The 57372-nt window shown below is 70.0% G+C and carries 55 protein-coding genes, 1 tRNA gene and 1 pseudogene (2 of these 57 running past the window's edge); 30 read left to right on the forward strand and 27 right to left on the reverse strand.

The genetic code is table 11. From position 1 onward, the window contains the following. The 4 genes in view from AC1UKG_RS16405 to AC1UKG_RS16420 are tightly spaced (at most 56 nt apart) and all read right to left on the reverse strand, a layout consistent with a single transcriptional unit that may run on beyond the window. Positions 1–289 carry the beginning of a TlpA family protein disulfide reductase gene (locus AC1UKG_RS16405; protein WP_482642444.1) on the reverse strand. It extends 326 nt beyond the left edge of the window, so 289 of the gene's 615 nt are visible here — the first part of the coding sequence; the start codon lies at positions 287–289; its stop codon lies off the left edge, out of view. Further along, entirely contained in the window at positions 286–1098 is an 813-nt protein-coding gene (gene nth, locus AC1UKG_RS16410; RefSeq protein WP_018815089.1) for an endonuclease III, read from the reverse strand. Before nth ends, AC1UKG_RS16405 begins: the two co-directional genes overlap by 4 nt. A gap of 30 nt (positions 1099–1128) precedes the next feature. Continuing rightward, positions 1129–2271, reverse strand: a complete 1143-nt coding sequence (locus AC1UKG_RS16415; RefSeq protein WP_482642443.1) for a CapA family protein — start codon at positions 2269–2271, stop codon at positions 1129–1131. Positions 2272–2327: 56 nt separating this feature from the next. After that, positions 2328–3026, reverse strand: coding sequence for an adenosylcobinamide amidohydrolase (locus AC1UKG_RS16420; RefSeq protein WP_482642442.1), 699 nt, complete (start codon positions 3024–3026; stop codon positions 2328–2330). 216 nt (positions 3027–3242) lie between these two features. Here AC1UKG_RS16420 and AC1UKG_RS16425 point away from each other — a divergent pair, with 216 nt between their 5' ends. The 8 genes from AC1UKG_RS16425 to AC1UKG_RS16460 all read left to right on the forward strand — a co-directional run bounded on the left by AC1UKG_RS16425 (position 3243) and on the right by AC1UKG_RS16460 (position 13204). Continuing rightward, positions 3243–3920, forward strand: a complete 678-nt coding sequence (locus AC1UKG_RS16425; protein ID WP_018222205.1) for a Crp/Fnr family transcriptional regulator — start codon at positions 3243–3245, stop codon at positions 3918–3920. A gap of 142 nt (positions 3921–4062) precedes the next feature. After that, positions 4063–4668, forward strand: coding sequence for a TetR/AcrR family transcriptional regulator (locus AC1UKG_RS16430; RefSeq protein ID WP_018745178.1), 606 nt, complete (start codon positions 4063–4065; stop codon positions 4666–4668). Positions 4669–4704: 36 nt separating this feature from the next. Continuing rightward, positions 4705–5514 carry a TIGR03084 family metal-binding protein gene (locus AC1UKG_RS16435; protein ID WP_018745177.1) on the forward strand — a complete coding sequence of 270 codons (810 nt, stop codon included), beginning with the start codon at positions 4705–4707 and terminating at the stop codon, positions 5512–5514. Next, the gene (locus tag AC1UKG_RS16440) at positions 5511–7223 is read left to right on the forward strand and encodes an acyclic terpene utilization AtuA family protein (protein ID WP_482642441.1); all 1713 of its coding nucleotides are present in this window, start codon (positions 5511–5513) and stop codon (positions 7221–7223) included. The genes AC1UKG_RS16435 and AC1UKG_RS16440 overlap by 4 nt, the downstream gene beginning before the upstream one ends. Beyond that, a complete protein-coding gene (locus tag AC1UKG_RS16445; protein ID WP_482642440.1) occupies positions 7220–8392 on the forward strand; it encodes an acyl-CoA dehydrogenase family protein in 1173 nt (390 codons plus the stop codon). The genes AC1UKG_RS16440 and AC1UKG_RS16445 overlap by 4 nt, the downstream gene beginning before the upstream one ends. Continuing rightward, positions 8389–9990 (forward strand): acyl-CoA carboxylase subunit beta, encoded by a 1602-nt coding sequence (locus tag AC1UKG_RS16450; protein WP_018745174.1) that lies wholly within the window; start codon positions 8389–8391, stop codon positions 9988–9990. Before AC1UKG_RS16445 ends, AC1UKG_RS16450 begins: the two co-directional genes overlap by 4 nt. Before the next feature lie 59 nt (positions 9991–10049). After that, the gene (locus tag AC1UKG_RS16455; protein WP_018815086.1) at positions 10050–12044 is read left to right on the forward strand and encodes an ATP-binding protein; all 1995 of its coding nucleotides are present in this window, start codon (positions 10050–10052) and stop codon (positions 12042–12044) included. After that, positions 12041–13204, forward strand: coding sequence for an acyl-CoA dehydrogenase family protein (locus tag AC1UKG_RS16460; RefSeq protein WP_018745172.1), 1164 nt, complete (start codon positions 12041–12043; stop codon positions 13202–13204). The genes AC1UKG_RS16455 and AC1UKG_RS16460 overlap by 4 nt, the downstream gene beginning before the upstream one ends. 93 nt (positions 13205–13297) lie before the next feature. Here AC1UKG_RS16460 and AC1UKG_RS16465 read toward each other — a convergent pair whose 3' ends face one another. From AC1UKG_RS16465 to AC1UKG_RS16485, 5 genes are all read right to left on the reverse strand, one after another. Continuing rightward, the gene (locus AC1UKG_RS16465; protein ID WP_482642439.1) at positions 13298–13465 is read right to left on the reverse strand and encodes a hypothetical protein; all 168 of its coding nucleotides are present in this window, start codon (positions 13463–13465) and stop codon (positions 13298–13300) included. 93 nt (positions 13466–13558) lie between these two features. Then, positions 13559–13981 (reverse strand): nucleotidyltransferase domain-containing protein, encoded by a 423-nt coding sequence (locus tag AC1UKG_RS16470; protein ID WP_018745170.1) that lies wholly within the window; start codon positions 13979–13981, stop codon positions 13559–13561. Positions 13982–14218: 237 nt separating this feature from the next. Then, positions 14219–15193, reverse strand: coding sequence for an ROK family protein (locus AC1UKG_RS16475; protein WP_482642438.1), 975 nt, complete (start codon positions 15191–15193; stop codon positions 14219–14221). Further along, the gene (locus AC1UKG_RS16480) at positions 15190–16659 is read right to left on the reverse strand and encodes a M81 family metallopeptidase (RefSeq protein ID WP_018815083.1); all 1470 of its coding nucleotides are present in this window, start codon (positions 16657–16659) and stop codon (positions 15190–15192) included. The genes AC1UKG_RS16475 and AC1UKG_RS16480 overlap by 4 nt, the downstream gene beginning before the upstream one ends. 13 nt (positions 16660–16672) lie before the next feature. Further along, positions 16673–17818, reverse strand: a complete 1146-nt coding sequence (locus AC1UKG_RS16485) for an ROK family protein (RefSeq protein WP_018745167.1) — start codon at positions 17816–17818, stop codon at positions 16673–16675. A gap of 294 nt (positions 17819–18112) precedes the next feature. Between AC1UKG_RS16485 and AC1UKG_RS16490 the strand changes: the two genes are divergently transcribed. The 5 genes from AC1UKG_RS16490 to AC1UKG_RS16510 all read left to right on the forward strand — a co-directional run bounded on the left by AC1UKG_RS16490 (position 18113) and on the right by AC1UKG_RS16510 (position 24711). Continuing rightward, positions 18113–19915 (forward strand): peptide ABC transporter substrate-binding protein, encoded by a 1803-nt coding sequence (locus AC1UKG_RS16490; RefSeq protein WP_482642437.1) that lies wholly within the window; start codon positions 18113–18115, stop codon positions 19913–19915. A 73-nt stretch (positions 19916–19988) separates the two neighbouring features. Next, positions 19989–20948: an ABC transporter permease gene (locus AC1UKG_RS16495; protein WP_018745165.1), complete on the forward strand. Its 960-nt coding sequence runs from the start codon at positions 19989–19991 to the stop codon at positions 20946–20948. Further along, positions 20945–21847, forward strand: a complete 903-nt coding sequence (locus AC1UKG_RS16500; RefSeq protein WP_018745164.1) for an ABC transporter permease — start codon at positions 20945–20947, stop codon at positions 21845–21847. Before AC1UKG_RS16495 ends, AC1UKG_RS16500 begins: the two co-directional genes overlap by 4 nt. A gap of 12 nt (positions 21848–21859) precedes the next feature. Then, complete coding sequence (locus tag AC1UKG_RS16505) at positions 21860–24007, forward strand: ABC transporter ATP-binding protein (protein WP_482642436.1); 2148 nt, start codon at positions 21860–21862, stop codon at positions 24005–24007. Next, positions 24004–24711 (forward strand): copper homeostasis protein CutC, encoded by a 708-nt coding sequence (locus tag AC1UKG_RS16510; RefSeq protein ID WP_018745162.1) that lies wholly within the window; start codon positions 24004–24006, stop codon positions 24709–24711. Before AC1UKG_RS16505 ends, AC1UKG_RS16510 begins: the two co-directional genes overlap by 4 nt. Positions 24712–24845: 134 nt before the next feature. Here AC1UKG_RS16510 and AC1UKG_RS16515 read toward each other — a convergent pair whose 3' ends face one another. The 5 genes from AC1UKG_RS16515 to AC1UKG_RS16535 all read right to left on the reverse strand — a co-directional run bounded on the left by AC1UKG_RS16515 (position 24846) and on the right by AC1UKG_RS16535 (position 30372). Continuing rightward, positions 24846–26258 (reverse strand): right-handed parallel beta-helix repeat-containing protein, encoded by a 1413-nt coding sequence (locus AC1UKG_RS16515; protein WP_482642435.1) that lies wholly within the window; start codon positions 26256–26258, stop codon positions 24846–24848. A gap of 379 nt (positions 26259–26637) precedes the next feature. Next, positions 26638–28059, reverse strand: a complete 1422-nt coding sequence (locus AC1UKG_RS16520) for a right-handed parallel beta-helix repeat-containing protein (RefSeq protein ID WP_482642434.1) — start codon at positions 28057–28059, stop codon at positions 26638–26640. Positions 28060–28253: 194 nt separating this feature from the next. Further along, a complete protein-coding gene (locus AC1UKG_RS16525) occupies positions 28254–28391 on the reverse strand; it encodes a hypothetical protein (RefSeq protein ID WP_155244550.1) in 138 nt (45 codons plus the stop codon). Between the two features lie 57 nt (positions 28392–28448). Beyond that, positions 28449–29504 carry a DNA/RNA helicase domain-containing protein gene (locus tag AC1UKG_RS16530; protein ID WP_482642433.1) on the reverse strand — a complete coding sequence of 352 codons (1056 nt, stop codon included), beginning with the start codon at positions 29502–29504 and terminating at the stop codon, positions 28449–28451. Next, on the reverse strand, positions 29479–30372 hold the full coding sequence (locus tag AC1UKG_RS16535) for a hypothetical protein (RefSeq protein WP_482642432.1): 894 nt from the start codon (positions 30370–30372) through the stop codon (positions 29479–29481). Before AC1UKG_RS16535 ends, AC1UKG_RS16530 begins: the two co-directional genes overlap by 26 nt. A 239-nt stretch (positions 30373–30611) precedes the next feature. Here AC1UKG_RS16535 and AC1UKG_RS16540 point away from each other — a divergent pair, with 239 nt between their 5' ends. Continuing rightward, positions 30612–30995, forward strand: coding sequence for a nucleotide pyrophosphohydrolase (locus AC1UKG_RS16540; protein WP_482642431.1), 384 nt, complete (start codon positions 30612–30614; stop codon positions 30993–30995). A gap of 16 nt (positions 30996–31011) precedes the next feature. Here the strand turns inward: AC1UKG_RS16540 and AC1UKG_RS16545 are convergent, their stop codons facing one another. The 8 genes from AC1UKG_RS16545 to AC1UKG_RS16580 form a co-directional block, all read right to left on the reverse strand. Then, positions 31012–31638, reverse strand: a complete 627-nt coding sequence (locus tag AC1UKG_RS16545; protein ID WP_482642430.1) for an HAD-IA family hydrolase — start codon at positions 31636–31638, stop codon at positions 31012–31014. Between the two features lie 53 nt (positions 31639–31691). Beyond that, positions 31692–33143 (reverse strand): serine/threonine-protein kinase, encoded by a 1452-nt coding sequence (locus AC1UKG_RS16550; RefSeq protein WP_018815568.1) that lies wholly within the window; start codon positions 33141–33143, stop codon positions 31692–31694. A 72-nt stretch (positions 33144–33215) separates the two neighbouring features. After that, a complete protein-coding gene (locus AC1UKG_RS16555) occupies positions 33216–33695 on the reverse strand; it encodes a hypothetical protein (RefSeq protein WP_018745156.1) in 480 nt (159 codons plus the stop codon). 168 nt (positions 33696–33863) lie between these two features. Then, positions 33864–37436, reverse strand: coding sequence for an adenylate/guanylate cyclase domain-containing protein (locus AC1UKG_RS16560; protein ID WP_018745155.1), 3573 nt, complete (start codon positions 37434–37436; stop codon positions 33864–33866). Next, positions 37433–38260, reverse strand: coding sequence for an MBL fold metallo-hydrolase (locus AC1UKG_RS16565; protein ID WP_018745154.1), 828 nt, complete (start codon positions 38258–38260; stop codon positions 37433–37435). Before AC1UKG_RS16565 ends, AC1UKG_RS16560 begins: the two co-directional genes overlap by 4 nt. Positions 38261–38373: 113 nt before the next feature. After that, the gene (locus AC1UKG_RS16570; protein ID WP_482642428.1) at positions 38374–38835 is read right to left on the reverse strand and encodes a RidA family protein; all 462 of its coding nucleotides are present in this window, start codon (positions 38833–38835) and stop codon (positions 38374–38376) included. Continuing rightward, the gene (gene sp36 / locus AC1UKG_RS16575) at positions 38832–38987 is read right to left on the reverse strand and encodes a Sp36 family protein (protein WP_012184767.1); all 156 of its coding nucleotides are present in this window, start codon (positions 38985–38987) and stop codon (positions 38832–38834) included. Before sp36 ends, AC1UKG_RS16570 begins: the two co-directional genes overlap by 4 nt. A gap of 48 nt (positions 38988–39035) precedes the next feature. Further along, complete coding sequence (locus AC1UKG_RS16580) at positions 39036–39425, reverse strand: hypothetical protein (RefSeq protein ID WP_018745152.1); 390 nt, start codon at positions 39423–39425, stop codon at positions 39036–39038. A 314-nt stretch (positions 39426–39739) separates the two neighbouring features. Here AC1UKG_RS16580 and AC1UKG_RS16585 point away from each other — a divergent pair, with 314 nt between their 5' ends. From AC1UKG_RS16585 to bagB, 3 genes are read left to right on the forward strand one after another with little or no spacing between them, the layout of a single operon-like run. Then, entirely contained in the window at positions 39740–40489 is a 750-nt protein-coding gene (locus AC1UKG_RS16585; protein ID WP_482642427.1) for an Rv0361 family membrane protein, read from the forward strand. Positions 40490–40509: 20 nt separating this feature from the next. After that, positions 40510–41487: an ATPase BagA gene (gene bagA / locus AC1UKG_RS16590; protein ID WP_018745150.1), complete on the forward strand. Its 978-nt coding sequence runs from the start codon at positions 40510–40512 to the stop codon at positions 41485–41487. Positions 41488–41541: 54 nt separating this feature from the next. Then, positions 41542–42693, forward strand: coding sequence for an ArsA-related P-loop ATPase (bagB, locus tag AC1UKG_RS16595; protein ID WP_026325445.1), 1152 nt, complete (start codon positions 41542–41544; stop codon positions 42691–42693). Between the two features lie 67 nt (positions 42694–42760). Here the strand turns inward: bagB and AC1UKG_RS16600 are convergent, their stop codons facing one another. Next, on the reverse strand, positions 42761–43081 hold the full coding sequence (locus AC1UKG_RS16600; protein ID WP_018745148.1) for a WhiB family transcriptional regulator: 321 nt from the start codon (positions 43079–43081) through the stop codon (positions 42761–42763). Positions 43082–43485: 404 nt separating this feature from the next. Here AC1UKG_RS16600 and AC1UKG_RS16605 point away from each other — a divergent pair, with 404 nt between their 5' ends. Next, positions 43486–45912, forward strand: a complete 2427-nt coding sequence (locus AC1UKG_RS16605; protein ID WP_026271783.1) for a transglycosylase domain-containing protein — start codon at positions 43486–43488, stop codon at positions 45910–45912. Between the two features lie 72 nt (positions 45913–45984). Here AC1UKG_RS16605 and AC1UKG_RS16610 read toward each other — a convergent pair whose 3' ends face one another. Continuing rightward, positions 45985–46440: a GatB/YqeY domain-containing protein gene (locus tag AC1UKG_RS16610; protein WP_018815565.1), complete on the reverse strand. Its 456-nt coding sequence runs from the start codon at positions 46438–46440 to the stop codon at positions 45985–45987. A 25-nt stretch (positions 46441–46465) separates the two neighbouring features. Here AC1UKG_RS16610 and AC1UKG_RS16615 point away from each other — a divergent pair, with 25 nt between their 5' ends. From AC1UKG_RS16615 to AC1UKG_RS16635, 5 genes are all read left to right on the forward strand, one after another. Further along, the gene (locus AC1UKG_RS16615; RefSeq protein WP_018745145.1) at positions 46466–47359 is read left to right on the forward strand and encodes a metallophosphoesterase; all 894 of its coding nucleotides are present in this window, start codon (positions 46466–46468) and stop codon (positions 47357–47359) included. A 69-nt stretch (positions 47360–47428) separates the two neighbouring features. Beyond that, positions 47429–47505: transfer RNA gene (locus AC1UKG_RS16620), tRNA-Pro, on the forward strand. Positions 47506–47670: 165 nt separating this feature from the next. After that, positions 47671–47925 (forward strand): hypothetical protein, encoded by a 255-nt coding sequence (locus AC1UKG_RS16625; RefSeq protein ID WP_018745132.1) that lies wholly within the window; start codon positions 47671–47673, stop codon positions 47923–47925. 184 nt (positions 47926–48109) lie between these two features. Then, on the forward strand, positions 48110–48340 hold the full coding sequence (locus tag AC1UKG_RS16630) for a hypothetical protein (RefSeq protein ID WP_475889752.1): 231 nt from the start codon (positions 48110–48112) through the stop codon (positions 48338–48340). Positions 48341–48549: 209 nt separating this feature from the next. Further along, complete coding sequence (locus AC1UKG_RS16635; protein WP_018745130.1) at positions 48550–49116, forward strand: NUDIX hydrolase; 567 nt, start codon at positions 48550–48552, stop codon at positions 49114–49116. A gap of 3 nt (positions 49117–49119) precedes the next feature. Here the strand turns inward: AC1UKG_RS16635 and AC1UKG_RS16640 are convergent. Then, positions 49120–50586 (reverse strand): annotated as a pseudogene (locus tag AC1UKG_RS16640) (helix-turn-helix domain-containing protein). 147 nt (positions 50587–50733) lie between these two features. Here AC1UKG_RS16640 and AC1UKG_RS16645 point away from each other — a divergent pair. From AC1UKG_RS16645 to AC1UKG_RS16655, 3 genes are all read left to right on the forward strand, one after another. Further along, entirely contained in the window at positions 50734–51066 is a 333-nt protein-coding gene (locus AC1UKG_RS16645) for a hypothetical protein (protein ID WP_018745128.1), read from the forward strand. Positions 51067–51069: 3 nt separating this feature from the next. Beyond that, positions 51070–51342, forward strand: a complete 273-nt coding sequence (locus AC1UKG_RS16650) for a hypothetical protein (RefSeq protein ID WP_018745127.1) — start codon at positions 51070–51072, stop codon at positions 51340–51342. Between the two features lie 238 nt (positions 51343–51580). Continuing rightward, positions 51581–51868, forward strand: coding sequence for a hypothetical protein (locus AC1UKG_RS16655; RefSeq protein ID WP_018745126.1), 288 nt, complete (start codon positions 51581–51583; stop codon positions 51866–51868). 32 nt (positions 51869–51900) lie between these two features. Here the strand turns inward: AC1UKG_RS16655 and AC1UKG_RS16660 are convergent, their stop codons facing one another. Then, positions 51901–52854, reverse strand: a complete 954-nt coding sequence (locus tag AC1UKG_RS16660) for an NAD(P)/FAD-dependent oxidoreductase (RefSeq protein WP_018815717.1) — start codon at positions 52852–52854, stop codon at positions 51901–51903. A 423-nt stretch (positions 52855–53277) separates the two neighbouring features. Between AC1UKG_RS16660 and AC1UKG_RS16665 the strand changes: the two genes are divergently transcribed. From AC1UKG_RS16665 to AC1UKG_RS16680, 4 genes are all read left to right on the forward strand, one after another. Then, entirely contained in the window at positions 53278–54315 is a 1038-nt protein-coding gene (locus tag AC1UKG_RS16665; protein WP_482642426.1) for an NAD(P)/FAD-dependent oxidoreductase, read from the forward strand. 103 nt (positions 54316–54418) lie between these two features. Further along, on the forward strand, positions 54419–55252 hold the full coding sequence (locus AC1UKG_RS16670) for an alpha/beta fold hydrolase (RefSeq protein ID WP_482642425.1): 834 nt from the start codon (positions 54419–54421) through the stop codon (positions 55250–55252). A 230-nt stretch (positions 55253–55482) separates the two neighbouring features. Beyond that, positions 55483–56511 carry an alpha/beta fold hydrolase gene (locus AC1UKG_RS16675; protein WP_482643206.1) on the forward strand — a complete coding sequence of 343 codons (1029 nt, stop codon included), beginning with the start codon at positions 55483–55485 and terminating at the stop codon, positions 56509–56511. A 146-nt stretch (positions 56512–56657) separates the two neighbouring features. Further along, positions 56658–57125, forward strand: a complete 468-nt coding sequence (locus AC1UKG_RS16680; protein ID WP_018746121.1) for a Dps family protein — start codon at positions 56658–56660, stop codon at positions 57123–57125. A gap of 128 nt (positions 57126–57253) precedes the next feature. On the opposite strand, the gene AC1UKG_RS16685 is transcribed toward AC1UKG_RS16680, so the two are convergent. Beyond that, positions 57254–57372, reverse strand: the end of a protein-coding gene (locus AC1UKG_RS16685) for a discoidin domain-containing protein (protein ID WP_482642276.1). The gene runs 3076 nt beyond the window's last position; the window shows 119 of its 3195 coding nt (coding positions 3077–3195); its start codon lies off the right edge, out of view — the gene reads right to left on this strand; its stop codon occupies positions 57254–57256.

The raw sequence follows: 57372 nt of genomic DNA on the forward strand, positions 1-57372 counted from the left end.
AGGCCCACAGGTTGATCACGGCTGGGCCCTGGATCTGGTGCAGATCGATCGGAGCACCACCGGTGAAGCAGGGCAGCGTCAGCTCCGGCAGGGGCGTGCCGCCGGGGGCCGGAGCGGCGGGTGGGGCGCTGGGCTGGTCGCTGGTCAGGCCGGAGCAGTCCGCGAACGGGGAGGGCCGGCTCTGCGCCACCTCATCCCTGGTGCTGGCGGCCTGCTCCGGCCCGGCGTCGGTGCAGCCGGCCACCGCCAGCAACGCCGGGACGAGTAGGGCTACCAGCCGCTTCCTCACGGCGCCTCCACCGCCTGGTCCGGGGCCGGCACCAGCTCCGGATCAACGCCGGCGGCCGCGGCGAGTTCCCGGGCCCGGGGGCCCTTGAGCAGCCGCGCGGCCACCGCCGGATCGGTCGGCCCGGTCCCGTAGGACGGGCAGAGCCTGGTCAGGGTGCAGGCGCCGCACGCCGGCTTTCGGGCCGCGCAGACTCGGCGCCCGTGGAAGATGATCCGGTGCGACAGCATCGTCCAGTCGCGCTTCGGATAGAGCGCGCCGATCGCGTGCTCTATCTTGACCGGGTCGGTCTCGGTGGTCAGCCCCCACCGCCGTACGAGTCGGTTGAAGTGCGTGTCGACGGTGATTCCCGGCACGTCGAACGCGTTGCCGAGGATGACGTTCGCCGTCTTGCGGCCGATTCCGGGCAGGGACACCAGGTCGGTCAGCTTCCCGGGAACCTGGCCGTCGTGTCGTTCGACCAGCCCCTGACCCAGCCGGATCAGGGAGTCTGCCTTGTTGCGGTAGAAACCGGTGGAGCGGATCAGCTCCTCCAGCTCGGTCCGGTCGGCGCCGGCGTAGTCGGCCGCCTGCGGGTAGCGGGCGAACAACTTCGGGGTGACCTCGTTGACCCGCTTGTCCGTGCACTGGGCGGAGAGGATCGTCGCGACGGCCAGCTCCAACGGATTGGAGTGGTCGAGTTCGCAGTGCGCGTCCGGGTGGGTGTCGGCCAGTACCCGCCCGATCCGCCGGGCGCGGCGCGTCCGAGCGAGGTCGGTCTCCCTGAGACTGATGGTCACGCCGGCCAGCCTACGTCGCCGGCCACCGGTCACCGCTTCGTGCCCGTGTGGTGGGCTCGACCGTCACGGCAGGCTGATCTTCCCCAGGTCATCGAAGACCGCTCCGGTATCCGGGAAGTCCGCGGCACTGAGCTCGCGCACCAGCCCCAGGCCCCGGCCGTCCGGGTCCACCGTCGGCAGCCCCGACCCGTCCATCCGCGTCGAGGCGAACGACCCACCGTCCCAGGTGCCGTCTGGCTGTAACGACACCTTGAGCACGCCGCCCCAGCCGAGCCGGCCGCTGCGGTTGAGCGTGTTCCCACCGCCGGCGAAGTTGCCCAGGCTGTACGCGATCAGCCGGCCCTCGTAGAACTCCATGCCGCGGAGGACGTGTGGGCCGTGCCCGACGATCAGATCCGCGCCAGCGTCGATCATGGCCTTGGCGAACCGGACCGGGTCGCCCCGGTTCTCTCCCAGGTACTGCTCGGTGCCCGGTTTGACCTGGGTCTTGTCGGCTCCCTCCGCACCCATGTGCACCTGCACCACCACCAGATCCGCCTGCTCAGCGGCCTTGGTGACGACCTGTTCCGCCGCCGGGATATCGGTCAGCGGGTTCGACCACGCGTACGACGAGAAGCCCACCACCGCCACCTGGACGCCGCGCACGTCAACGACGGTGATCTGGTCCGGCGCGCCCGTGTGCGCCAGTTCGTACTGCTCAAGCGCCTGTCGGGTGTTCTCGAGGCCCTTCGAGCCGAAGTCGTTTCCGTGGTTGTTGGCCAGGTTGAGCAGGCCGAATCCGCCGTCGCGCAGGTGCGCCGCGTACTCCGGTGGGGCCCGGAACTGGTAACAGTTGGTGGAGTCCGCGCCGCACTTACCGGTCCCGGTGTCGACCGTGAGCGGCTCCTCCAGGTTGCCCATCACCAGGTCGGCGGCGAGCTCCGGGCGCACCTCGTCGAAGAAGCCCTCCCCGCCGTTGGGAGGCAGCCGGTCCGGGGCGTTGCCCAGAATGATGTCACCGGTGGCGGTGAGGGTGACCGTCGCCGCCACGGTGGGGGAGGCGGAGGGGGAGGCGGAGGTGCCGGGCTGCCACGCCCCGCCGGACCCGCCCGGATCGGAGCCGGCCGTACTGCAGCCGGCGACGACCAGCACGGCGAGCAGCGCGCCGGCCGACCGGAGTCGACGCAGACGGTCCGCGAACGTGAACTTCCTGAGGTGGGCGCGCATCGCCGCGACCTTACCGGGCCCGTGCCCCGCCGACGAGCCTGATCTGGCGAGATCACTCAACCGGACGGCCGCTGCGACCACGGCACCACCGGGCGGGTGCCCCCAGCCAGGACCGCCCGGTGCACCGCCCGGGCCAGCGGTGCGCCCCAGGTGGAGCGGGGACCACCGTACGGCGCCTCGGGCCCCTCGGTCGGGCAGCAGACAACGACCGCGTCCGTCGGGGTGCCGGTGCCGGGCACTCCCAGCTCGGCGATGGCCTGCGCCTTCGCCTCGGTGGCGGTCGCCACGGCGTTGATCAGCGCGGCGGGACCCAGCCGGGCCGGCACGTACACCACGGTGTTGACGGTACCGACCGGATGACCGCCCGCGCCGGGCCCGGCCACGGCCGGGACGCGCTCGGGCCCGGCCTCGGGTGGGGCAGCGGCCCAGATCGGCACGCCGAGCCCGACGGTCGCCCAGACCCGTACTCCGGTGTCGGTTCGGGCCACCACCTCCGCGACGTCCACCCCGGTCAGCAGCCCCACTCCGGGGCCGTCGAGGCCGAACCCCGCGGCCAGTTCGGCCAGGTGGGAGACGGGGTCGTCCCGGTCATACGACATCGGGACGGTCGCGTTGATCACCCAGCTCCGTACGCCCAGCCCGCCGCCGAGCGCCGCTGAACTCGTGCTGAGTAACGGCCGCTCGGCTCGCCAGACCAGCACCGGAAGATCCCGCCCGTCCTCGCGACGGGTACACAGTGACGGTTCGTTCAGCACGGGGCGACCCTACGGCCCGTTCCTGCGCCCGGCACACCTCACCTGGTGCGGCGGGGTACCGTAACGTTGACGACGGCCGGCAGGTTACGCCCAACGATCACGTTTCCCGGGGTGCACCTCGGAATATCCGCGCACGTGCGCCTAGACTGACCGAGCGCGAGGGAGAAGCGGACGGCGGACCCGCCGACGGACGGCACGCGCAGGCGGAGGTGCGCGATGGACGAGGTACTGGCCCGGAGTGGGATCTTCCAGGGGGTCGACCCGGAGGCTGCCGAGGCGTTGGCCAAGGAGATGGAGACGATCGAGGTCCGCAAGGGCGATGTCGTCTTCAACGAGGGCGAGCCCGGTGACAGCCTGTACATCCTCCTCTCCGGCAAGATCAAGGTCGGACGTCGGGCGGCCGACGGGCGACAGAACCTGATCGCGGTCATGGGCCCGTCGGACATGGTCGGCGAGCTGTCGCTCTTTGACCCGGGGCCCCGGACGGCGACGGCGACGGCGGTGACCGACACCCGCCTGGTGCGGCTCCGTAAGCAGGCGCTGCGCCCCTGGTTGAACAACCGGCCCGAGATCGCTGAGCAGTTGCTGCGGGTGCTCGCCCGTCGGCTGCGCCGCACCAACGACTCACTGGCCGACCTGATCTTCACTGACGTGCCCGGTCGGGTCGCGAAGAACCTGCTCCAGTTGGCGGGGCGCTTCGGCACCCGGGACGGCGGGGTGCTGCGGGTGACCCATGACCTGACCCAGGAGGAGATCGCCCAGCTCGTCGGCGCCTCCCGGGAGACGGTCAACAAGGCCCTCGCGGACTTCGCCTCGCGGGGCTGGCTGCGCCTGGACGGCAAGAGCATCATCATCCTGGACCCGGAGCGCCTGGCTCGTCGCGCCCGCGTCTGATCGCCCCGCCCACCCCGTGGATCTGGAATCCACGGGGGACGGTGCTACCGCGGTAACGGCGGCCGGTGAACCGGCCGCCGTTTTTACTCGTCCAAAAAAAATCAGTCTTGACTGTTTGTTTTGGGAACGGCACGCTGAGGCCGTGTCCGGAACATCGACGCGCGTCCCCCAACAGGAACGCAGCCGCGCCACCCAGGCCCGACTGCTTGAGGCCACCGTGGCATGCCTGGTCGAGCATGGTTGGTCCGGCACCACGACGACCGTCATAGCGACCCGGGCCGGGGTGTCCCGGGGCGCCCAACTGCACCACTACCCCACCAAGGCGGCCCTGGTCACCGCCGCGGTCGCGCATCTCGCCGAGCGGCGCGCGGAGGAGCTGCGCGTCGAGGCGAAGGCCCTGCCCGCCGGCCCACAGCGGTTGGACCGGGTGGTGGACCTGCTCGCCGCGGCCTTCACCGGACCGCTCTTCATCGCCGCCCTGGAGCTGTGGGTCGCCGCCCGCACCGACCGCGAACTACGGGCGGCGCTGGTGCCGCTGGAGGCCCGACTCGGCCGGGAGATGCACCGACTGACCGTCGCCCTGCTCGAGGTGGACGAGCGCCAACCCGGCGTGCGGGAGGCGGTGCAGGCCACCCTCGACCTGCTCCGCGGCCTCGGCGTGGCGAACCTGCTCAATGACGACTCCGCCCGGCGCACCACATTGCTCACCGCCTGGAAACGCCAACTCACCGAGCTCCTCGCCCCCTGACCCGTCCGCACCACCGCCGACTCCCCCGGAGGCACCATGGTCAACCTGACGGACCTGCTGACCGATCTCGCCGCCGAGTCAGCCGACCTGGACGCGCTCGTGGCGCCGCTGTCGACCGCCGAGTGGGCCCGCGCCACGCCCGCACCCGGTTGGACGATCGGCCACCAGATCGCGCACCTGGCCTGGACCGATCACGCCGCGCAGCTCGCCGCGACGGACGCCGACGCGTTCTACGCCCTCGTCACCACCGCAGCCGACCCGACCCGGCTGGTGGACCTGGGCGCGGAGGAGTTCCTCGCCCCACCGGCCGAGCTGCTGCCCCGCTGGCGCTCCGGCCGGGCGGCGCTCGCCAGCGCCCTCGCGGCCACCCCGGCCGGCGAGAAGCTCCCCTGGTACGGCACCAGAATGTCCCCCGCGTCGATGGCCACCGCACGGATCATGGAAACCTGGGCACACGGCGCGGACGTGGCCGACGCGCTCGGGACCACCCGGCCGGCCACGGCACGGCTGCGGCACATCGCGCACCTCGGCTTCCGGACGCTGCCGCACTCCTTCGCCGCACACGGTCGCCCGCTGCCGACCGCACCGGTCCGCATCGAACTGACCGCGCCACCGACCAGCGCCGACACCGCCGGCGCGACCTGGGCCTACGGTCCCGCGGACGCCGCCGACCGGGTCACCGGACCGGCGCTGGACTTCTGCCTGCTGGTGACCCAACGCCGGCACCGCGCCGATCTCGCCCTCACCGCGACCGGTCCGGTCGCCGAGGCCTGGCTGGACGTGGCCCAGGCCTTCGCCGGCCCACCCGGCGCAGGCCGGACGCCAGAAGCGCAGGCGACGGCGTGAGCACCGGCACCGCCGTCAGCACGCGCACCCCGCTGCGGGTCGGCAACGCCTCCGGCTTCTACGGCGACCGCTTCTCCGCCTGGCAGGAGATGCTCGCCGGGGGCGACCTGGACGTGCTCACCGGGGACTACCTCGCCGAGCTGACCATGCTCATTCTGGGTAAAGACCGGATGCGGGACCCCGACCTCGGCTACGCGCGGACCTTCCTGCGGCAACTCGAGGGGACCCTCGGCACCGCGCGGGAACGCGGCGTCCGGATCGTCACCAACGCCGGCGGGCTGAACCCCGCCGGGCTGGCCACCGCCGTCCGCTCCCTCGCCCACCGGCTCGGGCTCGACCTCAGGGTCGGGCACGTCGAGGGCGACTCCCTCTCCCGGCCGAACGCGCTGACCGCGAACGCGTACCTCGGGGCGTTCGGGATCGCCGCCGCACTCGACGCCGGCGCCGACGTGGTGATCACCGGACGGGTCACCGACGCCTCCCTGGTGGTCGGGCCGGCGATCGCCCGGTTCGGCTGGGACCACGACGACCTGGACGCCCTCGCCGGCGCGACCGTCGCCGGACATCTCCTCGAATGCGGCGCACAGGTGACCGGCGGCAACTTCAGCTTCTTCACCGAGCTGCCAGACGGTGGGCACCGGCCCGGCTTCCCCCTCGCCGAGTTGCACGCCGACGGCTCGGCGGTGCTCACGAAGCACCCGGGCACCGGGGGCGCGGTCACCATCGAGACGGTCACCGCCCAGCTCCTGTACGAGGTGGGCGCGCCGGCCTACCTCGGGCCGGACGTCGTCACCCACCTGGACTCGGTGCGCCTCACCAAGGACGGGCCGGACCGGGTTCGGGTATCCGGGGTTCGGGGGACGCCACCACCGGAGACGCTGAAGGTCGGCGTCAACAACCTCGGCGGCTTCCGTAACTCGATGACCTTCGTACTCTGCGGGCTGGACATCCCGGCGAAGGCGGCCCTGGTCCGCGGGCAACTCGAGGAGACGGTCGGCAAGGAGGGGCTGGAGTTCGTCCTCGCCCGCACCGATCACCCCGACACCGCGGACACCGAGGCGGCGAGCGCCCTGCTCCACGTCCACCTCCGGGACGGGGACAAGGCGCGGGCCGGCCGGGCCTTCTCGTCCGCGGCGGTGGAGCTGGCCCTGGCCTCGTACCCGGGATGCACCCTGACCACGCTGCCCGGCGACGCGACACCGTACGGGGTCTTCACCGCCGAAACGGTCGCGCAGGACGACGTCGAGCACGTGGCTGTCCTGCCCGATGGCACCCGCGTACCGATTCCCCCGCCGCCGCGGACGCAGCCGACCCCGCCCTCGCCCGGGACGCCGGTGCCGAGCGAGGGTCCCGCCGCGTACCCAACCCGACGCCGGCCCCTCGGGGAGCTGGTGGGGGCGCGGTCCGGGGACAAGGGGGGCGACGCCAACCTGGGGGTCTGGGCGCGAACCGACGCGAGCTGGGAGTGGCTGCGGGGGTGGCTGACCGTGGAGCGCCTCGCCGAGTTGCTGCCGGAGACCGCCCCGCTGACCGTCGAGCGGTACGAGTTGCCGAACCTGCGGGCGGTCAACTTCATGATCCGAGGACTGCTCGGGTCGGGGGTGGCGGCCACGACCCGCTTCGATCCGCAGGCGAAGGCGCTGGGGGAGCTGCTCCGCTCCCGCATGGTTCAGGTTCCGGCCGAGTTGATCCCGGAGGAGGCACCATGACGATCCTCGACACCCCGGAACGTCGGCAGCTCCGCGAGCTGACCCGGGCGTTCATGGACAAAGAGGTGCTACCACACTTCGATGACTGGGAGCGGGCCGGCGAGGTCCCCCGAGAGCTACACGCCACCGCCGCCAAGATCGGTCTGCTCGGCATCGGCTTCCCCGAGGAGGTCGGTGGCAGCGGCGGCGACCTGCTCGACTCGGTCGTCGTCACCGAGGAGATCATCCGGTCCGGCGGCTCCTCCGGGCTGGTGGCAGCGCTCTTCACGCACGGCATCGCCCTGCCGCACCTGGTGGCCGCGAGCGACTACGCCGGGGCGGGAACCGCGTCGGACGACGGCACCGACCTGATCGCGCGCTTCGTTCGACCGACCCTCGCCGGGTCGATGATCGGCGCGCTGGCGGTCACCGAGCCGGGGGGCGGCTCGGACGTGGCCGGGCTGCGCACGACGGCCCGCCGAGACGGTGACCACTACCTGGTGAACGGGGCCAAGGCGTACATCACCAGCGGGCACCGGGCCGACTTCGTAACCACCGCGGTACGCACCGGCGGGCCGGGCGCGGAGGGCGTCTCCCTACTGGTGATCGAGAAGGGCACGCCGGGCTTCACCGTCGGCCGCCGGATGGAGAAGCTCGGCTGGCACTGCTCGGACACCGCCGAGCTCTCCTTCGCCGATGTCCGGGTGCCGGTGACGAATCTGGTCGGCGCGGAGAACACCGGCTTCCTCGCCATCATGCAGAACTTCGCCGCCGAGCGGGTCTCCCTGGCCACGCAGGCGTACGCGACGGCGCAGCGCTGCGTGGAGCTGACCCTGGACTGGTGCCGGGACCGGGAGACCTTCGGCCGCCCGCTGGCGAGCCGGCAACTCGTCCGGCACCGGCTGGCCGAGATGCACACCCGCGCCGAGTCAGCCCGCGCCCACGTGCTCGACGTGGCGGCCCGGGTCGCGGCCGGGGAGATGGTGATGACCGAGGTGGCGATGGCCAAGAACACCGCCGTCGCCGCCTGCGCGGAGGTGGTCGACGCGGCGTTGCAGCTGCACGGCGGCTTCGGCTACCTGCGCGACTCCGAGGTGGAACGGCACTACCGCGATCAGCGCATCCTCAGCATCGGCGGCGGTGCCACCGAGATCATGAACGAGATCATCGCGAAGGGCATGGGGCTGTGACCACACTCGACAGCGTGATCGATCCGGCTGCGGCGACCTTCCGGGAGAACCGGGAGGCGCTGCTGGCCCGGTTGACCGAACTGGACTCCGCGCTGGACCAGGCGCGCGACGGTGGCGGCGAGAAGTACCGCGCCCGGCAGCACAAGCGCGGCAAACTGCTGGCCCGGGAGCGCATCGAGCTGCTACTCGATCGGGACTGCCCGTTCCTGGAGCTGTCACCGGTCGCCGCGTACGGCACGGACTTCCCGGTGGGCGCCAGTGTGGTCACCGGCATCGGCCCGGTCGAGGGCGTCGAGTGCATGATCATTGCCAGTGATCCGACGGTACGCGGCGGCGCGGTCAATCCGTGGTCGCTGGCGAAGAGCCGACGGGCCGGGGAGATCGCCCTGGCCAACCGACTACCAATGATCAACCTGGTCGAGTCGGCCGGGGCGGACCTCCCCACCCAGGCGGAGATCTTCATCCCGGGCGGGCGGGTGTTCCGCGACCTGACCCGGCTCTCGGCGGAGCGGATCCCCACGGTCAGCGTGGTCTTCGGCAACGCCACGGCCGGCGGCGCCTACGTGCCGGGAATGTCCGATCACGTGATCATGATCCGGGACCGGTCGCAGGTCTACCTGGCCGGTCCACCGCTGGTGAAGATGGCCACCGGCGAGGACGCCGACGACGAGTCGCTGGGCGGTGCGGCCATGCACGCCACCACCTCCGGGCTGGCCGACTACCTGGCCGAGGACGAGCGCGACGGCATCCGCCTGGCCCGGCAGTGCGTACGTCGGCTCAACTGGCGCAAAGCGGGGCCTGCACCCCGGACGGCCACGCCCCAGCCACCCCGGTACGACCCGGAGGAGCTGCTCGGCATCGCCAGCGCCGACCTGAAGGTGCCGTTCGACCCACGCGAGATCATCGCCCGGGTGCTGGACGGCAGCGAGTTCGACGAGTTCAAGCCGACCTACGGCACCGCGCTGGTCACCGGCTGGGGCGAGCTGCACGGCTACCCGGTCGGGGTGCTCGCCAACGCCCGCGGGGTGCTGTTCAACGCAGAGGCGCAGAAGGCGGCCCAGTTCATCCAGCTCGCCAACGCCGCCGACACCCCGTTGATCTTCCTCCAGAACACCACCGGCTACATGGTCGGCACCGAGTACGAACAGCGCGGCATCATCAAACACGGCGCCCTCATGATCAACGCGGTGTCGAACTCGACGGTGCCGCACCTGACGGTGAATCTCGGTGCCTCCTACGGCGCCGGCAACTACGGCATGTGCGGCCGGGCGTACGAGCCGAGGTTCCTGTTCACCTGGCCAAACGCGAAGTCGGCGGTGATGGGCCCGGCCCAGCTCGCCGGGGTGCTCTCCATCGTCGCCCGGCAGGCCGCCGCCGCGAGGGGCCGGGATTACGACGAGGATTCCGACGCCGCCATGCGGACGATGGTCGAGCAGCAGATCGAGTCTCAGTCCGGGGCGCTCTTCCTCTCCGGTCGGCTCTACGACGACGGCGTCATCGACCCGCGGGATACCCGTACCGTCCTCGGGCTCTGCCTGTCGGCGATCCACACCGCACCGGTGCGGGGCGCCGAAGGCTTCGGCGTCTTCCGAATGTGACAGCCACACCGCACAGTCAGGCCGGGTCCGTAGTCGCGAACGAAGGAGACGCAGCGCGGATGATCAGCAGACTTCTGGTCGCCAACCGGGGCGAGATCGCCCGCCGGATCTTCACCACCTGCCGGGCACTCGGGATCGAAACGGTCGCCGTGCACTCCGACGCGGACGCCGACGCGCCCTTCGTCGCCGAGGCCGACCACGCCGTCCGGCTGCCCGGGAACACGCCCGCCGAGACGTACCTGCGAATCGACCTCGTCCTGGCCGCGGCCCGGCGGGCCGGCGCCGACGCGGTCCATCCGGGTTACGGCTTCCTCGCCGAGAACGCCGAGTTCGCCACGGCGGTCACCGACGCCGGGCTGGCCTGGGTCGGGCCACCGGCCAAGGCGATCGCCGCGATGGGGGACAAACTGGCGGCGAAGACGCTGCTCGCCGAGGCCGGCGTCCCCATGCTGCCCAGCTGGACCGACGCCGACCAGGTCAACGGCTTCCCGGTGCTGGTGAAGGCCGCCGCCGGAGGTGGTGGGCGGGGCATGCGGGTGGTCCACGCCGCCGACGGTCTCGCCGACGCCATCGCCAGCGCCCGCCGCGAGGCGGCCTCCGCGTTCGGCGACGGCACCGTCTTCATCGAGCGGTACGTCGAACGTGGCCGGCACGTCGAGGTACAGATCCTGGGCGACCAGTACGGGACGGTGGTGGCCCTGGGGGCGCGGGACTGCTCGATCCAACGCCGACATCAGAAGATCGTCGAGGAGGCGCCGGGCGTGCTCGCGCCCGAGGTACGCCAGCGGCTCCACGCGGCGGCGGTGGCCGCCGGCCGGGCGGTCGACTACCTCGGTGCGGGTACCGTCGAGTTCCTGCTCGCCTCGGACGGGGAGATCTACTTCCTGGAGATGAACACCCGCCTGCAGGTGGAGCATCCGGTGACCGAGCTGACGACCGGCCTGGACCTGGTCCGCCTGCAGCTCCTCGTCGCCGAGGGCAACCCGCTGCCGATCGACACGACCCCACCGGCCACCGGGCACGCGATCGAGGTACGCCTCTGCGCTGAGGAACCCGCCCACGGGTACCGGCCAGCGACGGGCACCCTGCACCGGTTCACGGTCCCCGGGGTGTCGGCCGAGTTCGGGCCGGTGACCGGGACCGGACTGCGGCTGGACTCCGGCGTCACGGACGGCTCGGTGGTGGGCGTCCACTACGACTCGATGCTCGCGAAGGTGATGGCCTGGGCACCCACCCGGGGCGAGGCCGCCCGCGCGCTGGCCGGCGCGCTGGCCCGGGCCGAGCTGCACGGGGTCGCCACCAATCGGGATCAGCTGGTCCGCATCCTGCGCAGCCCGGAGTTCACCGCCGTCGACCTCGACACCGGCTTCCTGGACCGACATCCCGAGGTGCTCGCGCCGCTGGTCTCCGCCGGGGAACTGCCCGTGGTCGCGGTGGCGGCGGCGCTCGCCTCGGCCGCCGACCGCCGGGCCGCCGCCCCGGTGTTGGCCGGGCTCCCCTCCGGTTGGCGGAACGTGCCCGCCTTCGCGCAGGTCACCCGCTACACCAGCGCCGACGGCGACGAGGTCGAGGTGCGCTACCGCCTGGACCGCCACGGCGCGCTCGTCGAGTGGACGGTGGACGGCGGCGCCGCTGCGGACGCAGCGCCGGCCCTCGCCCTGGTCGAGGCGCAGCCGGACCGGGTGGTACTGGAGGTCGCCGGGGTACGCCGGACCTACCGCGTACACCGGGTGGGCGCGGAGGTCTTCGTGGACGGCCCGGACGGGGCGGTGAGCCTGACCGAGCTGCCCCGCTTCCCGCTACCCGGCGCGGAGCTGGCGGCCGGGTCGCTGCTCGCGCCGCTGCCCGGGACGGTGACCCGGGTGCAGGTCGAGCTCGGCCAGCGGGTCGCCGCCGGTGACCTGCTGCTGACCCTGGAAGCGATGAAGCTGGAACACCCCGTGCTCGCCCCCACGGACGGCGTCGTCGCCGAGCTACCGGTGTCCACCGGCGGCCAGGTCGAGACCGGCGCCGTACTGGCCGTGGTCAACCCCGACGAGGAGGCACAGTCATGAACTTCGACCCCACCCCCGAGCAGGAGCAGCTCCGCGACGCCGTACGGGCGCTGGGCAAGCAGTACGGCCACCGGTACTTCGTCGAGAAGGCCAAGGCCGGCGAACGCACCACCGAACTGTGGAACGAAGCCGGCGGGTTGGGCTACCTCGGCGTGAACATCCCGACCGAGTACGGCGGTGGGGGCGGCGGCATCACCGAACTCGCCATCGTCTGCGAGGAGTTGGCCGCCTCCGGTTGCCCGCTGCTGCTGCTGGTGGTCTCTCCCGCCATCGTCGCGACGATCATCACGCGGCACGGCACCGAGGAACAGCGCAAACGCCACCTTCCCGGCATCGCCGACGGCTCCCAGCGGATCGCCTTCGCGATCACCGAGCCGGAGGCCGGGTCGAACTTCCACCGGCTCGGCACCGTGGCCCGCCGGGACGGCGACGACTGGTTGATCTCCGGCCGCAAGTGCTACATCTCCGGCGTCGACCAGGCGGGGCACATACTGGTGGTGGCGCGGTCCGAGGACGCCACGACCGGCAAACTGAAGCCGGCGCTGTTCCTCGTACCGACGGATGCGGCGGGCTTGACCTACTCCAAGCTGGACATGGAGATCCTCTCCCCGGAGGACCAGTTCCTGCTCTACCTCGACGACGTTCGGGTGCCGGCGGAGGCATTGGTCGGCGAGTCCCTGGACGCCGGCCTGCCGGCGCTCTTCGCCGGGCTGAACCCGGAGCGGATCACGATCGGCGCGATGAGTGTCGGCTCCGGCCGGTACGCGCTCGAACGCGCGTCGGAGTACACGGCGACCCGGAAAGTGTGGGGTGGGCGGTCGATCGGCTCCCACCAGGGGGTGTCGCATCCCCTGGCGCACGCGGCGGTGCAGGTGGAGTTGGCCCGGCTGATGGTCCAGAAGGCGGCGGTGCTCTACGACGCCGGGCGGGACCTGGAGGCGGGGGTCGCCGGCAACATGGCCAAGTACGCCTCGGGGGACGCGGCGGCGCTGGCCGTGGACACGGCGATCCAGGCCCACGGCGGGGCCGGCATGACCACCGAGTACGGGGTGGCGACGTTGCTCGGGGCTTCCCGGGCCGGGCGGATCGCCCCGGTCACCCGGGAGATGATCCTGAACTTCGTGGCCCAGCACGTCCTCGGCCAGGAGAAGTCCTACTGACCTGGGAGCGCACTCCGGCGACCGGGTCCGTCCCGCGACCGTAGGCGATGCGGGAAGCGGGCCGCCAGGACACCTGGCGGCCCGCTCCACCGATCAGTAGAACTCCACGCCGTACTCGTCCAGCACCTCTCCGATCGGCTGGTAGTAGGACCAGCTGTCGGTCGGGAACAGACACAGCAGGATGCCACCGGAGGTCATGCCGAGTGTGGTGTTGCCGGCGAAGAGCGGGCCACCACTGTGATGACCGAAAGCCACCGTCACCGAGGCCTACACCTGGGCGAACAGCTGGCAGTGGGTCTGGCGTGGTGGCTGCTCGCCACCGAGGGGTGCGCTTCTGGACCGGGGTGCCGCCACTCAGCTCCCGGACGCGACCGACAGCCGTGCCAACACACCGGCCGGATCGTGCACAATGCGGTGCCCGTCGCAGATGACCCGGCGGGTACCCGCGTCAACCGGGTCCGTGTCGGCCCAGCTCACCGGCGCGACGCCGATCTCCACCACCAACCCCGACGGACGTCGCAGGCGGACCTCCCGGAGCGGGCCCCACTCGGCCGATCGGCGCACCTCGCCGCCGAGCAGCCCCGTCCACACTCCCGCCACGGAATAGCGGACCTGGTCCGTCAGGACCACAATGTCGACATCGGAGTCCATCCGCGCGGCCCCGCGCGCCCACGAGCCGACCACCACCACCCCGCGTACGTCTTCGCACTCAGCCGCCCACCCGACGACCACGTCGAGAACCGAACGAACCTCCCGAAAGCGCGCTGGAGTCACCACGGGATCGACTCTGACACACCAACCGATCGAAGGTCGGTGCAGCGCACCGGCAGGTGCACCCGTCCGCTCCGGCCCGTCGCCCACTACGCCCCCTCCGCTGGCCGGTGGCCGTGATTGATCGGAGTTCGGTGTCGGGCACGGCACGGAAGTTCTCCGCCGCACCGGCAGACCCGCCGCCAACGCCGCCAACACCAGACTGGGCGATGCCGGCGCAAGGGCGGGTGCGTGGCGACCCTCTCATCCGGCAGGCGGTACGAGATCGGGTGCGCCCCAGCCGTCGGGAACGGACAGTCCGGCCATTCGCCGTGCCAAGACGGCGGCACCGACCTGTGCTGCCTGGGTGCCGAAGGCGGAGCGCAGCACCGGGGGCGGGGTGCGCCAGGCGAGGGCGTCGCGCATCGCCTCGCGCACCGGGTCGAGCAGGAACGCGCCCGCCTCGGCCAGCCCACCTCCCAATACGACCCGGGCCGGGTCGAGCGCCAGGGTGAGGGTGGCCAGGGCGATCCCCAACGCCCGGGTCGCGTCGTCCCAGACGGCGCGGGCATCCGGATCGGTGGCCACCGCGTCGGCGATGGCCTGGCTGTCCCACCCCGACCCGCCGACGCGCCGGGCATAGCGACGGGCCATCCCACCGGCCGAGGCGTACACCTCCAGGCACCCCCGCTGCCCGCAACTGCACGGCTCCCCGCCCGGGTAGACCGGCATGTGGCCGACCTCTCCGGACGCCCGGGTTGCGCCGGCCAGCGGGACGCCGTCCACCACCACCGCCGCGGCGATGCCGGTACCCAGCGGCAGCAGCAGGAAGTTGTCCAACCCGACGGCCACGCCCGCCGTGGCCTCCGCGACGCCGGCTGCCCGGGCGTCGTGTCCGATCGCCACGGGCAGTCCGAGGTCGCCGCTGATGAGGTCGCGCAGTGGCACGTCACGGAGGCGGAGGTTGGCCGCGTACCGCACCACTCCGTCCCGCTCGTCCACGAGGCCGGGCGTCACCACGCCGATCGCGGCGGGCTCACTGCCGAGGGAGAGGGCGTGCTCGCGCAGTTGGTGGCACAGGGACCGAATCGCCAGGACGGGGTCGTCGTCCGCCTGCGACGGCGCGGTCAGTGAGCTCAGGAAGCGGCCGTCCTCGCCGACCACGGCCGCCTTGATGGTCGTCCCGCCGACATCGACGGCGAGGACGCAGTGGCCCTCGGGCTGGGTCACGCCGCTCACCCGAGCACCACGGCGAGGTCCGGGTCGAAGTCACGGTCCAGGGGAAACATGGGCCGCTCCACGTTCTGGTACGGCAGCCGCGCGAGGTCCTGGTCGACACCGCCCGGGGTCAGGGCGAGCAGCCAGTCACCGGACGCCGCGAAGAGTTCCGGCTCCAGGTAACCGATCTTCACCACGACCACGTCCACCTCGTCGACCCGGACCCCCAGCCGGGCGTACGACGCCAACAGCCGGTACTGCATCCGGCGGGACGTGACGAAGACGCTGAGCCCGCCGACCCGTACGCTGACGCAGCGCCCGCCGTCGGGGTCGTCGGCGACCGCCTCCAGGGTCCCGTCGAGTTCCAGCGGGCCCGGCGGTCGGGAGTCGATCAGTCCGCCGACCGTAACCCGGACCGGAGAGCCGACCGGTTGGTCGGCGACCAGCGCCACCGCCTGTGGGTCGACCAGTGAGGCGAACACGGCCCGCCGGGAGCCGTCGCGCAACTCGGGGCGGGCCAGCATCCGGTCGAGAGCGAAGGTGACATCGTCGGCACCGCCGGCGCCCGGGTTGTCCCCGGAGTCACTGATGAAGAACGGCCGTTTCGCCCGATCGGCGACGGCGGCCAGGGCGGTGTCGAGGCACTCGTCCATCGCGCCGGTGGGGGCGACGAAGGTGAACTCGTCGCGGTCCGCCCAGAAGTGCCCGCCCAGCTCGCGGGCGGCCGCGGCGGCGACGGTGGCGTCGGTGCCGGTGACGACGACCGCGCCCTGGCAGCGTGGCTGGTCGGCCCAGGCGAACCCGACCCAGATCGCCGCGTCGATCACGCCTTCTCGGGCCTCGATCTCGGGGATCCGCGCGTAGAGTCCCCGGGCGGGTTCCTCCCGGGTGCTGGTCATCTCGCCAGGTAGCAGGATCGGCACATGGACCAGTGCCTTGTGCGGACGCTGCTGGCGGCGCAGCGCCGCGACGAGGTTGCGCGCGGCCCGCTCCCGGGTCTCCCACACGTCGACGTGCGGGGCGGTGCGGTAGCAGGTGAGCAGGTCACAGGCGTCGAACAGCACCGAGGAGACGTTGCCGTGCAGGTCCATCGCCGCCGAGAGGTACGGCTCGGGCCCGATCACCGACCGGATGGCGGTGACCAGGTCACCCTCCGCATCGGAGCGGCCAGTCACGCTCATCGCACCGTGGATGTCCAGCAGCATGCCGTCCACCGGCCCGGCCGCGGCGAGCTTCGCCATGATCTCCGCGGCCCATTCCTCGTACGCTGCGGCGTCCACCACACCGCCGGGCAGGGCCCGGGCGTGCACGAGTGGGACCCACTCGACGTCGGCGGCCCACGGCTGCGGGGGCGAGAGCCAGCCGTACCGCGACAGCAGCGCCGCCTCCCGGGTCACCTCGAAGTCGTCGGCGGTGCTCAGGTGCGGGGAGAATGTACTGGACTCGATGTGGATGCCGCCGATGGCGACACGAAGGGGACGAGGCACGGGTCTTGGCTCCTCAGCTGGGTCGTACGTCGGCGGTCGTGCGCAGCAGGTGCCCGAGGCCGATGAGGGCCGCATCCGAACCGGCGACGCTGGCCTCGATGGTCAGGGACTGGGTCATGGACGGTAGGCACCGTTCGTAGAGCATTCCGCGGGTCGCCGCCACGTAGACGTCGAGGCTGGACAGCACGCCGCCGATGACGATGGCGTCGGGGTTGAGGAAGTTGACCAGACCGGAGAGCGCCACGCCCAACAGTCCACCGGCGTGACGCACCATGGTCACGACGGTCGGGTCGGCGTCGCCGACCGCCGTGATGATCTCGGGGACGGTGGTCGCCGGGGAGCCCTGCTCGGCCAACTGGCGGGCCAGAGCGGCACCGCTGGCGACGGTCTCCAGGCAGCCCTGGCTGCCGCAGGAGCAGTGCCGCTCGCCGCTGTCGGCTACCCGTACGTGGGTGACGTCGCCGCTGAGTCCACGCCCGCCACGGTGGATCTGTCCGCCGCTGACCAGGCAGGCACCAATGCCGGTGCCGGCCTTGACGTAGATCATGTCGCCGATTTCCCGCCGCCGGGTGACGTACTCACCCATCGCCGCCGCCTTGGCGTCGTTCTCGACAATCACCGGCACCTGGAAGCGGTCGGTGAGGTGGGCGCCGGCGTCAACGCCGCTCCAGCCGGGCATCCGGGCCGGGCCTACCAACCGCCCTCCCGGAAACCCCACCGGGCCCGGGAGGGCCACGCCGACTCCGAGCAGCGCATGACCAGGAGCGGTCGCCGCCAGGAGGCGGGTGAAGGTGGCTCCGACGACGGCGAAGACCTCCTCCGGCCCGACGGCGATGTCGATCGCCACCTCCTCGGTGCTGCGCAGTTCGCCGCCGGGCGTGCACAGGCCCACCCTGGCGTGCCTGCCGCCGAGTTCCGCGACGGCCAGGACTCCCTTGCTCTCTCGCAGGCGCAGGATCCGGGGGGGTCGACCACCGGTGGAGCGGCCCATGCCCTCCTCGGCGACGATGCCCTCCTCCAACAGCCGGCGCACCACGGCGGTGACGGTTGACGGAGCGACCTGCAAGGCCTCGACGAGGTCGGCGCGGGACGTGGCTGCACCTCTGGAGAGCAGGTCGAGGGTCTGGTCGCGCAGCGTGCCGGAGGTCGGGGACTCCAAAGTTGCCTCTCCCTTGGTCGGGTGGTTCTCGAGTGCCCGCCCCGGTCGTGTCGCAGCTCAAAGTCGGGGTGGACTCCGGCCGCCCAGGCGAGGAGTAACCGTCAATGTCTCGGGGCGACTTTGATCGTACACTGGCCAAACCCAGTGAATGAAGTGGGTAATTTTCGTTGACGTACCACTTCCACCTGGATACATTCTTCGCGTTGATCGCCGAGGCAGCGCCCGGCGGGGGTACCCGGCAAGGCGCCGACACCCGGTGACGTAGGGGCACGTGCACATCACACGAGGAGACTCATGACGAGCAGATTTCCCGGCCGCGCCCTGCGTGGCGCGGTGGCGGCAGCCGCCACGATCGCCCTCGGGGCAGGTCTGGTCGGCTGCGGTGACAACAGTGGATCGTCCAATGACGGCGGTAGTCAGGGCAAGGACACCGTGACCGTCGCCTTCCGTACCCCCAACTGGATTCTGCCGATCTCAGCGCCCGGCTTCACCCAGGGGGAGAACGCCATCTTCGGCCAGGCGCTCTATCGCCCCCTCTACCAGTACCGGCTGGACGGCACCGCGCAGTACAACATCGACCCACAGCGCTCGATGGCCGAGCCGCCGCAGGTGAGCGACGACGGCCGGACGCTGACGATCACGTTGAAGGACAACTCCTGGTCCGATGGCACACCCATCACCACCGGGGACATCCAGTTCTGGTATAACCTGGTCACGGCGAACAAGGACAAGTGGGCGTCCTACCGGGCTGGCGGCTTCCCCGACAACGTCGAGAAGTGGTCGATCAAGGACGACAAGACCTTCTCGATCACCACCACCGAGGTCTACAACACCGCGTGGTTCGTCGACAACCAGCTCAACCGCATCACGCCCCTGCCCCAGCACGCCTGGAACAAGGACTCCGCGACCGCCGATGTAAGCGACCTCGCCAGCAGCCCGGAGGGCGCCCAGAAGGTCTTCGACTTCCTCACCGCCGCCGCGAAGGACCCCAAGACGTACGACTCCAACGAGCTGTGGCAGGTCACCAGCGGCGCGTGGAAGCTGGAGAAGTACGTGCCCAACGGAGAGGTCACCCTCGCCGCCCAACCGAACTACTCCGGTACGGACAAGCCGAAGCTGTCCAAGGTCGTGCTGCGACCGTTCACCAGCGACGACGCCGAATTCAACGTGCTCCGCGCCGGCGACATCGACTACGGGTACGTGCCGGCGGCCAACATGTCCCAGACGAGCTACCTCGAGTCCAAGGGATACACGGTCTCACCGTGGTACGGCTGGTCGATCACCTACCTCCAGCTCAACTACAACAACCCGAAGTCCGGCGTGCTGTTCAAGCAGCCCTACCTTCGGCAGTCGCTGCAGATGCTCATCGACCAGCCGACGATCAGCAAGGTCATCTGGTCGGATACCGCCGCGCCGACCTGCGGCCCGGTGCCGGCCAAGCCCGGCACCAACACCGACACCGCCGGGTGCGTGTACTCCTTCGATCCGGCGAAGGCCAAGGAACTGCTGGAGAGCCACGGCTGGAAGGTAGCCCCGGACGGGCAGACCACCTGCCAGTCGCCGGGAACCGGCCCGAACCAGTGCGGTGCGGGAGTCGCCGCCGGCACCCCGCTCGAGTTCACGGTGACCAGCCAGACCGGATTCGCCGCCACGACCAAGATGTTCGCCGAGATCAAGTCACAGATGGCCAAGCTCGGTATCCAGCTGACGATCAAGGAGGTACCCGACTCGGTCGCGGTAACGCCAGCCTGCACGCCGACCGAGGCGAGCTGCTCCTGGGACATGTCCTTCTTCGGCTCGCAGGGCAGCTGGTACTACCCGGCCTTCGCCAGCGGCGAGCGGCTCTTCGCCACCGACGCCCCGGTCAACCTGGGCAGCTACAGCAACCCTGAGGCGGACAAGCTCATCGAGGCCACCCAGTTCGCCGGCGACGAGAGCGCACTCACGGCGTACAACGACTTCCTGGCCAAGGACCTGCCCGTGCTGTGGATGCCGAACCCGGTGTACCAGGTCTCGGCGTACCGCTCCGGCCTGCAGGGGGTCGAGCCGCAGGACCCGATGAACCTCATGTACTTCCAGGACTGGTCCTGGAAATAGCCCACTGACCGTCCCGGCCCCGGCGACGCACCCTGCGTCGTCGGGGCCCTGACCAGGGAGAGGAAGCCGCACAGTGGCCCGGTACCTCATCGCACGTCTGGGACAGGCTCTCATCGTCATCGTGCTCGTCACGGTGATCGCGTTCCTCATCTTGCACCTGCTGCCCGGAGGCGCCGCACGAGCCACCCTCGGCAAGGAGGCGACGCTGGAGCAGTTGGCGGCGTTCAACCACGAGATGGGCTACGACCGGCCGTTGATCCAGCAGTACGGCATGTACGTACAACGCCTACTGCAGGGCGATCTTGGCTACTCCTACCAGCTCAACCAGTCTGTCCTCGAGGCGATCGAACAGCGGCTACCCAAGACGATGGTGCTGTCGCTGCTGTCGACCCTGCTCGCCGTCGTGTTGGCGATCCCGCTCGGCGTGCTCCAGGCGATCCGCCGCAACCGCTGGCCCGACTACGCCATCACCGCACTGTCGCTGCTGGCGTATGCCACGCCCATCTTCTTTCTGGGCCTCATGATGATCATCGTCTTCTCGCAGGTCTGGCCGATCCTGCCCCCGGAGGCGCCGCAGGGGTTCACGGTGGCCGAGTTGCTCGCCGATCCGGCCGGGCTGGTCCTGCCCACGGCCACCCTCGCCATCGTCACCATCGCGGTCTACGCACGGTACGTACGGTCATCGATGATCGACAACCTGAACGAGAACTACGTGCGCACCGCCCGCAGCAAGGGGCTCTCCGAGCGACGGGTCGTGCTGCGCCACACCCTGCGCAACGGGCTGTTCCCGGTCATCACGCTGCTCGGGATGTACCTGCCCGCGCTCTTCAGCGGGGCGCTGGTCGTCGAGTCGCTGTTCAACTTCCCCGGAATGGGCCACTTGTTCTGGCAGGCGGCGCTGAAACGTGACTTCCCGATCCTGCTCGGGGTCACCGTCATCATCTCGATCGCCACAGTCGTCGGCGCGCTGGTCGCCGACCTGCTCTACGCCGCCGTCGACCCCCGAGTCCGACTCCGTGGGAGCGCCACATGAGCACGCATTCCGAAGCGGTCGGCCCGGCCGAGCCAAACGACACGCCACCACGTGGCCTCTGGCGGCAGGGGCTGACCGTCTTCTGCGAGAACCGGCTTGCCCTGGTCGGACTGGGCCTGTTCGTCCTGCTGGCCGGGGTGTGCTTCCTCGGACCGCTGGTCTACCAGACCGACCAGGTGCACACGGACCTCACCGCCGTCTACCGGGCCCCGGGAGAGCAGGGACATCTGCTCGGCACCGACGGGGTCGGCTACGACCAGCTGGGACGGCTGATGCTCGGCGGCCAGACCTCCATCATCGTCGGACTGGCCGCCGGGGTCCTCGCCACCATCGTCGGCACGCTCCTGGGCGCCATCGCCGGCTTCTTCGGCGGTTGGGTGGACGCCGCGGTGATGCGCCTTGTCGACGCGATGATGTCGATCCCCGCGTTGTTCCTGTTCATGCTGCTCGCCGCCATCGTCACACCGAGCGCGCCGATGCTCATCCTCATCATCGGTGCCTTCGCCTGGCTGGGCCCGGCCCGGCTCGTGCGGGGCGAGGCACTGACGCTGCGCTCCCGTGAGTACGTCCAGGCGATGCGCGGGATGGGCGGCACGGGCGGCCGGGCGGTCCGCCGACACATCATCCCCAACGCCATCGGCACGGTTATCGTCAACGCCACCTTCCAGGTCGCCGACGCCATCCTCTACGTCGCCTACCTGTCCTTCCTCGGCCTCGGCATCCCCCCACCGGCAGCGAACTGGGGTGGCATGCTCTCCGACGGCCTCGCGGACACCTACAGCGGCCACTGGTGGCTGTTGTACCCGCCCGGAATCGCCATCATCCTCATCGTCCTCGCCTTCAACTTCATCGGTGACGGACTCAGGGACGCCTTCGAGGTTCGCCTCCGGCGACGCTAGCAGGAGCAGAGAATGAGCGAATCGATCGGTCTAACCGCCCGGCACTCCGCGCCGGCTGTGCATGCGGCAGCCGGCCGGCCCCTGCTGGAACTACGGGACCTCGACACCGACATCGCGCTGCGCCGTGGCACGGTACACGCCCTCGACGGCATCAGTCTCGACGTCGCGCCCGGGCAGACCCTCGGCGTGGTGGGCGAGTCCGGCAGCGGCAAGACGATGACCGCACTGTCGATCATGGGACTACTTCCGCCCGGCGGTCGCGTCACCGGTGGGCAGATTCTGTTCGAGGGACGGGATCTGCGATCGTTGCCAACCGATGAGGTACGCCGGATCCGAGGTGTCCGGATGGGCATGGTCTTCCAGGACCCGCTCACCTCGCTCAACCCCACCATTCGCATCGGTGCCCAGGTGGCCGAACCGCTGCGCGTACACAAGCGGGTCGGCAGGGCGGAGGCCAGGGACCGGGCCATCGAGATCCTGCGCCGGGTCGGGATGCCGCGGCCGGAACGGATCGTCGACAACTATCCGCACGAGTTGTCCGGCGGTATGCGGCAACGGGTCGCCATCGCCATGGCCCTGGTCTGCTCGCCAAGCCTGCTGATCGCCGACGAACCGACCACCGCACTCGACGTCACCACCCAGCGGCAGATCCTCGAACTCATCGACGACCTCCGGGAAGAGTTCGGGATGGCCGTCATCCTGGTCACCCACGACCTCGGAGTGATCGCCGGTCGGGCGGACCGGGTAGCCGTCATGTACGCCGGACGGGTGGTGGAGACCGCGGCTACCGAGCACCTGTTCCACGCACCCCGACACCGCTACACCGAGGCCCTGATGCGGGCGCTTCCCGAGTCGGCCATCCGGGACAGCGGCGGACACGACCGACTGATCAGTATCCCGGGGCTGCCACCGGACCTGTCCGGTCCCCTGACCGGATGCCGGTTCGCGGCACGGTGTTCGTATGTCAGCGACGAATGCCGGACCACCGACCCGTCCCTGATCCCGGGCACGCATCAGCACGCGTGTCTGCACCCGGTACCCACGCCCGCCGTGGCATCCACCGACCCGGCACGGGTCGAACCGGCGGCGGAGCCGGCACGGGTCGACCCGGCGGCGGAGCCGGTCACCGCAGCGCCGGCCGAGGTCACGGAGTTGCCTGTCCTGTCGGTGCGGAACCTGATCAAGAACTACCCGGTGCACGGCCGTGGGCTGCTGCGCCGGGCAGCCGGGCAGGTAAGCGCGGTGGCCGACGTCTCCTTCGAGGTCAGGCCCGGGGAGACCTTCGGGCTCGTCGGTGAGTCCGGCTGCGGCAAGTCCACCGTGGGACGGCTCTCCGTCGGCCTGGAACGGCCCTCCGCCGGGCAGATCGTGTTGGACGGTACGGATCTCACCGACCTCACCGGTCGGGAACGACGCCGGATGCACCGACAGGTCCAACTCATGTTCCAGGACAGCTACGCCGCGATGAACCCCCGGATGCGGGTTGACGCCATCCTCGCCGAACCGCTCGAGATCCAGAGGGTGGGTGACAGTTCGGCCCGACAGGCACGGATCGCCACTCTCCTCGACCAGGTGGGGTTGTCCCGGCGCGCGCTGGAACGCTACCCCCACGAGTTCTCCGGCGGTCAGCTGCAGCGGATCGGGCTGGCCCGGTCGCTGGCGTTGCACCCCCGGCTGATCGTCGGCGACGAGCCGGTGAGCGCGCTGGACGTGTCGATCCAGGCACAGGTGCTCAACCTGATGCGGGACCTGCAGCGCGAACTCGATCTGGCGTACATCTTCATCAGCCATGATCTGTCCGTGGTCGACTACATGGCTGACCGGATCGGTGTGATGTACCTCGGCAAGCTCGTGGAGATCGGGCCTGCCCGGGAAGTGGTGCGGGCTGCCCGGCACCCGTACACGCAGGCACTTGTCGACGCGGTCCCGTCCATCACGCCGGATCGGGTCGCCACTCGCGACGGCACGACCATCCGGGGCGAGCTTCCCAGCGCCCTCGACCCACCCACCGGGTGTCGGTTCCGTACGCGCTGCCCGCGCGCGGCGGACATCTGCACGACCGAGCCCCCGCTGGTCGGCGGCCTGCACCAGGTGGCCTGCCACCTGCCGCTACGCCCGGAGCCGACCGGCACACCCACCCAGGACCAGGCCGTCAGATGACCACAGTGGAGATCTGTGTCAGTGACGTACCGTCCGCACTGGTGGCCGAGGCGGCCGGGGCCGACCGGCTGGAGCTCTGCGCCGACCTCGGCCAGGGCGGCACCACGCCGAGCCTGGGGACGGTGGAGGTCGCCCTGCGTACGCTGCGTACGGCCGATTTGCGCGTCATGATCAGGCCCCGGGGCGGTGACTTCCGAGTGAGCGAGATCGAGCAGCAGGTCATGCGCGCCGACATCGCGGCCCTCCGCGCCCTGCCCAACCCACACGGGATCGCGGTCGGCGTGGTGGTCGGCGCGCTCACCCCCGACAACAACCTCGACCTGGCCGTGCTGCGGGACTTGATCGAGGCGGCGGGGCCGTTGCCGGTAACCGTCCACAAGGCCTTCGACGAGGTTGACGACCAGCTCGCGGCGATCGACGAGATCATCGACCTCGGGGCGGACGCCGTGCTCACCTCGGGCGCGGCGACCACCGCGCTGACCGGCGCCGCCCGCATCGCCGCCCTGCGGCAGCGGGCCGGCGATCGGCTTCGGATGATCGCCGCCGGCGGTATCCGCTCGCACAACGTCCGGCAGGTGCTCGCCGAAACCGGCGTACGGGAGGTCCACCTGCGTGCGCCCGTCCGGCGCGATGGACGCGAGGCTACCGACGGCGATGAGGTGAGCCGTCTCCTCACCGCGGCGCGGGATGAATGGAGGCGCTGATCGCCCGGTCCAGCTCATAGCTGTCGCTGGCCGGGGCGCGGTTCGGATTCCCTCCGCCGTTACGGATTCACGAAGGGGCCCGTTCCCACCGGGTCACGGCAGGAACGGGCCCCCGAGCCAACGCGATCAGGCCGCTATCCGGCGCAGCCGGGCACGTTGACGCAGTTGTTTGGCCGATTCTTGATGACGACGGTACCGGTCGCCGGGTTCAGGTTCACCGTACCCGCCACGTTGAGAATACCCCCGCCGTTACCGGTGGCGATATTCTTGACAATCTTCGTGTTGAACAAGTTGACGGTGGCCATCCCACCTACTCCGATGTTGAATATCCCACCCCCCGACACGCTCTGGTTGGCCGTGATCAGGGTGTTTCGGACAACTACTGTGGAGTCGAAGGAAAGGGCCGAGTTGACGATCCCGCCACCGTTCGCGCCCGGCGCGACGTTACCCGCGATCTTGCTGTCTTCGACGGTGGCCACCGCTGCCTCGGTGAGCGCCTGGATACTGAGGCCGCCGCCCTGAAGGGCGGCGGTGTTGTCTGCGGCGGTGACCCGCCGCATGGTCAGCATTCCCCCTTCGGCGAAGACCCCACCACCGTTACTGCCGGTGTTGTTGGTGATGGTGGAGTCGGTGAGGGTGACGTTCGCGTTGAAGCTACCGACTCCTCCGCCGGCGTCACCGGTGCGGTTGCCGCTGATGGTGCTGCCGGTCACGAGGGTCGTGCTACCCGGTGAACCGCCGATACCTCCGCCGGAGCCGAGAGCGTTATTGACCGTGTTCGCGGTGACGGACGACTTTTTGACGGTGAGCAGACCATCATTGTCGATTCCGCCACCCACGCTTTCCGCGATGTTACGACCGATCGTGGAGTGCGTGGTGGTGGTGATGCCGTCGTTGGCGATGCCACCACCCCTGCTGCTGGCGATATTGCGGGTGACGGCACTGTTCTTGACGGTCAACGCTCCGCCGGTGTTGACGAGCACTCCCCCACCGTCACCGTCGGCCTGCCCGCCGGTGATCTTCAGGTGGTTGAGGGTGAGGTCACCGCCGACATCGACGGCGATGATACGAAACTCCTCCACGGCGGCGGCACGGGTGATGGTGGTGTGTTTGCCGCCGTTCAGGGTGATGGGGGTGGTGATCGCGGGCAGGCCGGCACCGTCGATGTTGGCGGTGAGGGTGTAGGTGCACTTCTCGGCGAGGTCGAGCACGGCTCCGCCGCGAGCGTTGGCGAGGGTGATCGCGGCGATCAGCTTGTCCGCATCACAGGGCACGGGGATGCCCTTGGGCTTCTCCCCCTTCCGCCCCTTGTCGGACTTGCCCTTGTCGGGCTCGCCCCCACCGCGGTGGTCATCGGCGGAGGGTTGCTCGTTGACGGAGGCCAGGGGACGTCCGGCCGCGTCGGCGGCCGGGGCGGCGACACCGACCGTGGTGAGAGCCAGTCCGGTCGCCCCGGCCAGCCCCACAGTCCATCGCCACCGCGTTCTCGCCCGCACCCGGTCGGTGCAGACCGGCTCGGGTCCGGATATGTGGTCCTGATGGTTCATCGCAATCCTGGTGTCCTTCCCCCGTGAACGGCGAGGAACTCCGGCGCCCCGGGGCAGACCGGGGTGGCGTTCCTCGGCTACCAGAAGGCGGTAGCAACCACCACGAGTGAAACGGACTCAAGCCCCAAACAGGCACATAATGCGAGTGATGCCTACTAAAGGGATGCGAGTCGCCAGGGAAGCGGGGATGCCGCCGGGGCGGAGGGGCACGGCAGCCGCGCACGGTCATGCTCATCACCGCCGCCCAGGGTCGGGGGCAGGGCGAGCGCCAACCACCGACAGCCTCGACGAGTTCCGGCCCACCCCGGGTTGCCCGAGATCCGCGCCCACCCACCTGGCGGTAGGGATCGACCCCCTCCACGCCCGACGCAGTCACCCCCTACCCGGCGCAGCCTGGCACGTTGAAGCAGTTGTTTGGTCGATTCTTGATCACGATCGTGCCGGTGGCTGGGTTCAGATTCACCACACCGACCGGCACATTGAAGATGCCCCCGCCAGTTTGAACGGCGATGTTATTGATGATCTTCGTGTTGGCAAGGGTGACCACGCCATTGAGGCCCTGGCTCGCGAGGTTGAATATTCCGCCACCAATTGCTGCCTGGTTATCCGTGATGTGGGTGTCCCGGACGTGCACCGTGGAGGGTTGGTTGAGGGCGGCGTTGACGATACCTCCACCGTTCTGGACGTTGGCGACGTTATGCGCGATCTTACTGTCCGCAATGGTGCCCACGGTTGCCACGTTGAGGCCTTGGAAGACTAGGCCACCGCCCTGATTGGTGGAGGTGTTGTGGGTGACCGTAACGTGGCGCAGGGTCACGCTGCCCCCCTGAGCGAAGGTCGCACCGCCATTGCTGGCGCGGTTGCCGGTGATGGCGGAGTCGGTCACGGTGACCTTCGCACTCAAGCCGCCGGCTCCGCCGCCGGCGCCAACGGCGCTGTTACCGCTGATGGTGCTCCGGGTCACGAATGTGGCACTGCCGGGGAAGCTGCCGACTCCGCCGCCGATTCCGTTGAAGACGTTTGCCGCATTCGCGGTGACGTTGGATTTCTCGATGGTGAGTAGACCCGCATTACCGACACCTCCGGCCGAGGTCGCCGCGCTGTTGCGACTGACTGCGGAATGGTTGATCATGGTGGTGCCGTTGTTGGCGATGCCACCACTGCTGCCAGTGCCGTCGCTGCCAGCGGTGTTTCGGGTGACGGTGCTGTGGTTGGTGGTCAACGCTGCGCCAGTGTTGACGAAGATGCCGCCACCGTCGCCGGCGGTTTGTCCACCGGTGATGTCGAGGTGATTGAGGGTGAGATCGCCGCCGACGTTGACAGTGAGGATCCTAAACTCCTCCACGGCGGCGGCACGGGTGATGGTGGTGTGTTTGCCGCCGTTCAGGGTGATGGGGGTGGTGATCGCGGGCAGGCCGGCACCGTCGAAGTTGGTGGTGAGGGTGTAGGTGCACTTCTCGGCGAGGTCGAGCACGGCACCACCACGGGCGTTGGCGAGGGTGATCGCGGCGATCAGCTTGTCCGCGTCGCACGGGACCGGGACGGGCTTCGGCTTCATCTCGTTCTTACCCTTACCCGGGTCGGATCCTCCCCCGCGGCGATGGTCCTGCGTGGAGGAGGGCTCGTCGGCGGAGGTGAGCGAAGGTCCGGCAGTGCCGGCGACCGAAGCGGTGACACTGGTGGCGATGAGTGTCAGGCCGGCTAGCCCGGCAGCCCACCACCACCGCCGTGATCTCGGTCGGAGATCGACGAGGTGAACCGGTTCGCGCCTGCGGGAGTGGTCGCGGTCTTGATGGTTCATCCTGCTCTCGGTGTCCTTCCCCCGTGAACGGCGAGGAACCGCAGCCCAGGTGGATAGACGGTTGGGGTTTCCCCGCCTACCGGGCAGCGGTGGCAACCATCCGAGCTAAACCGATCCGAGCCCTAGACTCGGACATAACGCCTCATATGCCCCATAAGTTATCTCCAGTAGCTACGTCACGGCTGCTGGCCTACTCACCCGAGCAGCACGGCCAGCTCCGGAGCGAACGCTGAGCCCGCCGACCCGTACGCTGACAGATCGCCCGCATCGCCGCTCTGCGGCAGCGGCACGGCGGCCGCCGGCGATGAGGTGAGCCGCCTCCTCACCACCACGCGTCCACGGTGAGCGGCCGCCGGTCAGGCAGCCGCAATGGAGTACCGAGCCGACTCTCAGATCTTTGGAATTCCCAGGTCAGCAAAGAGCTGCCGAGTCGCCGGGTCAACCGAGTAGAGCACCGTTCCACGAATAGAACGCGTCAGGAGAACACCATAGGCGTTTCGGATCGCCCGCAGGAGTTCCGCATCGTCCCCAATTAGCCGGGCTTTGCTGCGCACGTGCTTCCGGTGCAACAGCCACCGGCTGCCACTCCAGGTCAGGTCGGGGCCCAGGATCACTCCGCCCCATTCGTATTCCAGCCCCTGCACGGTGTGCACACAACCGACCTGGCCAAACCCGCCTGGTTCAGTGGCCCAGAAGCGCCGTTTCGGTACGCCTGGTGTTTTGTGGTTGTCACCGGCGTTCCACGGACGGGCCCAGCCCGCCTCCGGTTTGACATCCGGAACCGTCCCGGAATCGTCGGTCCACTCCCAGCACATCCCGGCGCAGATCCGGGCACTGAAGCCGGCGGCGACCTTGCTCTGCAGGAACGTCTCCATGGCGGCGGCGGTCTCGGCGTAGTAGAGCTCGAAAGGTTCTGGATCAGTGTCGACATCGGGGTTCCATCGCACCGGTTGGTCCGACAGGAACCGCTGGGACCAGGTGTCGTACGTCGCGCTACCGACGGCGCGCAACGGGCGGTCCAAACTGATCGGCACAACCTCCGCGCCGAGGTGTTGAATCTCCTTGACCAGCGCCTCTGGGGTCCAGACCTCCTCCCCGAACAGGCGCTGATCGCCGTCGACAAAGAAGACCGGGACCTTCGCCCGGGTGACGATCACCGAAACAGTGGATTCGCCGGGGCGCATCACGAAGGAACCCTTCATCGGCCGCTCGGTGAGCCGGTGCGCCTCGTCGCACAGAATCAGGTCCAACTCATCGGTCGCCACTCGGTCGGCGACGTTGTTCAAGGTGGCGAAGGTGGCCCGCAAGCCCGTGGCGGCACGCCGGAAGGTCTCCCGTGAGGCGACGCCCCCTGACACGTACCGTGCCGCATAGCCGTCCCCATGGGCGTCAGCCAGGAGGGTGAGCGCGACGAGCGACTTACCGGTGCCGGCCCGTCCGGTCACGACGAACACCTTCTTCGCACCGAACGACGAACACGTGCGAAGCGCGTCCATCACGTCCGTCACGGCACGCAGCTGGTTTTCCACCAGGCTGAACCGGGGTGTGCCCGTTGACGATGGCTCCGACTTCGTCGGTGAGCAGGGAGTTCGAGCGGCGGCGTTCGAGCAGCGCCTGGGCCGACTTTTCCCCCGGCACCGGGCTGAAGTTCGCCCGCAGAAAGCTCCGCAGGTCGGAGGGCTGCCGGGCCGTGAAGGTTTCGATCCCGGGACACGGCGCGACCTGACTGATCCATTGGGAGTCCGGATCCTTGAGGTTGTGTAGATAGGCCGCGCCGACAAGGTTGACATACCGATCGTCGAACATGCTGTGGTATCGCTGAAGTGTGCAGAGGTTCTTCCGCACCTGGACGGCGGGGTGCGCCTTGTGCTTGCCGTAGAAGGGCGCGTAGACCCGCCTGAGGGTGCACCGTCTGCAGTATCGATCGACTCCGCCGGGTCCACACGACGGACACTCGGGGTCCGGGGCGTTGGGCCGCTCGATAGCACTCCACTGCTTCAGCTCGATCACGGCATAGCTCAAGCCGCCGGACGGATGCGTTCCGGCGAGCACCACATCGATGGGAGCCATGTCACCCACCCGGTACTCCACGAACATCCAGACCTGCCCCAGGTCAAGGTCAACCAGCGTGGCCGCCACTTCGTAGAGGCTCTCCCGCCACGACTCGACCTCGCTCTGCGAGGGCCCCTTTCCCTTGCTGTGCGCCGCCCGGTAGCATTCTTCGATTTTCCGAACCGACCGGTCCATGTCCCGCACCAGCTCCGCCGCGGGCCAATACGCCTCCAGCGGTGTCGACGAACCCTTGGCCGCCATTCCTGACTACGCTCCCCCCCCCCCCCCCGATGACCGGCATCCCGACGCGACCAGGTGCCGCTGACCGGCGCAGCCGGGAACAATGACCGATACATATACCTGTTGGTGGGCGAGTATCCCACTCCCCGGCAGGGCCGACAAGCGACCCTGCTCACGGGGCCGTGCCAATCGAGTGACCTGTGCCTGACCGGGCGGACCAGGGTTGGAGCCCGCCCCGGTTGACGTGGTACTCATGGCAGATGACTTTGGAGGAGCTGCAAGAACAGCTGCGGCGCTTCGCCCAGGAACGTGACTGGGAACAGTTTCACGACCCAAAGAACCTGTCCATGGCACTGGCCGGAGAGGCGGGGGAACTACTCGAGATCTTCCAGTGGCTCTCCCCGGAACAGTCCACTGCGGTCATGGCTGACCCGGCCCGGGCCGAGGCGGTACGGCACGAACTGGCCGACGTGTTCGCCTACCTGCTCCGACTGACAGACGTACTCCAGGTCGACCTCGCCGCGGCCCTGCGCGAGAAGACCGAGCTCAATTCCCTTCGCTACCCTGCTGATCGAGCACGCGGCCGGAGCGACAAGTACCACAGTTATGGCCCGCCGGGGGCGAACACAGCGCAAAGCGCCTGAGGCTCCCGGTCCGGCCTCAGGCCAGCAAAGATGTGATCACCCGGTCCAGCTCATGCAGGTCGTCGAGGACAACATCGGCGTGGGCCAGCTCCGCCGGGGCGTGGGTGGTGGCCAGCGCCACCACCGCGGACCCGGCCGCTTTTCCGGCGGCGACGCCGGCGGGGGAATCCTCCACCACGACGCAGGACGAGGCGGCGACGCCGAGTTGCCGGGCGGCCAGCAGATACCCCTCGGGATCGGGCTTGCCGCGGCGCACGTCCTCCGCCGACACAAAGATCGATGGAGTTCGCAGACCGGCACCGCGCATCCGGGCGGTCATGAGGGGACGGGACCCGGACGTCACGACGGCCCACCTGTCGTCGGTGATCGTGGTCAGCGCGGCGGCGGCCCCCGGGATCGGGCACACCAGCTCGGCGTAGGAGAGCTCAAGGTCGGCCAGCTCCCGCAGGACCGACGCGACCGCCTCGGGCGGAAAGAACTCCGGCACCACATCCTCGTCGCGCCGGCCGTGGCAGACCCGCAGGACGGCGTCCACCTCGACGCCGTAGCGAGCGGCGACCGCACGCCAACTGGTGGTGACCGCCTCGGTCGAGTCCACGAGGGTGCCGTCGATGTCGAAGAGGACCGGCCGATCCATGTTCACCTGGCCTCCACGGTCGTCATCGGCAATCTCCGGGCAAGGTCACCACGCGACGCTCAGCGCACGAGCGTCGGGGCGGCGAGCGCGTCCAGCCCGCGCCCGGCCACACAGCGGTACGTCCGCTCCGCCTCCCCCGGGGGCAGCACCTCCAGTTTCCACCCCTCGGTGTGGGTGAGGCCGGCGGCGAGCTTGAAGGTGGTCTCGTTGCACACCCGACGAACCTTCGGGTCGACGCTGATGTCGGCGTAGCCGGGCCCGGGTTCTGCCCGGGGCAGCTCGCCCTCGGCGTAGCTCTCCCAGGTGTGCTCACCCGAGCAGGGCACCTGCTCCGCGGGAGTCCGCGACCCGCTGCCCCAGATCGGACCGAAACACTCCAGTTCGTCTCCACACCGGGCCCCGGACGGTAGCTCCGCGGCCCGGGCGCAGGCGGGCCGGAGGGTGTGCTCCGCGGTCCGGCCCGCGCTCGAGGTCGATGGCGACGCGCCCAGGCCGCCGGCGAGCCCGACCCCGGCCGCGAGGAGGGCGGCCGCCCCCGCGCCGCCGAGGAACCAGCGCCGCCGACGTCGGGCCGCGTCGGGAAGGGTCGGGTGCGCGTCCTCAACCGGCGCTCGGGGCGCGGGGCGAGTCGGCCGGCCGCCTGAGGCCACTGCGGAATGCCCGCTCGGGTCCGTCCCGGGGTGCCCGCCGGCGGCCGGCCCCGCAGGGGCGCTGGCGGCGGTTCCCCCAGTCGGCAGCGCGGCCAGCAGGTCCCGCAGCTCGATGGCGGAGGGTCGGGCCGTCGGGTCGTTCGACATGCCGGCCCGAAGGATGTTGACCAGTTCCTCCGGCACTCCGGGTAGGCTGGGTACCGGCTGATGGAACATCTCCAACACCGTCACCAGGCTGGGGTTTCGCTCGGACCGCCAACGCGGTGGACGACCGTGCATCACCGCGTAGAGGGTGGCGCAGAGGGCGTAGACATCCACTGCCGGTGATGGCGGGCTGTGGTTGAACATCTCCGGCGGCGCGTACGCCGGGGTGAGCACCTCAAGGGCGACTGTTGCGTCCCGCAGCTCGGCGACGACGGCCAGCCCGAAGTCGGCCAGCACCGCCGGGTTGAAGTGGGAGTGGAGGAGGTTGGCCGGCTTGATGTCCCGGTGCAGCACGCCGGCCGCGTGGGAGTGGGCGATCGCGTCGGCGATCTTGACTCCGAGGTCGCAGGCCTCCACGGGGCCGAGCGGCGAGGTACGCATCCGTTCGGCGAACGACCCGTCGCAGAGCTCCATGATCAAGTACGGGTGCTGGTCCACGGTGACCCCGACATCGAAGAGGTCAACCACGTGCGGGTGCGATGACATCCGACCGGCTGCCCGCGCCTCCCGGAGGAACCGGGCCTGATCCCGTTCGCTGTCCAGAGTGCGGTTCTCTACCTTGACCGCCACCTCGCGCCCTACCGAGATCTGGGTGGCCTTGTAGATCGTCGCGTAACCACCCCGGGCAAAAACCCGCAGATCGGTCAGCCCGGGCACGATGGGCGTTGGTAGCGCGCCAGGCGAGGTCTCCTCGGTCACAGCTTGAAAATACCGAACCAGGCGGGCTGTTCAGCGAACCGCGTCAGCGGTGGACGCCGGACCAACCGGGTCGGCCGATGACGAGACGGCACCGCCCGGCGCCGCGGCACCCGAGCCGCGGCGATCCCACCACAGGCCCACAGCGGTCGCCAACGCGCCCAGCGCCTCCCAGGCGGCCACCCCGAAGAACCGGTCCGGAGCGACGTCCGCCAGCACCAGGACGCTGAACACGGTGAACGTGAGGAGGCGGAACCCGACCGTGAACCGGAAGAAAGCCCGCCACTCGGTCGCCGAGGCGAGCAGATAGTAGACCCCCATGTTGAACGAGGCCATTGAGGACGCCGTCAGGAAGGTAATGGTGTGGTCACCCGACGTTCGGGACTCCAGCACCTCGAAGCCGAGCAGCCGCAGCAGCACCTCCGGCCAGATCAGCCCGACCGCGCCCAGAAGCAACGCGAGCAGGCCAAAGACCGTGACTGTCCAGCCGGCGGCGGAACGCGGCAGCTTCATCTGACCCCTTCCCGTCCGGCGCGCCCCCATCCCGATAGCGCGCTCGGCCTCCACGCTATCGACCACCGCCCCCGTACCGCATCACCGGAAGTACCGAAATCTGCCACCGACGACGCCACCGACGACGGCCGGACCAGTCGGCCGCCGATGGCGGCACCGACCGCCAGCTCAGTCGGCCGCGGGTAACCGGGCCAGAAGGACGTTCGCAGCCCGACGCTCGCTCCGCTGCTCGGTGGCGTACGCCAGGCGTACCGCCTCCTGGGCGCTGTCCCGCGCCGCCACCGACTCGCCGGTGGCGGCGAGTGCCTTCGCCAGGACCGCGGCGGCGACCACCTGGCTGCGCACATCCTCCGCCGGGACGGACTGGGCCCGCCGCGCCCAGTCCAGCGCCTGCTCGGCCTGCCCGTGGGCGAGCAGGGCGGAGGCGTACTGGGCCAGCGTCAGGCGACGGGAGAACAGCAACGCCGGGGTGGTCTGCGCGGCGGTCGCCACCGGGGCGAGCAGGCCGACCGCGGCGGCGGGATCACCGGCCGCCAGCCGGGCGGTGGCCAGCAGTACCCGCGGCGCCACCTGCGCCGGCGCCCATGGGTTGTACGGTTCGACGGCGGCCAGCACCGCCTGCGCCTCCCGCTCGGCCAGGTCGTAGTCGCCCGAGTCCAACGCCACGAACCCCCGCAGCGTGCCCGCCATGCCGGTCAACAGCGGATGCGAGGTACGGCGGGCGTACCCCATCGCGTCGGTGAGCAGATCCGCGGCGTGCTCCGGCTCGCCCAGGCCGCGGGCGATGACGCCGCGCACCACCAGCGCGAAGCCCCGCCCCCACTCGTCGGAGGCGGCGTCGAAGTCCCGGTACGCCCGGCGGGCCGCCCGGTCGGCCTCAGCCAGATCACCCAGCTCGGCGGTGGCGAACGCCTCCACCGCCCGCAGGGTGCCGACCGCCCACTGTTCGCCGACCCGCTCGCCGAACGGCAGGAACGCCCGGGCGAGCCGGCCGGCCTCATGCAGCCGGCCGGCGAGTAGCCGGGCGAAGGCGGTGGTGCCCCGCAGCCAGGCCCGCCCGTACGGATCCTTCAGCTCGGCGAACAACCGCGCGGCCCGGCCGAGCACCGCGTCGGTGCCGGCGAAGTCGCCCCGGGTGGTGGTGACCCAGGCCAGGTTCTGCAACGACCATGCCTGCCCACGGCGATCCTGCACCGCGAGACTGGTCTGGTACGACGCGGCGAGCCGGCTGCTCGCCTGCCCCAGCCGGCCGGCGACGAAGTCGGCCATCCCGAGCCGCCGCATCGCCGCCGCACGCAGCGTCGGCAGCTCGTGGGCCGAGGCGACCTGCAACGCCTCCTCCCAGGAGCTCATCGCCCGGTCCGGGTCGCCCATCGTCTGATGCGCCTGCCCGGCCAGGAGCAGCGCACTGACCCGGGTGGCGGCCTCATCCCCGGCGTTGGCGGCGATCTTCTCCGCGTTCGCGAGAGCGTCGGCCGCCTTGCCGATCTGGAGTAGCGCCCGCGCGTGCACCACCCGGTCGGCCGCCGGGACCCCGTCGGCGGCCAGCTCGCTGGCGCGTTCGGCGTACTCCACCGCCAGCAGCGGCTCCCCGGCGTGCATCGATCGGCGGGCGGCGTGGCCCAACGCGGCGACCCCGACCGGGACCACGGCCCGCGCCGGTGCGTCCGGACGCAGACCCACCGCGTCGGCGAGTGCGGTCGCCCGCTCCACGTGCCCGGCCACGAAGTCGTCCCGGGCGGCCTCGGTGAACCCACCGGAGGCAGGGGTACCGGTCGGCGGATCGACCGCCGCCCAGCGGGCGAGCGCCGCATGCCGTTCGGCCAGTTCGGCCTTGCTGACCCCGGCGTAGGCCGCCTCCCGCATCAGCGGGGTGGCGAACGTGTGGCCGGACCACGCGCGGTGCAACATCCGGCGTTGTAACAACTCCTCGACCGCACGTTCCAGCTCCACGGCGGCCACCGCGGCCGGTCGGCCGTCCCAACCGCTGCGCTGCTCTCGCAGCGCCTCCAGCGCCCCCGCCGGTACGGTGTCGCCGACCACCGCCGCGTCCCGCAGCACCGAACGGGCGTCCGGCGGCAGCGCGTCGATTCGCGCGGCGAGCACGGCCGCGAGGTCACGGGAGAGGAGTTGGCTGCCGAGTGAACCCGGCGCGAGCTGCCAGTCCTCGGCGGCGCCGACGGTCAGCGCGCCCCGCTCCATCAGCAGAGTGACCAGCTCGGCCAGGTAGAACGGGTTACCCTGCGCGGTGGCGAGCAGGCGATCGGCGTCAACCTGTGGTAGCCGGCCCCCGCTGAGGTAGCTGGTGAGCAGCCGCGCGGCATCCGCACCGCGCAGCGGCGGCAGCGCATGAACCTCGGCGTCGGCCACCCGGGTCAGCGCACCGGCCGTGCGGACCAGCTCCGGCCGGCCCAGCAGCAGCACCAGCACCGGGCCGACGAGCCGGGACAGGGTCTCACCGAGCGCGTGAGTGCTCTCGGTGGTCGCGTCGTGCAGATCGTCGACCACGACCACCAGCGGCGCCTCCGCGGCGAGAGCACTGAGCAGGTCGGCGACGGCGTTCGGCACCGCGTCGCCGTCGGCGGACTGACTCGCCGAACGCCACTCGCCCTGGTCGGTGGGCCCGCTGGGCAGCTCCGCGTAGCCGAGCAGGGCAAGCAACTGCTCGGTGGCGACCGGGGCGGGATCGCCACCGGCACGGCCGAGGCGCTGGCCGAGTCGACGCAGTCGCTCCTCGACCGCCGGTCGGGTGAGCGCGGTGGCCGAGTCTGTGGGCAGGCCGACCGCGGCACGGACCAGGTCCGCCAGGGGAGCGAGGCGGCGCCGTTCACCGAACGCCACGCAGCGCACGGAGAGCACCCGCGCGCCGGTGTACGCCGCGAACCGACCGGCGCCCACGTCGTAGCCGGCGGCGAGACGCTCCACCTCGGCGGCGAAGCGGGACTTACCGATACCGGCCTCGGCGGTCATCAGCAGTACCCGGGGCTCACCGCGGTCAACCACCTCGGCGAGCCGGCCCGCCACCCGCCCGATCTCGGTCTCCCGGCCGACGAAGGACGCCTCGTCCCCCAACCCGGACCGGGTGCCCGTGGCGTCCAGCAGGCCAAGCAGCTCGTACGCCGCGACCGGCTCGCGCTTGCCCTTCAGCCGCAGCGGGCGCAGCGCCCGCCAGGAGGCGATGTGCCGGGTGGCGGCGGCGGTCCGGTCCCCGGCGTAGACCGCGCCGACCGCCGCCGCGTCGGCGAGCCGGGCGGCGGTGTTGACCGTGTCTCCGATGACCGTGTACTCGAGGGCCGCCTGGATCCCGGCGATCACGTCCCCCGTGTTGAGGCCGACCCGCAGGCCCAGTGGCCCGCCGCCACCGCGTTCGTCGTCGAGGACCCGGCGCACCGCCCGCTGCATGGACAGCGCCGCCCGAACGGCCCGCTCGGCGTCGTCCTCGTGCGCCACCGGCGCACCGAAGACCGCCATGATGCCGTCCCCGGTCAGCTTGTCGACGTGCCCGCCGAAGGTCTTGACCGCGCCGGCCAGCGCCGCGAGCACCCGGTCGGTGACGGCGCCGACCCGCTCCGGGTCGAGATCCTCCGACCAGGAGGTGAAGTCGGACAGATCACCGAAGAGCACGGTGACCACGCGGCGTTCGGTGGCGGGGAGCGTCGCCGCAGCAGGCAGCGCGGCACCGCAGTTGTGGCAGAACCGGGCACCGGGTACCGCGACGGTTCCGCACACCGGGCAGGTCACTTCTGCTCCAACTCCGCATCGGTGGCGCCGAATTCCCGGCCCAGGTACGCCAGTTGCGCCCGGACCGACCATTGGGCGGCCCACCACAGCGACCGGTCGACATCGGCGTAGACGACCGCCACCACCTCGGCGGCGGTGCGGGCACCGGCGTCGAGCGCGGCCCGGACCTGGTCGAGTCGGGCCCGCCGGTGGGCCAGGTAGAACTCCGCCGCAGCGCCGCAGTCCGCCAGCGCCGGGCCGTGACCGGGCAGGGCCGGGATTCCGGCGTACGTCGAGAGCAGCTCCAGACTGTCCAGGTAGTCCCCGAGGTGCCCGTCCGGGTGGGCGACCACGGCGGTGCCCTGGCCGAGAATGGTGTCACCGGTGAGGACCACCCGCTCGTCGCCGTGCGTCGCGAGGAAGCAGACCGAGTCGGCGGTGTGTCCGGGGGTTCCCAGCAGGCGGATCTCCAGTGGGTCGCCGCCAAGGTCGCCGGCGTCCCCGGTCAGCGGCGCACCGCCGATGGTGTGTGCCGGATCCGCGGCGCGTACGGGTGCGCCGCCGAGCAGATCGTGCAGGCGCGCCGAACCTGCGGTGTGGTCGGGGTGCCCGTGGGTGATCAGCACCTGCCCGATCGGCCCCTGGGCGGCGATCGCGGCCAGGTGCGCCTCGTCGGCCGGTCCGGGATCGATCACCACCGCGGGTTCACCGGGGGCGGCGCGTAGCACCCAGGTATTGGTCCCAGTCAACGTCATCGGCCCGGGGTTCGGAGCCCGCAGCAGCGTGACCCACCCCGGCAGCGCGCCCGCGAGAGCTGTCGCCGGCGCCGTGAAGTGCCCGCTCATGGCTGAGATCGTACGACCACCGGCAGCGGCCTCCGCGATCTTGCACCGCCAACCTCCGCTTCGTACCCGTTCAGGGGTTTTGACCGGCAGGAGGTGCAAGATCGCGGCAGGGACTAGGCCGCGACCTCGACGATGACCTCAACCTCGACGGGCGCGTCCAGGGGGAGCTCCGCCACCCCGACCGCGCTCCTCGCGTGCCGACCGGCCTCGCCGAAGACCGTGCCGAAGAAGTCGGAGGCGCCGTTGATGACGCCCGGCTGGCCGGTGAAGCCCGGGGCGCTCGCCACGAAGCCGGTCACCTTGACGATCCTGACGACCTGCTCCAGCCCGACCAACGAGTTGACCGCCGCGAGCGCGTTCAGCGCGCACCGCTGGGCCAGCTCCTTGGCCTGGTCGGCGGAGACGTCAGCGCCGACCTTGCCGGTGGCGAGCAGCTTGCCCTCGGCCATCGGTAGCTGGCCGGAGACGTAGACGTGCGGCCCGGACTGCACCGCCGGCAGGTAGCTGGCGACCGGGGGCACCACTTCGGGCAACTCGTGCCCCAACTCGACGAGCTTCGCGCGCGGCCCGGTCATGCCTTGGCCCGCTTCAGGTAGGCGACAAGCTGCTCCGGGTTTGGCCCGGGAACCACGGACACCAGTTCCCAGCCATCCTCGCCCCAGTTGTCGAGGATCTGCTTGGTCGCATGGACCAGCAGCGGGACCGTGGCGTACTCCCACTTCTGCATCGCTGGAAGGCTCTCTTTCCTGGAGTGCGGTTCTTTCCAGGGCACAGCCTACGGTCCGGCGGCTGGCTGGGGCGCGGGACGTTGCTCGGCCACCACCTCGCCGCACTGGCCAGCGTGGTCAAAGGGCCGTGGGCAGCGGGACCGGTCCAGCAGGGGCAGGTCGCAGAAGACCCGGTGCCGGTTGTTCTGGTCGTCCGCGGTGGAGACGGTGGTCTCGCCGGCGTCCACCGCACCGAGGAAGCTCAACGAGGTGGCGATCGTGCCCGCCAGCGCGACGGCGGCGGCATGGTCTGCGACCCGGACCGGAAGGTGCACCACGTAGCCCGGCTCCTCCTCGTCCCGGAGCGGCAGAGCAGGCTGGTCCGGAACACCGCCGGGGGCGGGCAGCCGGATCACGGCCGGGAGTTGGGTCCGGGGGGTGTTCTCCACGTCGTGCATGCCCTGCCTCCGGCGATTGGTACCTGATCGTGCCCACGCCGCTCGGCCCGGCCCACGGCCCGATCCCGGCATCATCGGAACGTAGGCTGCTGGTCGATGGCCGCCAACAGGGCGCGCGGCATTCCGGCTGTCAAGTCACATATGTGACACCTGCGCCGACGGACTACGGACAACGTCCGGGGGTTGACGGGCTCCGGACAGAACCAGCGTCATGTCAATGGCCGGGCCAACCGCTACCCTTCCGGTCGTAGCCGGCGGTATACCGCCACCCGTCGCCTCGCCGAGCCGACGCAGTCCCATCCCCCGGGGGAGCGATGTCCCAGCCAGCCAGCGGTGATCCCACCAGTCAGCCCGACGGCCCGACCGCGGCCGGCACCCCCTCCACGCATCCACCGCACCCCACGGCGGCGTTCCCTGCACCGGGCACCCCCTCCACGCCCCCACCACACCCCACGGCGGCGTTCCCTGCACCGGGCACCCCCTCCACGCCCCCACCACACCCCACGGCGGCCTTCCCCGCACCGGGCACCCCCTCCACGCCCCCACCACACCCCACGGCGGCCTTCCCCGCACCGGGCACCGCCCAGCCCCCGAACCAGCAGCCGCCGGCGCCCCGCCGCCGACGCGGAGTGCTGATCGCGTCGATCGCGCTTGCGGTGACGCTGCTGCTCTGCCTCGGTGGCGGGATCGCCGCCTTCCTGGCGGTGGGCACGGTGGAGGACGGCGTGGGCAACGAGGAGCCCCAGGCCGTCGTGGAGGAGTTCCTCACCGCCGTCTACCAGGACCGGGACGCGGCCCAGGCGTCGAGCCTGGTCTGCTCGGCCGCCCAGGACCAGGACCGGATCTCCGCGAAGGTCGCCGAGGTGGAGAAGTACGCGGCCGACTACAAGAGGCCGCACTTCCGGTGGAGCCCCCTGACGGTTGACGACGAGACCGAGGACCGGGCCATCATCACCACCACCGTCACCATGACCACCGCCGACGAGAAGGTCGCCGATCTTCCCCTGCGTCTCACCGTGGTCAAGACGACGGGTTGGCGGGTCTGCGAGGTGGCGGGAGGGTGACCCCTGGTTAGGCTCGACGGGTGGGAGCAGCACAGCGACCGGCAGAGCCGGCCGGCACCGAGTGGCCGGCCCGCCTCCACGTGGTGACCGGCAAGGGCGGCACCGGCAAGACCAGCGTCGCCGCCGCCCTCGCCCTCGCCCTCGCCACCGGGGGCCGGCGCACCCTGCTGGTTGAGGTCGAGGGCCGGCAGGGCATCGCTCAGCTCTTCGGCACCGATCCGTTCCCCTACGCCGAACGGCACCTGACCGCCGCCGCGGACGGCGGCGAGGTGCGGGCCCTCGCCGTGGACGCGGAGGAGGCCCTGCTCGAGTATCTGGACATGTTCTACAAGCTCGGCGGCGCCGGGCGGGCTTTGCGCAAGCTGGGCGCCATCGACTTCGCCACCACCATCGCCCCGGGGCTACGCGATGTGCTGCTGACCGGCAAGGTGAAGGAGGCCACCACCCGTACTCGGGGCCAGCGGCGGGTGTACGACGCGGTGGTGTTGGACGCGCCACCGACCGGACGGATCGCGCGGTTCCTCAACGTCACCGCCGAGACCGCACGGTTGGCCCGGATGGGGCCGATCAAAACCCAGAGCGAGGGGGTCGCCGCACTGCTGCGCTCCCCGATGACCGCCGTGCACGTGGTGACGCTGCTCGAGGAGATGCCGGTCCAGGAGACCGCGGACGCCATCGCCGACTTCGCCGCGCTGGGTTTCCCGGTCGGACGGATCATCGTCAACGCCACCCGACCACCGGCACCGGTCGGGCCCGCGGTCACCGCGGCGGAGCTCACCGCCGGGCTGCTCGCCGCCGGGCTGCCCGCCGATGCGGCGACCGTCTCCGGCTTGGCGACCGAGGCGCGCGACCAGTCGGTCCGCCGCGACCTGGAGGATTCGCTCCGGACCGACCTGGCCGAGTTGGGCCTGCCACTGGTCGAGCTGCCGCTGCTGCCCGACGGGGTGGACCGGGCGGGTCTGGATCTGCTGGCCGCGGCGCTCGTCCGGGCGGCTTGACGCACTCCTCCCGTTGGCTCGGGAGCGTTGGTGAACCCGGCCCGATACGCTCGATTGGTGCCTTCCGACGACGCGGCTCCGCCGCTGGACGTTGACCGGATCCTCGCCGACCCCGGCGTACGGATCGTGGTCTGCTGCGGCGCGGGTGGGGTGGGCAAGACGACCACCGCCGCCGCGCTCGCGCTGCGGGCCGCGGAGGAGCACGGCCGCCGCACCGTGGTACTCACCATCGACCCGGCGCACCGGCTGGCCCAGTCGCTGGGGCTGACCGAGCTGAACAACACTCCGCGCCAGGTCAAGGGGATCGACGTCGAGGCCAGCGGCGGTGAGCTGCACGCCATGATGCTCGACATGAAGCGCACCTTCGACGACGTGGTGCTCCAGCACACCGACCCGGCGAGGGCCGCGGAGATCTTCGCGAACCCGTTCTATGCGGCCATGAGCTCCACCTTCGCCGGCACTCAGGAGTACATGGCGATGGAGAAGCTCGGGCAGCTGCACGCCCGGGGCGAGTGGGACCTGATCGTGGTGGACACTCCGCCCTCCCGCTCGGCGCTGGACTTCCTCGACGCGCCGGCCCGCCTCGCCCGTTTCCTGGACGGCCGGATGTTGCGGCTGCTGCTTGCCCCGGCCCGGACGGGCGGACGGAGCATGTTCAGCTTCGTCACCGCGGGGTTCGGCATGTTCTCGAAGGTTGTCCAGAAGGTACTGGGCGCCCAGTTACTGAGTGATCTCTCTGGCTTCGTCGCAGCCCTCGACTCGATGTTCGGCGGTTTCCGCCAACGAGCGGAACAGACCTACCGCATCCTGCAAGCCCAGGAGACGGCGTTCCTCCTGGTCGCCGCGCCGGAGCCGGACGCGATCCGGGAGGCCGCGTACTTCGCGAGCCGGCTGCGGGCCGACCGGATGCCGCTCGCCGGGCTGGTGCTCAACCGGGTGCACCGCCCGGCGGCACCGGAACTCGGCCCCGACGAGAGCTTGGCCGCCGCTGATCGGCTGGCCGGGCTGGGCGGCCACGACGGCACTGTGGACGCGCTCCGGGCCCACGCCGCGCTGGCCCACCAGGCGGTACGCGAACAGCGCGTGGCTGCCCGGTTCACCGCGACGTTCCCGACCGTGCCGGTGGCGTCGATAACCGCGCAGCCCGCCGATGTCCACGACATCGACGGGCTGCGGACGATCGGTTCGCTGGCCAGTCCAGAATGATCCTGTGGTCGACGGCGGCGGGCCCGGAGGTCCCGTAGCCGACCCACGGCCGCCCGGAGTGACGTCGTCAGCCAGCCGCGGCGGCCAGGACCTTGTCCCGGTCGGCCTTCTCCTTGGCGTTCTTCTTCATCGCGGCCTCGAACATCTTGCGCCAGCTGGCGACCTGCGGGTGGCGACGCAGCAGCGCCCGTCGCTCACGTTCGGTCATGCCGCCCCACACACCGAACTCGATCCGGTTGTCCAGCGCGTCGGCCAGGCACTCGTACCGGACTGGGCAGCTTCGGCAGATCCGCTTCGCCACGTTCTGTTCGGCGCCCTGTACGAACAACGCGTCCGGGTCCCCGTTCTGACATGCCGCCAGCGACGGCCAGTCAGTGATCATGCCCATCTGTACACGTCCCCCCTTGCAGTACTACCGACCCCATCGCGGACCAGCCGGCTGTTTCCCCCGATCGCCCCACCGACCTCCCCCAAGGCGGCACGGACGACCTGTGGCGCTGTCGCCGCTCCCATCATGCTCTGTAGTTGCACGATTACGCAACGTTGTCGGCAAAATCGATTATTCCGGACACTCCCGGCTTACCGGGCCTGCTGCCGCCCGCATACCCCACCGAGGTCCATGAAAACGCTGGACGCCCATCCCGCGCCAAGAGGAGACTCGGCGACGCCTGGTCCGCAACCACCTACCGGGGGTCGTGCGTTTAGCACAACGAGGACGGCGTGCGCAGGAAATGGGGAAAAGCCGCCCCGCGCCGCTCGTCGCCGGTTCGCTACCCTGTCGAGGTGACCTGGATGCGGAAACGTGATCATAATGTGCTGACCAATGCCGCATCGTTACTCGTCTGTGGCTTACTCGCCGGAGTGGTGGTCGCCGCGGCGGCCTTCCCCGCAGTGGCGCTGTCCGGGTTGGCCGCGAAGGCCGGCGCCGAGACCTTCGATGCCCTCCCCGAGCTGTTCGTGGACGCGGCCGGCCCCCAGATGAGCCGCCTACTCGCCGCTGACGGCAAGACACCGTTGGCCACGATGTACGACGAGAACCGCCGCGACATCACCAAGATCGACGACATCGCGCCAGCCATGCAGAAGGCGATCCTCGCCGCCGAGGACCACGACTTCTACGAGCACAACGGCGTTGACCTCAACGGCGTCGTCCGAGCCTTCGTAAACAACAGTCAGGAGGGCGCCGACCAGCAGGGCGCCTCCACGCTGACCATGCAGTACGTCCGACTCGCCATCGCGTACTCGGCAACGCACCCGGCCGACGTCGTCGCGGCCACCGAGGACACCAGCGCCCGCAAGATCCGCGAGATGAACCTCGCCCTGCAGGTGGAGAAGCAGTTCTCCAAGGACGAGATCATGCTGCGCTACCTCAACATCGCCGCCTTCGGCAACGGCGCGTACGGCATCTACGCCGCCAGTCAGGTCTACTTCGCCAAGCCCCCGAGCGAGCTCACCATCGCCGAGGCGGCGCTCCTCGCCGGCCTCGTCAAAGCTCCCAGTTCGTTGGACCCGACCACCACCAGCGGCTACCCGAGCGCGGTGGCCCGGCGCGACTACATCCTCGACCACATGGTGAAGATCAAAGCCATCACCGCGGAAGAGGCCGAGACGGCCAAGGCCAGCAAGCCGAAGATCGTCGGCAAGCGGGCGCCGAACGGCTGCGTCGACACCAACACGCAGGAGTGGGGATTCTTCTGCGACTACTTCTACCGCTGGTGGATGGATCAGGAGGCGTTCGGCTCCACCACCTACGACCGGGAACGGCGACTCAAGAGCGGCGGCTTCACCGTCATCACCACGATGGAGCCCCAGGTCCAGCAGGCCGCCGACGAGGCGGTCCGAAAGAGCCTCCCCGCCACCAGTAAGGCCGCGCGGATGCTCGCCGTGGTCGAGCCCGGCACCGGCCGGGTCCGCGCTCTCTCCACCAACCGCAACTACCAGCTCGACGACCCGGACAACCCGGAGAACAAGCCACACAGCAACCCGGCGAAGCGCGAAACCGGGGCGCTCGGCAACTATCCGAACACCGTCAACCCGCTCCTCACCGGCGGTGACGGCATCACCGGCTACCAGGCCGGCTCGACCTTCAAGATCTTCACCGTGGTCGCCGCGCTGGAGAAGGGCATCCCGCTCAGCCACACCATCAACGCCGAGCAACGGTTCCGGTCCGACTACATCATCCGGAAGAACAGCCCCGCCGCCTGCGAGGGCACCCACTTCTACTGCCCGGAGAACGCAAACCCCAGCATGGCTGGCGTGCACAACATGTGGAGCGCATTCGGAAGGTCGGTTAACACCTACTTCGTCCCCCTCCAGCAGCAGGTGGGAGCGGAGAAGGTGGTCGAGGTCGCCAAGAAGCTCGGCATCACCTTCCGCAGCCAGGAGGACCTCGACCTGGAGGAGAGGGGCGCCCACCAGTGGGGTGCCTTCACCCTCGGCGTCTCCCAGACCACGCCGCTGGAGCTGGCCAACGCGTACGCCACCCTCGGCGCCGAAGGGCTCTACTGCGAACCGACCCCGGTGCAGGAGATCCGCGACGCGGCAGGTAACAAGCTCGACATCGCCAACCCCCGCTGCGAACAGCGGATCAGCACCGAGGTGGCCCGCGCCGCCGTGGACGCCGCCCGCTGCCCCGTCGGCGACAAGTCGTCCACGACGAAGTGCGCCGGCGCGACCGCCAGCAAAGTGCGAAGCACCGTTAACGCCCCGGTCGCCGGCAAGTCCGGCACCACCGACAAGGACAAGACCGCCTCCCTGGTCGCGATGACCAAGCAGTACGCGGTCGCCGGGATCATGGCCGACCCGGACTGGCCGCAGACCAACCAGGAGATGGACCACGAAGGGGCCACCGGCATCAACCCGCCGGTCTACGAGACGCTGCGCGACGCGATGAAGGGAAAGCCCAGGATCGACTTCACCCCGCCGGAGAAGAAACTCCAGTTGGGGGACCAGCGGACTATCCCGACCGTCAAGTGCGTCAGCGTGGAGAAGGCGAAGTCCCGCATCACCGGCGCCGGATTCACGGCGGTCGTCTCGACGAACCGGGTCGAGTCGAACTGCCCGGCCGGCACCGCCGCCGGGACCAGCCCAACCGGCCGTACCGCCAAGGGCAGCGTCGTCTCCATCAAGGTCAGCTCCGGTCCGGCCCCGGAGCCGACCGAGCCGGCCGAACCGACCGGGCAGCCCGGCGGCAGACCGACGGAACGCCCCGCCAACTAGCGGCTCACTGAGGCGTCGAAGGGGCGGCCACCCTGATCGGGGTGACCGCCCCTTCGCGTACCCGGCGCCAGGTCAGCTGGCGAGCTGCCGGCGTACCTCGGCGGCGACCCGCCCCCCGGCGGCCTGGCCGGACACCGCGGCCTGGGCGGCCTTCATCGCCGGGCCCATCTGCCCCATGCCGGTGAAACCACCCGTGGTCAGGGCGGTCCTGACCACCTCCGCCAGTTCGTCGTCGGAAAGCTGACTCGGCAGGTAGCGCTCCAGCACCACGCCCTCAGCGGTCTCCTTCGCGGCCTGCTCGTCACGGCCGGCCTCGGCGAAGGCGGCAGCCGCCTCCCGGCGCTTCTTCGCCTCCTTGGCCAGGAGGGCGAGCACCTCGTCGTCATCGAGTTCCCGCTTGGCCTGACCGGCTACCTCGGCCGCGCCGACGGCGGCCAGCGCCATCCGGAGCGTGGAGGTGGTCATTTCGTCACGCGCCTTCAGCGCGGCCCGCATGTCCGTGGTCAGGCGGTCCTTCAAGGTACCCATGGACGGTCAAACTACTCTGTCAGCCATGGGAAAGCGCACACTATTCCGCTTCGCCGCCGGCACCGCCGTCGTGGGTGCGGCCACCCTGGCGTACGCATCGCTGATCGAGCGCAACATGTTCACCCTGCGGCGGTACGAGGTGCCGGTGTTGCCGGCCGGCGCGGAGCCGCTGCGCATCCTGCACCTGTCCGACCTGCACATGATGCCCAACCAGCGACGCAAGCAGGAGTGGGTGGCGTCGTTGGCCGGGCTGGATCCGGACCTGGTCCTGGTGACCGGCGACAACATGGCCAACCCCGACGCGGTGCCCGGGGTCCTGTGCGCGCTACAGCCGCTCCTCGACCGCCCGGGCGCCTTCGTCTTCGGCTCCAACGACTACACCGGCCCGGTCTGGAAGAACCCGTTCACCTACTTCCTGCCCGACCGCGAGTACACCGAGGGCGTGACCCTGCCCTACGACGAACTGCGGGACATCTTCACCGGTGCCGGCTGGGCCGACCTGAGCAACGCCCGTACCACGCTCAAGGCCGGCGGGCGGTTGGTGGAGCTGGTCGGGGTGGACGACCCACACATCGAGCGGGACGACTACGCGTCCGTTGCCGGCCCGGTCTCGCCCTCGGCCGACCTCTCGATCGCCCTCAGCCACTCCCCGGAGCCGGCCGTGCTGGACCAGATGGCCGCCGACGGGTTCAGCCTGCTACTCGCCGGACACACCCATGGCGGTCAGGTCTGCGTACCGGGGGTCGGAGCCCTGGTGACGAACTGCGGGCTGCACCGCTCGATGGCCAAGGGCCTGCACCGCTGGCCCGGCTCGGACTCCTGGCTGCACGTCTCGGCTGGCCTCGGCACCCATCCGACCGCGCCGGTCCGCTTCGCCTGCCCGCCCGAGGCGAGCATCCTGACCCTGATCCCCCACTGAGCCGGCGACGCCACGGGGATACCGAATTTGACCCGCGGATCGGGTGGGCTAGTATTTGTCGGCACGCCTCGGGGTGTGGCGCAGCTTGGTAGCGCGCTTCGTTCGGGACGAAGAGGTCGTCGGTTCGAATCCGGCCACCCCGACCAGGTAAGAGGGCACATCCATCGATTGGATGTGCCCTCTTAGTGCATACTGGCGCTGGTCCGGCCGATCCGGGGGTTCCTTCGAGACGAAGCAGTCCCGCACTCCCGCCTGCTGGCGATCTTCAGCCGGCATCGACCTTCGTGGCGGTCCCTCTCGACCACCTCAGGGTGGCTGGCACGATCGGTGTCATGCCAAACGGGAAGCCGGGCGATCACCCGGTCACAGACGTTACGGTTCACCGTATCGAGGTCTTTGGCCCAGCCTGCGACGAGTTGATCCGGGAGATCTGCGAGCGGGGCGGTGGGGCGGCTCTTGAACGACTGTACCTGTCGGCGCTTGACCCCCGTTTCGGAAGTTGTCCCGACCTCTCGGCGCTAGAGACCGGTCTACGCGAGATACGTGATCGACTGTCGGCGGCATAAAGGCCCGCCTTGTATGCCGCTGGGCCGCGTCTGGGCCGTCACCGGGCCGTCGAACGCCGACCGATGATGGCCAACAACGAGCGGCAGCACGCAGGCCAGGTGTCATGTCGCGGTGGCTGACCTGGTGGGCTATGGACGAGTCGACCTGTACGCCGGATCCCGATGAGGCCATACGATGCCGGACATGCGCGAGGAAGAGGAAGTGGTTCTTCGTCTTGACCGACCGACAGCTGCGGCCATCGCCGACCTGCTCTACAACATCGGCGAGCACCAGGCTGCCGGCATGCCTATCGCTGAGTTGTCGGCAGACGACAGCGAACGGGTCGGTCGGGTGCTCCATGACCTCTGGCGAGCCTTGGGCATTCCGCTTCCATACGGCGGCGTTCGTGCCGAGGAGCCTCGTCGCCGGTTCTGATGTCGTTCCGGCATCGGGGGCTGCTGACAGCAGTGGTGGCAGCAACATGGCCGGAAGAGGGCAACCTCCGGCAGTCAGCTACCCGAAGCCGCGGCTTTGGACGGACGCTGCTGGACGAAGCGCCCAAACTCACACAATGAAGGGTCGGGCGGCTGGGGCGGTGTGGCCGCCTGTGTGCATGTCAGGTGGCCGGGGCAGATACTGGCGGGGTGGTGGAGAAGCAGGCGACGGAGTTGACCCGGTGGACCATCCACGGCGAGCGGGTCGTGGACGACACCCGGCGGGCGCGGCTGAGTATCGCCGAGGTCGAGTTGCCGGATGGAGCTCGCTTCGAGCAGTACGTGATCCGGGCTCCCCGGTCGGCCATGGTCGCCGTGCTCGATGATCGGGAGCGCCTGTTATTGATGCGGCGACACCGGTTCGTGTTCGACCGGTGGGTGTGGGAGCTGCCCGGCGGCTATCTTGACGACGACGAGCGCCCTGCGCGGTGCGCGGTGCGGGAGGTCGAGGAGGAGACCGGCTGGCGCCCCCAGGCGGTCGAGCCGTTGTTGTCCTTCCAGCCCTGGGTCGGGACCGCCGACGCCGAGAACCTGCTGTTCCTGGCCCGGCAGGCTGAGCACATCGGTGCGCCGGTGGACGTGAATGAGGCGGAGCAGATCGCGTGGATTCCGCTCGACGAGGCGTACGAGTTGGTGTCCCGGGGGGAGATCGTCGGTGCCGGCACGGTGATCGCGGTGCTGGAGCTGGTCGCGCGTAGGGCCCGGGGGGAACTGTGATGGTCAGCGTCGCGGGCCGAGGGTGGCGTTGATGCGGCCGGTGAAGTGCCGGACGGCGGGTAGTCGCCGGTGCGGGGTGAGTTGGGTTTGCAGGTCGCGGAGGTAGCGGACGGCTCTGGCGGAGCGGAGTTGGGTGGTCAGGGTCAGGGCCTGTGCGCCGATGGCGCAGGCCCGTTCGGGTTGCCCCTGGTGGGCGTGGATGTTGGCGAGTAGGGCGAGGTTGAAGGCTTTGCCGCGTACGAAGTGATCGTTCATGCGTAGGGATCGGGCGGCGAAGCGTTCGGCGTGGGTGTTGCGGCCGAGGGCGTGGAAGCAGTGGCCGAACTTGGCGGACAGGTATGCCTCGTCGAAGTAGCTGAGCCATTGCGGGTCGGCGCTGCGGTCGGCTCGGTCGAGGGCTTGTTCTGCGTGGTGCAGGGCGGTGGCGCAGGCTCGTTCGTCGTTGGCTTTGGCCAGGGCGTGGGCTTGCATGACGTGGGCTTCGGCGGTCAGGACGGGAAGTCCGGCGCGGTGGGCGGTCTGGCCGGCGGCGCGGGCGAGGTCGAGGCCGGCGGTGGTGTGACCGAGGTAGGTGGCCTGGTGGCTCATCGCGGCGAGGATCTCCGCGCCGAGGCCGTCGTCTGCGGCGGCGTGGGCGAAGTCCAGGGCGAGGGTGAGGTAGCGCTGGGCGATGCCGTGTTGGGCGGTGTCGTACGCCTGCCAGCCGGCGAGTTGGGCCAGTTCGGCGGCGGCGCTGAGTAGCCGTTGGCCAGTGGGGTGGTCGAAGCGGCCGTCGGTGAGCAGCGGGGTCACCTCCTGGTGGAGGTAGCGGGCGACAGTGTCGCGGGCGTGCCCGCCGCCGTACTGGTTGTCCAGCTGGCGGTATGTGCCGGTCATGGCGCGGATGGTGTCGATCTCCGGTTGACCGACCGCGTTGCGGCCGGGCTGGGTGACCGGAGCCGGGTCGGGGGCGGTGAACCAGCGCAGCGCGGGCAGGGTGTAGCCGGCGGAGTGGAAGGCCACCTGCCGGAGTACGTCTCGACGGTTCACGTCACCTCGTCAAAGCTCTGCGGCACTGCGCACGTCGTCTTGCCAGGTCCGGTTGGCCGGCGGCTCGCCGAGCCGACCGGGAGTGAGCCCACCGGGGGTGAGCCGGCCGGGGGTGAGCCGGCCGGGGGTGAGCCGGCCGGGGGTGGCCGGAGATGTGGCCTGTCGGGGCGCCAGGCCCATCGTGATTCGCGCCTGGTTGGGTATCCGGCAGCCGTCGGCGATCCGCTCCAGGACGTCGATGGAGGTGACCTTGCGGCCGGCCATGATGCGGCTGACGTAGCCCTGTTCCAGCCCGACGGCGGCCCCGATCTGGCTCTGACTCGCCCCGGTGAGGCTGGCGATCAGACGGAACAGCGCGCCGATGTCGCGGGCGGCCAAGGCGGCCAGCACCGCGCCGTGCGACCACGCATCCTCCGGTATTCGCAGTGGATCGAGCAGCATGGCAGCTCCCCGCGTCGCGTTCCGACTACTCAAGGTGTTCCGGCCGACAGCCTAGGGCGACCATTCACGCTGGTCGAGCCGTCCCATGTCACCGTGACATGACCGCTGGCCATGGGGCGGTCCGTCGCCGGGCGGGATGGTCGGCGCATGTTCTTCGATGTCGACAATCCGCCCATCGAGCCGCCCACAGAGTGCCGGCGCCGCCTACTGTGGCGACTGGCCCGCGCCCTCTGGGAGGCCCACCGGCCAGACAGCTCCGGCTTCTGCGTGGTCGCCGGCTGCTGGCATGAGAACCACCGCAATCCCTGCCGGCTGGCCCAACTCGCCCAGGAGGGGATGCGAACCGCCTGCGGTGAAACAACCCCCGCCTCGCCGCCCTGGATCGCCGTCACCCGCCAGCGACTCACGGCCGGGGACATCGACGCCGTGGACAGCCTCGCCGAACTCCTCTGGCGCCACCGCCGCAGTGCGGGGCGGTGACCGATGGGAATCATCTACACCTCGACGGCCTTTCGAGAGTACGCCAAGGCGCAGGTGGCCTATGCGGATATCCTGCTGATCAAGCACGCCGAATTGGGTCTGAGCCTGTGCCGCTGCGGCCGACTCCACCCCTGCGACGACCGCCAGCACTGGCTACGCATGCGCGCCCACTTCGGGCAGTTCCTCATTGACGAGCAGTACAGCAGCGAAGTACAGCAACCCAGCCCACCGAACCCGACCCGAAGCGACCCCAACAGGCCAGACGACCGTGCATGACACCCGATCCGGCCGGCCCGCCGAGAGTTCGGGACGAAGAGGTCGTCGGTTCGAATCCGGCCACCCCGACCGAGTCAGGGGGCACATCCAATTGATGGATGCGCCCCCTACTGCATACTGACGCTGGTCCGACCGATCCGGGAGTTCCTGCGAGACGAAGCAGCCCCCCGTCCTCCCGTCTGCTGGCGGCCTTCAGCCGGCATCGACCTTCGTGGCGGTCCCTCTCGACCACCTCAGGGTGGCTGGCACGATCGGGGTCATGCCTTACGGGAAGCCGGGCGATCATCCGGTCACAGACATCACGGTTCACCGCATCGAGGTCTTCGGTACGGCCTGCGACGAGTTGATCCGAGATCTCTGCGAGCGGGGCGGCGGGGCGGCTGACGGCTACAGTGACCGCACGGCTGCTCCGACTGCCGATGCGGTCGAAGGTGCCGGTGACCTGCCAGGAACAACTCGTCGTCGAGCGCTACTCCCACCAGGGCCGTTGGAGCGCTGGCAACTGTCGTCCGGGCACTCGGCGTAAACACAGCGGACCGGCGATGATGCGGTATCGGGTCACCGGAAGGCCGCGACCGCCTGTCGGGTCTCCTCCGCGATCAGATCCATGTTGATCGCCGCTGCCGCGACGGCACCGCCAGCCGCGGCAGCACCCACCTGAGCGGCCAGATCGGAGACGTTACCCGCGACCCACACGCCGGCGGCCTCGGTGCGCCCGAACGGGTCCGCCGGAACGTACTCACCCACCCCGCTGGGATGGTCGACCGACTGCAGCCCGAGCCCCGCCAGAAACCCGGCCCGCGCCACCAGCCGTGGTGCGACCGACAGGGCGTCACGGCGCACCACCGTGCCGTCATCCAGACGCACCCCGACCAGCCGATCGTCGGCGACCTCCACCGCCGCCACAGCGCCGGTCACCACCCGAATGCCCCGGGCGGCGAGTTGCTCGGCCTGCTCCGCGTCCGGACCAGCGCTCTGATGCGTGAAGTACGTGACGTCACCGCTCAACTGCCGGAAGAGCAGCGCCTGGTGCACCGACATCGGCCCGGTGGCCAGTACGCCGATGGCCTGGTCCCGAACCTCCCAACCATGGCAGTACGGACAGTGGAGTACATCACGGCCCCACCGTTCCCGCAGTCCGGGAATCTCCGGCAGCTGATCGACCAACCCGGTCGTCACCAGCAACCGGCGAGCCAGCACGGACTTGCCGTCGACCAGGGTGACCGTGAACCCGTCACCCTCGCGTGCCGCGTCGGCAACCTCGCCGTTGACCACGTGGCCCCCGTACCCACGCACCTCGGCCCGACCGCGCGCCAGTAACTCGGTCGGCGACACCCCCTCACGCGCCAGCAACCCATGCACGCCCAGAGCGTTCGGGGCGTTACGTGGGGCACCCGAATCGATCACCGCCACCGAACGGCGGGACCGCGCAAGCATCAGTGCCCCGTTCAGGCCAGCGGCGCCGCCGCCGACGACCACCACGTCGTAGCTGTTCTCCAGCTGATCGGTCATTCTGACCACCTCCCAGGGGCAACCATGCGCGGGCAACGACCACCTAGCAAACTGAGTTGCTGTTACGGCAAATGGATCGCGCGCACCGACCGACGTTCCGACATCGCCCACGCCGCTTCGTAGCCCTGCCCGCGTGCACCGCGCGACCCGACAGACCAGCAGAGCCTGGTCCGTGTCCGACCGACCACCGTGGCACGTGTTCCCGAAACGGCGGTCCGGATTCGCCGACCAGGCGGGGTTGGATACGGGCCGCGGCAACGCGCTCCTCGAGCCCTCCCATGCCTTACCCATCCACGACATCTGCCCCGGAGCAGATGAAGTTCATTAATCATGCGTCATTTGACATAAGTAACTTTGCTGAAATAGCGAAGGATCTTGACCCCCTCGCCCTGCATTCGCAGGGTTGTCCGGAAGGGGGACAGAATGATCGATCAACTGGAGAACAGCTACGACGTGGTGGTCGTCGGCGGCGGCGTCGCCGGCCTCAGCGGGGCGCTGACGCTCGCACGGGTCCGCCGTTCGGTGGTGGTGATCGACTCCGGCATCCCTCGCAGCGACCCGGTCCAGCGGATGCACGGGATGTTGGCCCTGGATGGGATGTCGCCGACCGAGTTACTGGCGCGCGGCCGGGCCGAGGTGCGTGGGTACGGGGGCCACGTGGTTGACGGCGAGGTCACAGCTGCGACACGTGACGGTGAGCGTTTCAACGTGACGCTGGCCGACGGCCGGTCGGTGCGGGCCCGTCGGTTGCTGGTGGCCAGCGGGGTGATCGACCTGCTGCCGGACATCCCAGGACTGCGGGAACGGTGGGGCCGCGACGTGTTCCACTGCCCGTACCACCACGGCTGGGAGGTTCGGGACCAGGCCATCGGCGTGCTCGGCACCGGCCCGATGGCGGCGCACCTGGCGCTGATGTTTCGACGACTGAGCAAGGACGTCACGTACTTCACCCACCTGTCGGATGGCCCGGATTCGGAGCAGGCCGAGCAGCTCGCCGCCTGCGGTGTGCGGCTGGTGGCCGGCGCCGTGGTGGCGCTGGAGGTCGCCGACGACCGACTCGTCGGGGTGCGGTTGACCGATGGCACCGTGGTCGGTCTGGACGCCCTGGCGATCGCGCCGCGGGTGGTCCCACGGGCCGAGCTACTCGCGGGGTTCGGACTGCGACCAGTCGACCATCCGATCATCACCGGCGAGCAGATCCCGGCCGATCCGACGGGACGCACCGAGGTCCCGGGGGTGTGGGCCGCCGGCAACCTCATCGACCTGGCCCACCCCGTGGGCGCCGCGGCCAGCGGCGCCCACGCGGGGGCGGGGATCAACGCCGACCTCATCGCGGAGGAGATCCAGCAGTCGGTCGCAGCCGCCCGGGTGGGGTCGCAGCTGCGGTCTCGGGCTCGATCAGCGGTGGAATCCGACTCAGCCGACAGCGCACCTCCTGCTTCCCCGCTCGTGTGGCGCTGATCACGGCGGGTATACCGACCGAGGAGTTGCACCGAGAACGTTCGTTCTCTAAAGTTCTTTCCAGCGCGAGAGAACGAAGGTTCTCCAATCTTGGGAGGTCGTCATGCCGTACATCACCGTGGGAACCGAGAACAGCACCAACATCGACCTGTACTACGAGGACCACGGTCAGGGACAGCCGGTGGTCCTCATCCACGGCTACCCCCTGGACGGGCACTCCTGGGAGAAGCAGTCCGCGGCCCTACTCAAGGCCGGCTACCGGGTGATCACCTACGACCGGCGGGGCTTCGGCCAGTCCAGCCAACCCACCATCGGCTACGACTACGACACCTTCGCCGCCGACCTGAACACCGTCCTGGAAACCCTCGACCTCACGAATGTGGTCCTGGTCGGCTTCTCCATGGGCAGCGGCGAGGTCGCCCGCTACCTCGGCCGCTACGGCTCCGCCCGGGTTGCCAAGGCCGCCTTCCTGGCCTCACTGCAACCATTCCTGCTACAGACCGACGACAACCCCACCGGCGTGCCCCAGGACGTCTTCGACGGCATCTCCGCCGCCGTCACCGCCGACCGCTACGCCTACTTCACCGACTTCTACCGCAACTTCTTCAACACCGACGACACCCTCGGCACCCGCCTGTCCGAAGAAGCCCTGCGCAACAGCTGGAACATCGCCACCGGCGCGTCCTGGTACGCCTCCGCCGCCGCCGTACCCACCTGGATCACCGACTTCCGCGCCGACGTCCCCAAGATCGACGTACCCGCCCTGATCCTGCACGGCACCGCCGACAACATCCTGCCCATCGATGCCACCGCCCGCGAGTTCCACAAGCAGCTACCCGACGCCGACTACGTCGAAATCACCAACGCACCCCACGGCCTGCTCTGGACCCACGCCGACGACGTCAACCAGGCCCTGCTGACCTTCCTCGCCAAGTAACCCCGCCGGGGAAAACACGCCCCAGCCCCGGCGAGGACCGGCGTCGGCACCACACCCGGAGCCAGACGCCCAGGGCAGGCGTCGGCACCACACCCGGAGCCGACGCCTGCCCTCTTGGGGAGCTGCCCTGACAACCCCACGCTTCAGTCCCACCCCTGCCCAGGGTGGGGAGCTCGTCACACCAACCCATCTCCGGTCCCCCGGACCGCTGTCATACAAGGAACAGTCGCATGAACCCCGACACCAACCCCACCCCCGCCGCCGAAACCGGCTCCGGTCGCTCTCGCCGTCGTCCCGTGTGGGCCGCGCTGCTGGCCGGTGTGGCCGTGCTCAGTATCGCCGCCGGCGGCACCGCCATCGCCACCAACAACGCCAGCGAGGCCCAGGCCGACCCCGCCGCCGCCGGAAAACGATCAGACCGTAACGAGGGCTTCGTCACCACCCGCGACGGCGTCGACATCTTCTACAAGGACTGGGGCCCCCGCGACGGACGACCCGTCATCTTCAGCCACGGCTGGCCCCTGAACTCCGACAGCTGGGAATCCCAGATGATGCACCTGGCCGACAACGGCTACCGCGTCATCGCCCACGACCGCCGAGGCCACGGCCGCTCCTCCCAAACCTGGGAGGGCAACGACATGAACCACTACGCCGACGACCTCGCCACCGTCATCAAAAAGCTCAAGCTCAACAACGCCACCCTCGTCGGATTCTCCACCGGCGGCGGAGAAGTCGCCCGCTACGTCGGCCGACACGGCACCGACCGCATCGCCCAGGTCGCCCTCATCGGCGCCGTCACCCCACTGATGCTCCAAACCCCCGACAACCCCAACGGCGTACCCATCGACGTCTTCGACGGCCTCCGCGAAGGCTCCCTCACCGACCGCTCCCAGCTCTACCGCGACCTCGCCAACGGACCCTTCTTCGGCGCCAACCGCCCCGACGCCCAGGTATCGCAGGGCATGAAGGACACCTTCTGGCTCCAGAGCATGCAGGCCGGCCACAAAGCCGCCTACGACTCGATCAAAGCCTTCTCCGAAACCGACCTCACCGAAGACCTCACACGCATCGACGTACCCACCCTCATCATCCACGGCGGCGACGACCAGGTCGTACCGATCGAAAACTCCGCCAAGGAAGCCCACGAAATCGTCACCAACTCCACCCTCAAGATCTACCCCGACGGCCCCCACGGCATCACCGACACCCACAAACAGCAGCTCAACAACGACCTACTCACCTTCGTCAACAGCCTCTAACCACCCAGAAAAAGTGGGCCGGCCGCACACCCAACGTGCGGTCGGCCCGCCCCGCACCACTCACCGCCCACGCCCAGTACCGGACGGGCCCGCGCCAACCGCCACGACGGCCCCCCGCGCCGCCAAACAACGAGAAGGACTCACTGATGTCCATCACGGCCACCAACCAGGTCACATACGCCATCGACGGCCACGTTGGCCCCATCCTGCAGCAGACCCTCGTTGACCTACTCGACCTCACCCTCCTCGCCAAGCAGGCGCACTGGAATCTGACCGGACCCCGCTTCCTGCCCCTACACCAGCAACTCGACACCCTCGCCGACGCGACCCGCGAACACGCCGACACCATCGCCGAGCGAGCCGCGACCATCGGCACCGCACCTGACGGACGCAGCAACACGATCGCCGCCACCAGCCGACTACCCCAACTCGACAGCGGCGCCCTACGAGACGACATCGTGATCAAGAGGATCACCGAAATCCTCTCCACCACTGCCGCCGGGCTCCACCAGGCGATCGAGGCCACCGCCGACGACCCCATCACCCAGGACCTACTCATCACCACCGGCCACACCATCGAACAACAGGCCTGGCTCTTCCGCTCACAACAGTGAGCTGTCACCACGTCCGGTAGGTAGGAGTTCGTTTCTGAGCTTGGCGGCACCGAAGAAACCACTGGTCGGGCACCTGATATGTGGTGCCCGACCAACGTGCGTGGAAGCGACGAACCACCCTCAGCCACTCAACGCACGTCGATCTCCCACAACGAGTAGCCCCACATGGTGCCACGTTGGTCGAACACGAGCCGGACGTATCGAGCATCCGCCGACCTCACGTTGATCCTGACGGTGCCGCCGGTTC

The sequence above is a fragment of the Salinispora sp. CH2A1_6 genome (genome assembly GCF_056820975.1).

Coding starts and splice junctions, on each gene's coding strand:
- AC1UKG_RS16500 (WP_018745164.1), top strand. CDS start 20,945: ATGAGCACGCATTCCGAAGCGGTCGGCCCGGCCGAGCCAAACGACACG.
- AC1UKG_RS16520 (WP_482642434.1), bottom strand. CDS start 28,059: ATGAACCATCAAGACCGCGACCACTCCCGCAGGCGCGAACCGGTTCAC.
- AC1UKG_RS16510 (WP_018745162.1), top strand. CDS start 24,004: ATGACCACAGTGGAGATCTGTGTCAGTGACGTACCGTCCGCACTGGTG.
- AC1UKG_RS16645 (WP_018745128.1), top strand. CDS start 50,734: ATGTTCTTCGATGTCGACAATCCGCCCATCGAGCCGCCCACAGAGTGC.
- AC1UKG_RS16505 (WP_482642436.1), top strand. CDS start 21,860: ATGAGCGAATCGATCGGTCTAACCGCCCGGCACTCCGCGCCGGCTGTG.
- AC1UKG_RS16490 (WP_482642437.1), top strand. CDS start 18,113: ATGACGAGCAGATTTCCCGGCCGCGCCCTGCGTGGCGCGGTGGCGGCA.
- AC1UKG_RS16650 (WP_018745127.1), top strand. CDS start 51,070: ATGGGAATCATCTACACCTCGACGGCCTTTCGAGAGTACGCCAAGGCG.
- AC1UKG_RS16580 (WP_018745152.1), bottom strand. CDS start 39,425: ATGCACGACGTGGAGAACACCCCCCGGACCCAACTCCCGGCCGTGATC.
- AC1UKG_RS16660 (WP_018815717.1), bottom strand. CDS start 52,854: ATGACCGATCAGCTGGAGAACAGCTACGACGTGGTGGTCGTCGGCGGC.
- AC1UKG_RS16665 (WP_482642426.1), top strand. CDS start 53,278: ATGATCGATCAACTGGAGAACAGCTACGACGTGGTGGTCGTCGGCGGC.
- AC1UKG_RS16540 (WP_482642431.1), top strand. CDS start 30,612: ATGACTTTGGAGGAGCTGCAAGAACAGCTGCGGCGCTTCGCCCAGGAA.
- AC1UKG_RS16455 (WP_018815086.1), top strand. CDS start 10,050: ATGATCAGCAGACTTCTGGTCGCCAACCGGGGCGAGATCGCCCGCCGG.
- AC1UKG_RS16585 (WP_482642427.1), top strand. CDS start 39,740: ATGTCCCAGCCAGCCAGCGGTGATCCCACCAGTCAGCCCGACGGCCCG.
- AC1UKG_RS16615 (WP_018745145.1), top strand. CDS start 46,466: ATGGGAAAGCGCACACTATTCCGCTTCGCCGCCGGCACCGCCGTCGTG.
- AC1UKG_RS16415 (WP_482642443.1), bottom strand. CDS start 2,271: ATGCGCGCCCACCTCAGGAAGTTCACGTTCGCGGACCGTCTGCGTCGA.
- AC1UKG_RS16570 (WP_482642428.1), bottom strand. CDS start 38,835: ATGACCGGGCCGCGCGCGAAGCTCGTCGAGTTGGGGCACGAGTTGCCC.
- sp36 (WP_012184767.1), bottom strand. CDS start 38,987: ATGCAGAAGTGGGAGTACGCCACGGTCCCGCTGCTGGTCCATGCGACC.
- AC1UKG_RS16675 (WP_482643206.1), top strand. CDS start 55,483: ATGAACCCCGACACCAACCCCACCCCCGCCGCCGAAACCGGCTCCGGT.
- AC1UKG_RS16425 (WP_018222205.1), top strand. CDS start 3,243: ATGGACGAGGTACTGGCCCGGAGTGGGATCTTCCAGGGGGTCGACCCG.
- AC1UKG_RS16670 (WP_482642425.1), top strand. CDS start 54,419: ATGCCGTACATCACCGTGGGAACCGAGAACAGCACCAACATCGACCTG.
- AC1UKG_RS16565 (WP_018745154.1), bottom strand. CDS start 38,260: ATGAGCGGGCACTTCACGGCGCCGGCGACAGCTCTCGCGGGCGCGCTG.
- AC1UKG_RS16460 (WP_018745172.1), top strand. CDS start 12,041: ATGAACTTCGACCCCACCCCCGAGCAGGAGCAGCTCCGCGACGCCGTA.
- AC1UKG_RS16630 (WP_475889752.1), top strand. CDS start 48,110: ATGCGCGAGGAAGAGGAAGTGGTTCTTCGTCTTGACCGACCGACAGCT.
- AC1UKG_RS16605 (WP_026271783.1), top strand. CDS start 43,486: ATGCGGAAACGTGATCATAATGTGCTGACCAATGCCGCATCGTTACTC.
- AC1UKG_RS16600 (WP_018745148.1), bottom strand. CDS start 43,081: ATGGGCATGATCACTGACTGGCCGTCGCTGGCGGCATGTCAGAACGGG.
- AC1UKG_RS16535 (WP_482642432.1), bottom strand. CDS start 30,372: ATGGCGGCCAAGGGTTCGTCGACACCGCTGGAGGCGTATTGGCCCGCG.
- AC1UKG_RS16445 (WP_482642440.1), top strand. CDS start 7,220: ATGACGATCCTCGACACCCCGGAACGTCGGCAGCTCCGCGAGCTGACC.
- AC1UKG_RS16515 (WP_482642435.1), bottom strand. CDS start 26,258: ATGAACCATCAGGACCACATATCCGGACCCGAGCCGGTCTGCACCGAC.
- AC1UKG_RS16435 (WP_018745177.1), top strand. CDS start 4,705: ATGGTCAACCTGACGGACCTGCTGACCGATCTCGCCGCCGAGTCAGCC.
- AC1UKG_RS16610 (WP_018815565.1), bottom strand. CDS start 46,440: ATGGGTACCTTGAAGGACCGCCTGACCACGGACATGCGGGCCGCGCTG.
- AC1UKG_RS16680 (WP_018746121.1), top strand. CDS start 56,658: ATGTCCATCACGGCCACCAACCAGGTCACATACGCCATCGACGGCCAC.
- AC1UKG_RS16555 (WP_018745156.1), bottom strand. CDS start 33,695: ATGAAGCTGCCGCGTTCCGCCGCCGGCTGGACAGTCACGGTCTTTGGC.